We start from the raw sequence: 57,066 nt of genomic DNA, 5'->3' as shown, positions 1-57,066 counted from the left end.
GTGCCGGGGATGGCGGGCAGTTCGAGACCCTTCATCTCGCTCGACGGCATCGAGCGCAGCAGGCCCTGGGTGTAGGGGTGGGCCGGATCACCGAGGACGAGCGCGGTGGGGCCCGATTCGATGACCCGGCCCGCGTACATGATGACGAGATCGTCGGCGATCTCGGCGGCGACGCCCAGGTCGTGGGTGATGAGGACGACGCCCATGTCGCTGTCCTGCTGGATCTCCTCCAGGAGTTCGAGGATCTGGGCCTGGACGGTGACGTCGAGCGCGGTGGTCGGTTCGTCGGCGATGAGCACCTCGGGGCCGAGCGCGAGCGCCATGGCGATCATGACGCGCTGGCGCATGCCGCCGGAGAACTCGTGCGGGTAGTCGCGCACCCGCGCGCGGGCGCTGGGGATGCCGACCCGGTCGAGCATGTCGGCGGCCCGGCGCATGGCGTCCTTGCGGGACATGCCGCGGTGCACCTGGTACAGCTCGGCGATCTGGCGGCCGACCGTGTGCACGGGGTTGAGGGCGGACAGGGCATCCTGGAAGACGAGCGAGATGCGGCTGCCGATGATCCGGCGTCGCTGCTTCTCGGGGATCGCGATCAGGTCCTGGCCGTCGAAGAGTGCGCTGCCCGTGCGGACGCGGCCCGGCGGTGTGTCGAGGATGCCTGTGATGGCCTGCGTGGAGACGCTCTTGCCGGAACCGGACTCGCCGAGGACGACGAGCGTCTTGCCCCGGTGCAGGGACCAGGAGACCTCGTCGACGGCGCGCAGGGTGCCACCCTGTGTGTCGAACTCGACGGTGAGGTCGGTGACTTCGAGCAGCGGGGCGGTGTGCTCGACGGTGTCGGTGGCGGTCATGTCCGCGCTCACCTCCGCAACTTCGGGTCGAGCGCGTCCCGCACGGTGTCGCCCATCATCATGAAGGACATCACCGTCAGCGTCAGGAACAGCGCGGGGAAGAGGAACAGGTGGATGTCGTCGCGGTAGGACGCGGCGATGGCGATCTGCAGGCCCCAGGAGATGGTGGGCGGCTGCAGCCCGATGCCGAGGAAGGTCAGCGCGGCCTCGGTGCCGACGGCGACACCGACCGAGAGCGTGGTGAGGGAGAGCAGCGGAGCCACGGAGTTCGGGAAGATGTGTTTGCGCAGGATGTGCGGGGCGGTCGCGCCGAGCACCCGGGCGGCCAGCACGTACTCGCGGCTGCGCACGGACAGCACCGTGGAACGCATCAGGCGCATCCCGGCGGGCCAGCCGAGCAGCACGATCACGAAGGCGATCGTCCACACCGAACGGGCCGAGAAGGCCTGGAGGATGACGATCATCGCGACGAGGCCGGGCAGCGCGAACAGTACGTCGGCGGTGCGGGAGACCAGGCCGTCGACGAACCCGGGGAAGTATCCGGCGAGCATGCCGAGGGTGCAGGCCACCACGAAGCCGACGAGGCTGACGGAGACGCTGACCAGGACCGAGGGGCGGGCGCCGTAGATGACATTGGCGAAGTAGTCGCAGCCCTGGATGTCGTAGCCGAACCAGTGCGCCGCGGAGGGTCCGACCTTGCTGTACCGCAGGTTGCAGGCGGTGGGATCGGCTGAGGTGAACAGGCGTGGGAAGGCCGCCATCGCGACGATGACGAGGATCACCACACCGGACAGGACGAACCGCGGCTTGCGCAGCAGTTCGCGCAGGACCGCGGCGCCCGCGGGGGCGTCCTCTGCGGTCGGCTCGGTCTCGGTCGCCACGACCAGCGCGGGGCTAGACATGACGCACCCGCGGGTCGAGGAGGCCGTAGAGCAGGTCGACGATCAGGTTGACGACCATGTAGCCGATGAGCAGGACAGTGGAGAGAGTGACGACGACTCCGCCCTCCTTCATTCCGATCGAGCGGAACATGAACTGGCCGATGCCGTTGAGGTTGTAGATGCCCTCGGTGATGATCGCGCCGCCGAGCGTGCCGGCCAGGTCGAGCCCGATGAACGTGATCACGGGGAGCAGGGCGTTGCGCAGCACGTGGCGCCAGAGAATGCGCTGCGGGGACAGTCCCTTGGCGCGGCCGGTGCGCACGAAGTCGGCGCCCGCCACCTCCACGAGGCTGGTGCGGGTGATGCGGGCGAGCCCGGCGAAGCCCAGCACGCCGAGGACCGTGGCGGGCAGCAGATAGCTGGTGGGCCAGCCATCGGCGCTGCCGGAGACCGGGAACCAGCCGAGCTGGACGCTGAACAGTGACTGGGCGAAGAACATGACGACGAGACCGGGCACGGCGAGCACCGCGAGGGTGGCGCCGAGCAGCGCCCGGTCCACGAGCCCGTCGCGCCGCCAGCCGGCGTAGATGCCGAACAGCAGGCCGAACACGGTCTGGATGGCGAGGGCGGTCAGTCCGAGCTGGAGGGTGACCGGCCAGCGCAGGGCGAGCTGTTCGCCGATGTCCTGGCCGTCGAAGGTCTGGCCGAGGTTGCCCTGCAGCAGGTTCCCCATGAAGTGCAGGTACTGGGAGAACAGCGGATCGTCGAGGTGGTAGTAGGCGCGCTTGGCCGCGATCACCGAGGGGGCGAGCGGCTTGTCGCCGGACAGTGCCTGTATGGGGTCGCCGGGCAGGGCGAACACCATCGCGTAGACGATGAACGTCACGATGATCCCGATCGGCACCATGATGATCAGGCGCCGGAGCGCATACCTGAACATCGTGGATCTCCTTGTGGTGTCGGGGAGTTGTGTCGGGGAGTTCAGCGGGAGACGGTCGACCAGACCGGGTTGAGCCCGGCGTACGGGGAGTCCAGCGGCTCGACCCCGGGGGCGTGCAGATAGGCGTCCGGCTTGTGGTACAGCGGGATCATCGGCATCTGCTCGGCCTCCAGGTCTTCGGCGGCCTGGTACTTCTTGATGGCCGCGGCCGGGTCCGCGAGCGCGTTGCCCTCGTCGATCAGCTTGTCGAGGGCGGGGTTGCTGTAGCGGGCGCCGTTCACGTCGCCGTGGCTGCCGACGATGGGGGTGAGCCAGTCCTCGATGGACGGGTAGTCGTGGCCCCAGCCGGCCAGGTACATGCCGTCGATCTTGCCCTTGCTGAACAGGGAGCTGAGGTCGATGGCGGGCTTGCCGACGTAGGCGACCTTGATGCCGAGGTTCTGCCGCCACATGTTGCCCAGCGCCTCGGCGAAGACCCGCTGCCCGGGGTCGTCGCTGTTGTAGTACATCTTCAGTGTGCCCGGGAAGCCACCCGCCTGCTTCAGGAGCGCCTTGGCCTTGGCTACGTCCAACGTACAGGCGTCACAGGTGTGTTCGCGGTACCCGGGCAGCGAGGGCGCGGTGAACGAGGTGGCGGGGAAGGAGCCCGCGCGCAGCTTGGTGAGGGCCTTGCGGTCCAGGGCGAGCGACAGGGCGCGGCGCACCTTCGGATCCTTGTACGGGGCGGAGTTGACCGGCGGCGCGAGGTAGGTCATGTTCACCGCGGCCTTGGACACGGCACCCCTGCCGGGGGCGTCCTTCTTGTAGGTGTCGCCCTTGGTGTCGGGGACGATGGTGTAGTCGACGTTGCCCGCGAGGAACTCGTTGTAGGCGGTCTCCGGGTTGGAGAAGAACCGGTAGGTGAGCTGGTCCGCCTCCGGACCCTTGAGCGGGTACTTCTTGTTGCGCACCATGACGACCGGCTGCCCGGCCTTCCACTCGGACTTGAGCTTGTACGGCCCGTAGCCGATCGGCTTGTGGTCGTAGGCGTCGGGGTCCTTGAGCACCTCGGGGGCGAGCGCGACGGAGCCGTAGTACATCAGCGTCGTCGGGTACGGGGAGAAGGCCTTGTCGAGCGTGACCCGGAAGGTGAGGTCATCGAGCACCTTCAGGCCCGACATCGTTGTCTTCTTGGGTTTGCCGCTCGCCGGGTTGAGGTCGTCGTAGCCCTTGATGCGGCTGAAGAAGCCGTTGTTCTTGTAGCCGTGGGGCGCGTAGGCCGTGTAGTTCCAGGTGTCGACGAACGCCTTGGCGGTCAGCTTCTCGCCGTTGGTGAACGTCCAGCCCGGTTTGAGCTTGACGGTCCAGGTTCTGGCGTCCTTGGAGGTGACGGAGTCGGCCACCACGTACTTCAGCTTGCCGGTCTTCTGGTCGAGGTCGGTGAGCGGAGCCCACATGGCCCAGGCGAGCTGGATGCTGGTGGAGCTGTTGTCCTTGGCCGGGTTGATGGCGGGTATCTCGTTCTTCGACGCCACGACGACGGACTTCTTGCCGCCCGAGGCGCCGTCGTCGGAGCTCCCGGACGAGCAGGCACTGGCGGCGACGGCCACCGCGAGGGCGGTGACGGCGTGGGCCGCATGACGAGATCGGCGCATGCGCTTCTCCTTGGTGTCTCGGGGGTGCGTGGACTGCGGGTGCTGCTCGGCTGTGGACCGGCGGGGAGTCACCCGGCCCGCGAGCCGGGAGACGTCAACCGGTCGGCCAGTAAGGGCAGTTCGGCCGCGTCCGCGTCGGCGATCCGCGCGCCGAGCGCTCGTACGACCAGCGGCCGCCCCGCGCAGACACGGGCCAGGGTGCGGGCCGCGGCCGGCTGCGCGGCGACCCGGTCGGCGCCGGCCACCCGGGTCAGCATGCGCAGCGACTCCTCTTCGCGCAGATAGGACAGCGGCACGGCCGACCGCCCGGGCAGCGTGGCGAGACGGGACCGGCTGGTGACCAGCACCGCACAGCCAGGTCCACCCGGCAGCAACTGCCGGACCTGCGCCTCGTCATGGGCGTCGTCGAGCAGGACCAGCAGACGGCGGCGCGCGGTGAGGGTGCGGAAGCGGGCTGCCCTGTGGGCGGCACCGTCGGGCAGCTCCGCGGGAGGTACGCCGAGATCGGTCAGGAGCCGGCCCAGTACGTCGGCGGGTTCGGCCGGGCTCCCGGTGGCGCCACCGAGTTCCGCGTACAGCTGACCGTCCGGGAAGCGGGGTGCGACCTGGTGGGCCGCGTGCACGGCGAGGGCGGACTTGCCGACGCCGGGTGGCCCCGTGACCAGGATGCTGGGGCCGGCCACGACGCCGTGCTGTGCTGCCAGCAGGTGGCGCAGTCGGCCCAGTTCGGATGCACGTCCCGAGAAGTCGGCGATGTCTCTGGGCAGTTGTGCGGGAACGAGAGGAACAGTGGCGGCGCGAGGCTGCAGCCAGGGGTCCGCAGCGAGGATCCGCTCGTGGGTACGGGCCAGGCGCAGCCCCGGCGGCACGCCGAAGTCGGCGAGCAGGGCTCGCCGGATGTCCTGGTAGACCTCCAGCGCCTCCCCCGTCCGACCGCCCCGATGGAGGGCGAGCATGAGCAGGGCGTGCAGCCGCTCGTGGTGCGGGTGGGCGCGGACCAGGGGTCTCAGCACCTCGACGGGTTCCTCGGAGGCGCCGAACTCCAGGAGCACTTCGGCGTGTTCGAGGCGAGCGGCGAGCCGGAGTTCACCGAGCCGCAGGCGTTCCGCCGCCACGAACGGGGCGGCCGCCCCCGCCAGGGCCTCCTCGCCCGTCCATACGGTCAGCGCCCGCTCGTATCCGGACCGGGCGGCGTCGAGATCCCGGTTGCGGCGGGCGCTGCGGGCCCCTGCCACGGCGTCCTCGAAGCGCCACAGGTCGAGGTCGTCGCGGCCGAGTTCGAGGCCGTACGCGGTGTTGCGGGTGACGAGGACGCGGGGTGAGGTGCGGCGCGGGCGGTCGGGTTCGAGGACCTTGCGCAGGCGCGCCGCGTAGGTCGCCAGGAGTCCGTGGGCGCCGGCCGGAGGGCGCTCACCCCACAGGGCGGACACCAACTCGTGCCGTTCCACCGGCCGGCCGCCGTGCAGCAACAGCACGGCGAGCAGCGCGAGTTGCTGAGGTGTACCGAGACGGAGGCCGGTACCCGCACGCAGCGCACGGACCGGCCCGAGGACCTCGTAGCGCACGACGTCCCGCCATCCGGTGCCAAGCGTTTCCATGCCCTACTCCCTCCCTGCTTCCGGACAGGCGCGGCACCTCGCTCCGGCGCCCGGGAAGGCACCGGCGACGGAACCGGTAGGACACGGCGCTCCGACCGCCCGCAGGGCAGCGGATCACCGCGTGCGTCATCACTGCCGACTCACTCGTGACCAAGGAGTCATCTGATGAATGCGGGAATCTTGGCAGGTGCCCGCCACCCGCACAACCCCTCTTGCTCGGCATTCAATATGCCGCCCATCGCCAGGAGTTGAAGTCATACGATGACTCCCCGGCCGGCTACAGAGGGGGAGGTAACCGATGTCGGCAGTGGAGAAGGCGTTCCACGGGTTGCGTCGGATGATTGCCACGGAGCGCCTGGGGCCCGGCGAGCGGATACCCGCCGAGGCCGACCTGTGCGCCGAACTCGGTGTGTCCCGGGGACCGTTGCGCGAGGCCGTGCGCATGCTCGCGGCCTTGGGCGTGATCGAGCCGCGGCACGGTTCCGGCACCTATGTCTCCGGGCTTCGCCCCCAGGACCTGATCGGCAGCCTGTCACTCACGGTGGACCTGCTGCCGCTGACCGGGCTGCTCGAGATGTACGAGATCCGGCGGCTGCTGGAGGGGCACGCCGCGGCGCGTGCGGCGGCGCGGCGCACCGACAACGATGTGCGGATCCTCAACGGCCTTGTCGAGGCGATGGAGTTGACGGACGACCCCGACAAGGCCTCCGAGCTCGACCACGACTTCCACTGCGAGATCGCACGGATCGGCGCGAACCCCACGCTCGCCGCGCTGATCTCGGTCTTCCGCTCCCGTTCCCGCAAGTACCAGATCTTCACGCTGCCCGAGGGCCCGCACCTGCGGCGCCGCAGCGACGAGGGCCATCGGGAGCTGGCCCGGGCGATCTCCGACCGCGATCCGGCCGCGGCCACGTGCGCGGCCCACACACACGTGGCACAGGCCGAACAATGGCTGCGCGAACTGATGCCGGCCGTCGGCGGGCCCGACGGCGAAGCCGGCCCCGCACCGGCCGCGACGCGGGACGGTACGGGGCCGGTGTGAGGTGATGCGGGGCCCGTGCGGGGCTGATGAAGCTCAGCGCGTGAGGGTGGACGGGATCGGATCGACTCCCGCGTAAGGGGAGTTGAGGGGTGCGACCCCCTTGGCGTGCAGGTAGATGGGGCTGACGAGGGACAGCGGGATGATCGGCATGTCCGCGGCGGCCATGTCCTCCACCTTCTGGTATGCCTTGATCGCCCGCTGCTGGTCGGCGATGCCATTTGCCGTCTGCAGCGCCTTGTCGACCTCGGGGTTGTCGTACTTGCCGGTGTTGACATCGCCGTAGGAGGCGAAGACCGGGGTGAGATAGTCCTCGATCGACGGGTAGTCGTGACCCCAGCCCTGCATCCGGACGCCGTCGAGCTTGCCCGCGTCGTCCAGCTTGCCGATCTCGCTGCCCGGCTGGCCGTCGTACTTGACCTTGATGCCGAGCTTCTGGCGCCACATGTTGCCGATCGCCTCCGCGTAGACCTGGCTGCCGGAGTCGTCGGTGGAGTAGTAGATCTTCAGCGCGCCGGGGAATCCGCCCGCCTCGCTCAGCAGCTTCTTCGCCTTGGCCACGTCCAGCTTGCAGTCACCACATGTGTCGTCGCGGTGGCCCGCGATGCTCGGCGGTGTGAAGGACGTCGACGGGACACTGCCGGGCTTCAGCTTGGCGAGCGCGGCGCGGTCCAGGGCGAGTGACAGGGCCCGGCGCACCTTGAGGTCGTCGTACGGCTTCACGTTGACGTGCAGGACCAGATAGCCCGTCTGGTTGGCCGCCTTGGCCTGCAGATACCGGCCCGCGGCCTCCTGCTTGTACGTATCGATCTTGGATGTCGGCAGCGGCGCGAAGTCCAGGTTCCCGGCGAGGAACTCGTTGTAGCCGGTCTCCGGATTGGCGAAGAACCGGAAGCTGATCGACTCGGCGTCGGGAACGTCCCCGCCCTTGTAGCCCTTGTTGCGCACCAGATTGACCGACTGTCCGGGCTTCCAGGCGCCGTCCAGCTTGTACGCCCCGTAGCCGATCGGCTTGTGGGTGTACTTCTCCGGGTCCTTCAGCACTTCGGAGGCGAGTGCCGTGGCACCGAGATAGCTGAGGGTCGTCGGGTACGGCGAGAACGGCTGCTTCAGCTTCACCTGGAACGTGAGGTCGTCGATGACCTTCAGGCCGGAGAGCGTGTCGCGCTTCGGTTTCCCCTTCGCCGGGTTGAGCGCCTCGTAGCCCTCGACCCGCTGGAAGAAGCCGTTGTTGGCGAAGCCGTTCGCCCCGTACGCGGTGTAGTTCCACGTGTCCACGAAGGACTTCGCGGTGAGCTTCTCGCCGTTGGTGAACGTCCAGCCCGGCTTGATCTTGATGGTCCAGGTCCTGGCGTCCTTGGACTTGATCGAGTCGGCGACCACATTGCGCAAGTGGCCGTCCTTCGGGTCGACCTGGGTGAGCGGCGCCCACAGCGCGGACTCGATCTGGATCCCGGTCGCGCCGAGATCGTTCTGCGGGATCAGGTGCGGCACCTCCGCTGCGGTGCCGATGGTGAGGTGCTTGCCTCCGGCTCCGCCGCCCGTACTGTCCGAGCCTCCGGAGCCGCCCGAACAGGCAGCCAGGGAGAGTGCCAGAGCCGCGGCCGCCACCGCACCACCGACGCTGCGCGTTCGTCTCATCGAAGCTCCTCGCGGGTGACGGAACGGGCCCAGGCCCCCGCCACGTCGACATCTGGTGAACGGGCGGCGACGGTAGGGAGCCGTCCGATCGCACGTCAAGGACGCCGGACGCCTCTGCGTCCGGCGTCCTGCGGCGGCATGTCCCATGTTCGGCGACTGTCCGCGAGGAAGATTTCCGGCGTCTCGGATGGGAGGGGGCATCCGAGGGCATCGATGGGCGGCTTGGTGTCACGCACCGTCAACTCTGTTCCGCAGGAGCGGATTACGCGCGTGGCACGGGACTCGTCGAGACGTCCATTCGGCGTCCATCGCCGTCCCTCCTCAGCACTCCGTGAACCCCACCCCCTCCGGAACCGCCCCGCCGGGATCCGTCTCGTAGCGGGTCAGGGCCGCCACCTTCTCCGCCGAGGAGCTGGCCGGGTCGAAGCGGTGTTCCAGCCACTCGGAGGTGAGTTTGCGGGCCAGTTCGAGGCCGACCACGCGCTGGCCCATGCACAGCACCTGCGCGTTGTTGCTCTTCACCGAGCGTTCCACGGAGTACACGTCGTGGGCGGTCACCGCGCGGATGCCGGGGACCTTGTTCGCGGAGATCGCCACGCCGAGGCCCGTGCCGCAGATGAGCAGGGCGCGGTCGGCGCGGTCCTCGGCGACGAGGCGGGCCGCGGCCACGCCGATGTGCGGGTAGGCGGTCGTGCCGTCGGCCTCCACGCCGACGTCGAGTACCTCGGAGACGCGCGGGTCGGCCTGGAGGTCGGCCTTGATGCGCTCCTTGTACTCGAAGCCGGCGTCGTCGCAGCCGACGACCAGACGCAGCCGGTCCGTCATGCCGTTGTCACTCCTTGTCGGTTCTGTTCGAGTGGCTGATCGTGTGGCCGGCCACCCTGTGCGTGCGGAGTCCTGGCCAGTGCCGTCACGATCAGGGCAAGCGAGGTCGCTCCCGCGTCGGGGGTGCCCAGGCTGCGCTCCGCGAGCGGCCGGGCCCTGCCGATCTTGGGGCGCAGGTCCTTCGTCGCCTCGGCGGCGTGGGTCGCCGCCTCGGCCGCCGCGCGCCAGGCCTCGGCCGGGTCGACACCGGAGTCATTTGCCTCTTGCAGTGTGTCGGCGAACGGGAGCAGGGCGTCGAGCATGGTCTTGTCGCCCGGTGCCGCCCGGCCCAGGTCGCCGATAGCGTCGGCGAACGCCCGTACGCCCCTGACGACATCGGCGGCCTTGTACGACTCCGCCGCGTCGTCCAGTGAGCGTCCGAACGCTTCCAGTGCCGCGCCCCAGAGCACGCCCGAGGTGCCGCCCGCGTACTCGGCCCAGGACTGGCCCGCCTGTCGCAGCAGCCATCCGGCGCCGGCCTCCCGGCTCGCCTGTTCGGCCCGCTCCGCGGCGAACCGGGCGCCCCGGACCATGCCCCGGCCGTGGTCACCGTCTCCGGCGACCGCGTCGATGCGTCCCAGTTCCTCCTCGTTGTCCACCATGGTGTGGTGGATGGTCGACAGAGCGCCGCGTATGGCGTCGGCGAACTCCCTTGCTGCGGGGGAGGATTCGGGGATCTCGGTGACCGCCGCCGCGCCGCCGTTCGCGTCGGCGGCGTGCAGGCCGGTCAGCGGTGCGCGTGCCTTGCGGTACGCCGGGGTGTAGGCGTCGGCGCGCCAGCGCGGCTCGAGGTCCTCGTCCAGCCACATCAGGGTGAGCGAGCAGCCACCCATGTCGAGGCTGGTCACGAGCTCGCCCACCTCGGGGTCGACGATCTCGATCCCGCGCTCCCGCAGGCGTGCGGACACCCGGCCCCAGAGCAGGAAGAGTTCCTCGTACTTGGTGGCACCGAGGCCGTTGAGGATCGCGCCCACCCGGCGGCCCGCGGAGGCGGGTGTCTCCTGGAGGATGCGTTCCACGAGCAGCGCCGCCAGCTCGTCGGCCTTCAGCATCGGTACGTCCTCGATGCCGGGCTCGCCGTGGATGCCGAGGCCGAGGCCCAGATGTCCCTGGGGCACCTCGAAGAGCGGCTCCCCCGCGCCCGGCAGCGTACAGCCGGAGAAGGCCACGCCCAGGCTGCGCGTCGCGGCGTTGGCGGCGCGGCCGAGGCGTTCCACCTCGTCGAGGCCGAGGCCCTCGGCGGCCGCCGCGCCCATCACCTTGAAGACCGTGAAGTCGCCCGCGATGCCCCGGCGCCTGCCCTCTTCCTCGGCCGACGCCACGTCGTCGGTGACGATCACGATCCGGGTGTCGATGCCCTCGGCGTTGAGCCGGTCCGCGGCGATCCGGAAGTTCAGCACGTCCCCGGCGTAGTTGCCGAAGCTGAGGATCACTCCCCTTCCCTGGTCGGCGGCCTTCGCGACCGAGTAGACCTGGGTCGCCGACGGCGAGGTGAAGACGTTGCCCACCACCGCGCCGTGGGCCATGCCCGGTCCGACCGTTCCGCAGAAGGCGGGGTAGTGGCCCGAGCCGCCGCCGATGACGACCGCCACCTGTGGCCGTTCGCCGCGGTGGGCGACGACACCTCCGGGTACTCCGCGCAACCGGTCCGCGTACAGGTCGAGAAAGCCGGCCAGTTGGTCCTCGGCGAAGTTCGCCGGGTCGTCGAAGAGTCTGGTCACGAGGGAACCTCCAAAACAACTACGCTGCATCGCGCGTGGGTTCGCGGTCGGGATCGGCGGGCCGCGGTCGGAGTCAGCGGGCCATGACGGCCCCGGCCTGCTCCTCCTGTGAACTGGGCTCGCTCTGGCGCACGTTGAGGAACGAGACCATGACGAAGGCCGCGCCATAGAGCACGACGAACGCCCACACCACTCCGGCGTTTCCGAGGCCGACGGAGAGCACGGCGGCGACCACCGCGGAGCCGAGGAACGAGGCACCACCTGCCGCCGTGGTGTACATGGCCATGGCCGCGCCCTTGAACTCCGCCGGCACGAGCGCCGGCATGATCGCGCCCATCGGCACGAACCCGGCGAGCAGGCAGCCGAACACACAGCCCGCGACGACGGACACCCAGAAGCCCCAGGTGGATCCGGCGGGCACCAGCTGCGGCACGTACCACCAGGCGAGCAGGCCGATGGAGGAGCCGAACACACCGAACCACTGCACGGTGCGGCGCCAGCCCCAGCGGTCGCCGATGGCGCCGAACAGGGCGTTGACGAGGATGTTCGTCGCGTAGACGAGGACGGTCATGGTGAGCCAGCGGCTCTGTCCCCAGCCCCGGTCGTCCGCGATCACTCCGGGCAGGATGATGAACATGCCGTACTGCGGGGCGGTGTTGATCAGTCGCACGAGGAAGCCCATGAGGACCTTGGGCTGACGTGCCGTCAGGCGCAGGCCCGCGGACAGGACTTCGAAGGAGGACTTGTCGGCCGGGGCCACCCGCTGCGATCCGTGCGGCTCCTTGACGGCGAACCGGGCGATCAGGAAACCGATCACCACCAGCGCCGTGGATGCCGCCATGGCGCCCGTCTCGCCGCCGGTCGAACCGCCGAACGCCGGGATCATGCCGAGTGCGAACAGCGAGCCCAGCGTGGGCAGTCCGCCGGTGAACATGACGTAGAACCAGCCGACCGCGGCGCCGTTGCGCTCCTTCGGCGATACGAGGTTCACCCACACCAGGAAGGCGAAGGCGAACAGCGGGTAGCCGAAGCCGCGCAGGAAGTAGGTCAGGAAGACCATGGGCATGCTGCCGGCGGCGAGGCCCGCCAGGAACAGCGCCTCGAACACGACCCACACGACGGTGCCGAGCAGCATGACCCGCCGCGGACCCCACAGGTCGGTGAGGGCTCCGGAGAGGTAGCTGCCGACCAGTACGGCCACGCCGTACATGGAGATGATGGTGCTGGCCGTCGCGGTGGTGCTGCCCAGGACGTGTTCGATGTGCGGGGCGATGAAGTTGGACTCGGTGCCGTTGCCGGTCATGAAGACCAGGACGGCGAGGAAGCCCCAGCGCAGCGGGTGGGGTATGCCCATGCGGTCGAGCCGGGTCTCGGGGGCCTTCGCGGACCCGGTGGCCGCCGCCGTCACGCGACCACCGCTTCGGACTCGGCGTTCGGCAGGATGGACACCTTCACGGAGGCGCCGGAGGTGTCCGCGACCAGATCGAGCGCCTTCTGGAAGTCGGCCAGGCCGAACTGGTGGGTGCAGATGTCGTCGACCGGCACCTTGCCCTCCTCCAGGAGGCGGATCGCCGCGGGCCAGCAGTGCGGGCCCAAGTGGGCGCCGCGGACGTCGAGTTCCTTGTCGTCGGAGATGATCGACCAGTCGACCGTGACGTCCGAGCCGAAGACCGAGTACTCGACGTACGTGCCCAGCTTGCGCAGCAGGTTGAGGCCCTGCGAGACCGCGGGCGTCGCGCCGGTGCCCTCCAGGTAGACGTCGGCGCCGTAGCCGTCGGTCATCTCCTTGACGCGGGCGACGACGTCTTCCTTGGCGGGGTTGAGGACGATGTCGGCGCCCGTGCGGCGGCCCAGTTCGAGCTTGTTGTCGTCCAGGTCGAGCGCGATGATCTTGAGCGGGTTCTTCTGCCGGGCGCCCGCGATGAGGCCCAGGCCGATCGGCCCGCAGCCGGCGACCACCACGACGTCCTCGAAGTGGATGTCGGCGCGCTCCACCGCGTGCAGCGCGCAGGACAGCGGCTCCGCGTACGCGGCGTGGTGCGGCGCGAGGTCGTGCGAGACCTTGTGGGCGCGGGCCTTCGACGGAACCACCATGTACTGCGCCATGGCGCCGTGGTGGTTGCGGAAGCCGAACATGTCGTGCGGGCCGCACATCCAGTACTGACCGCGCCGACAGTAGCGGCACTCTTCGCACGGCACGATCTGCTCGCACGCGATGCGGTCGCCGACGCTCACGTTCTGGGCCGCGAGCGCGGCGTCGTCGCCGGCCACCACCACGCCGACGAACTCGTGACCGGGGATGATGCCGCGCTGCGCCCACGCCGGGCGGTTCTCGTCGCCCCAGAACTTGGGGGCGCCGTGGTAGCACTTGAGGTCGCTCGCGCACACCCCCACCGCCTCGGTCCGCAACAGCAGCTCACCGGGACCCGGTGTGGGGACATCGACCTCTTCGAGACGATAGTCCTCGGGCCCGTGGACGACCACGGCCTGCATTCGCTTCGGCACACTGATCACTACTACCTCCATTGGCAGTCGGCTCTTGCGCGGATGAGATGCGGTTGGGGGACACGGATCCGTGTGGGGGTGGATCCGGTGGGAGCACGGTGGTTCAGGGGTGGGTCACGGTGGTTCGGGGGTCGGTCAGGTGGCTCGGGACTCCGGCTTTTCCGGGCTCAGGGCGGCGACCTGCACATTGACGCCGTCCTCGCGCAGCGCCTCCAACTCGGGCCCGGAGATGCGGTCGTCGACGATCACGAGGTCGAAGTCGCTGAGCGGGGCGACCCGGTGCAGCGCCCGTTTCTGGAACTTGGTGTGGTCGACGAGCAGGATCCGGCGCTGGGCGGCCTCCAGGAGCGCCCGCTTGACCAGGATCGCCTCCTGCGACTGGTGGTAGCAGTGGCCGTCCGCGACCGCCGACGTCGAGATGAAGACGGTGTCGGCGCGCAGGGGTTTGATGCGGTCGCAGGTCGCCATGCCCTGGAAGGCGTCGTAGTGCGGGTCGTAGCTGCCGCCGAGCGAGATCAGCTCGATGCCGGGGCGGCCCGCGAGCGCGTTGACGATGGCGAGGAAATTGGTGATGACGGTGAGCTGTCCGCTCTCGGGCAGCGCGCGGGCGAGGGCGAGGGACGTGGTGCTGTCGTCCAGCAGGATCGCCTGACCGCGGTCGATGTGCTCCAGGGCGGCGCCGGCCAGCGCCTTCTTGGCCTCGCCCTGCTGGGTCGTCCGGTAGCGGACGTTGCTCTCGAAGAGCACGGACTGCTGGGCCGTGGCCGCCCCGCGCGTCTTGCGGAGCCACCCCTCATCGGCGAGACGGTCCAGGTCGCGGTGGATCGTCATCACGCTGACCCCCAGCTCACGCGCCAGGTCCTCGATGCGGGCCGAGCCTAGCTCGAGCACCCGGTCGCGGATGCGCTCCTGGCGCGCCTGTGGGTTCAGCAACTCTGCTGAACCCGTGGGGAGTTCATCGGGGCTCACAGCGGTTCCTTCCTGCCGTCGCCCGACAAGCTAACAGCGGACCCCTCAAACACAACACCCCTCGTGTTAGGAATGTGTTCTGTCTTGTGATGCGCGCCCCCGATCGCGGTGCCGGGCCACGGCGTCGTTGTTGGCGCAGCGCACCGAGCAGTAGGCGCGGCGGCCGTTGCGGGAGGTGTCGACGAAGGCCAGGGCGCAGCTCCGGCGTGCGCAGCGGCCGAGGCGGTCGGCGTCGGCCGAGCAGATGACGTAGGCGAGCCCGGCGGCCGTGACGGCACGAATGTGTGCGGCCGCGTCGGCACCGATCGCGCTGTAGTGCAGGTGGGGCTGCCCGTCGTGCAGGGAGATCCGGGGGCTGCTCGATGCGTCCGCGAGGAGTTCGTTGACCGCTTGGCAGCGCTCTTCGAGGTCCTGTCGCCCGAAACACGCGGCGAGCCTCCGGCTCCATTCCCAGATCGATTCGACCTGCGCGGGCGTGAGCGCGCGGTTCACGACGCCGTGCGCGGCGAGCAGTGTCTCCAGGTCCTCGGGGCGTGGTGTCTCCGTCAGATTGACCAGGTCGGCGGCCAGCCGGGCGGCCTCGCCGCCGTAATGGTTGAAGTGCATAAGGGCATTACAGCACCGTGGGGCGCGAACAGCGCCGACGATGTGGAGGACCCCGATGGGCGTGGCAGCGGAGGATCCCCGAGCGCGATCGCAGGGAGCCGCGACGGCACCGGCGCTGATGATGCTGGCCCAGATCGCCGGCCTCCAGGTGGGTTCCGCGGTCGCCAAGGGCGCGTACGTGTCCGCGGGGCCCACGGCGCTGGCCGGTATGCGGCTGTGCTTCGCCGCCGCGGTCCTGTGGCTGCTCGTCCGGCCGCGGCTGCGGGGGATCTCGGCCGCGCAGTGGCGAGCGGCCGTCGCGCTCGGCCTGGTCCTCGCGGCCATGAACCTGGCGTACTTCCAGGCCATCAGCCGGCTCCCGATCGGCGTGGCCGCAACGCTCGAACTGCTCGGCCCGCTGACCTTGTCGATCGCCCTGTCCCGCCGGATCGAGCACCTCGTGGTGGCGTTGCTGGCCCTGGCGGGCGTCCTGCTGCTGGCGGCCCCCGGCGCCTCGCTGCCCGCCGCCGGGCTTCTCCTGGGAGGCGCCGCCGCGGTGTGCCGGGCCGGGTATGTGGTCCTGAGCCGGCGGGTCGGGCGGCTGTTCCCCGACTGGACGGGGCTGACGCTGGCGCTGGCGGTCGGCGCCTGCGTGCTGACCCCGGTCACCGCCGTCACCGATGGTGACCGGGTGGCGGCCCACCCTTCCGTCCTGCTCACCGGGCTGCTCGTGGCGCTGTTGTCCTCGCTGATCCCGTACTCGCTGGACATGACGGTGCTGCGGCGCATCGACGCCCGCGCCTTCGGTGTGCTGCTCGCGCTGAGCCCCGCCGTGGCGGCCGGCATCGGTTTCGTACTGCTGCGTGAGGAGTTGACGGGACGCCAGCTGGGGGCGGCCGCGTTGATCGTCCTGGCCGGTGTGTGGTCGGTGCGTCGCGCCGCCCGATCCGCCGGATCGCCGACGTAACGGACGAGATGCCGTGTCTACGTAATGGTCAAGATGTATTGAACCCTGACCCACCACAGATTCCTTCGGCAGAACTACGCTCGTCCTTGTCCCGCCGGCCCGGCGGACCCGAGGTACCCGACGTACACGACGTACACGACGTACACGACGTACACGACGGAAAAGAGGACTGAGTTGCATGGCTGAAGGAACGAGCCCGTCCGTCAAGGGAACGAGGCCGTCCGTCATACGGTCGCCCGGCGTCCCGCCCCTGATGACGGTGGTGCTCTGCTGCTTCTCGGGGTTCGCGCTGCTGCTGCCCGTGTCCCCTCAGTGGGCCCTGGACGGAGGGGCCGACGAGTTCGGCGCCGGACTCGTCACCGCCGTCCTGATGACCATGACGGTCGCATCCCAGCTCTGCGTCAAGGCCACCCTGCGCAAGCTGGGATGGGCGCGCACGTTCGCCCTCGGCGCCCTGCTGCTCGGTCTGCCCGCGCCCCTGCAGGCCCTCAGTGACAACCTGTGGCCGATCCTCGCCACCACGGCGCTGCGCGGCGCGGGCTTCGGCATCATGACCGTGTGCGGGGCCACCGCCGTGGCGGCCCTGGCCCCGCGCGGACGTCAGGGCGCGGCCATCGGTGTGTACGGCCTGTCGATCGCGCTCCCCCAGGTGGTGCTGACCCCCGCGGCGCCGGCCCTCGTCGCGGCGTTCGCCCTGCCCTCGATCCTCGCGTGCGGCATCCTTCCCGTGCTCGCCCTGCCCTTCACCCCAGCCCTGGGACGCGCCCTCGACGACGCCCACGCCGACACCCCCGCTCCCGGCCCCTCCACTCCCGGCTCTTCCTCTCCCCGTACGGCGACGGCCGCCACCCTGCGGCGCATCCTGATGCCGGTGATCGTGCTGCTGCTCGTGACGGTGGCCGGGGGTGCGATCCTGACCTTCACCCCGCAGTTCGCCGGCACACCGGGGGCGGCCGCCGGGGCGCTGATCACCTTCACGGCGACCGCGGCGGTGACTCGTTGGGGCTGCGGCGTCCTGGCGGACAGGATCAGTGCACGGCCGCTCAACTTCGGCCTGCTGCTTGCGGCGTGCGCCGGCCTCGTCCTCGTCGCCTGGGCCGTGCGTTCCGATCCTGCCGTCCTTCCCGCCCTGCTGGCCGGGCTCCTGCTGCTGGGGGCGGCGTACGGAGGGTTGCAGAGTCTCACCCTCGTGCAGGCGCTCAACCGTGCGGGCGTCGAGCACCGACACACCACCTCCGTCGCCTGGAACATCGGCTTCGACGCGGGCACCGGTCTCGGCTCGCTCCTGCTGGGCCTCGCGGCCCAAGTGGCCACGTTCTCCGCCGGCTTCCTCGTGATGGCGGCGGCGACGGCGATCGCGGCGGCCCTGACGCTCCGGCCCGGTGGCCGGTCGGCCACTCCCCCGTCACCCCGCCGCGCGGCAGGCACTCCGGACACGAAGCGGGACTCCCTCTCGGACTGCTAGCAGGGCCTGATCCAAGCGACAGGCCCTCCAGGACCGCCCTGGACGGGCGGGTTCGCGCTACGCCCGCCCGTCCCGGCCACCTACCGCCGTCTCCGTACGAACCGCAGCTCCCGGGACTCCAGGGGCACCGTCACACCCCTGATGCGAGCCCCTGTTCGGAGGGGGCCGGGCTCCTCGCGCCGGGCTCCAACCACCCCGAAAGCAGGGGCCGTTCGGCCCGGCGCCCGGGAACGGAACCGCTGCTAGCCTCCAAAAAAGGCGCCGCATTCTCACGGGGGCAAGGGGGAGCGGCTATGGCCAAGGGTTCATACGAGGCGTACCGGAAGGCGCTCAACGACGTCTACCGCGGCTGGTGGTTGACGTGGCCGTTGACGGAGCGCGTGAAGGTCGGCGAGGTACGCAAGCTGCACCGCACCGGCTCGGTCGCCGCGGGCAGCCTCGCGGACCGGGGCATCGAGGTGAAGCCGGGACCCGCGGGCGCTCCGGGTGACATCACGTACGACGCAGGGGGCACCGTCGCCGTGATTTTCAAGGCCGCGGGGGTCGCGGCGGACGGATTCTCGACAGTGGCGGCCGCCGAGGCCGGCGCGCTGGTGCAGTTCCAGGACGAGCACAGCGCCCTGATCGTCTACACCGGTCTCGAACAGTCGGGCCTCGCGGACCTCGCGGAGCTGGCCGATTCCCTGGTCCGGCGGCTGTGGCGGGGTGACTGGGACCCGGACCTGCTCGTCGTCTCCGATGTCATCGCCGCCCGCGCCGGCACCGTGCTCGTCGCCGACCGGGCGGGCGCCAGCGCCGAGCTGCGCCTCGAAGGGGCGGTCGGCCCGGGGTCGTTGCAGCTGGTCGACCTCGCGGGGCGCGGCGCCTTCAGCACGTCGAGCCGGCTGGGCCTGAACTGGACAGGAACGAACCTCACCCCCTGCTACCGGGTGGCCCGGGTCCGCAAGACCTGGCTGAACCGCGTCAGGGAGGAGTACGGCACACCGCAACCGGGCCGTGGTCTCGCCGCGGGTCCCGTTCCTCCGCTGCTGCTGGACGAGGCCCGGCACGAGGCGGGGGCCGTCGTCGAACACGTGGAGCAGGCACAGGACTTGGATCACCTGGAGCCGGGGGAAGGGCTCTAGGCGCAAGCCACCAAGAACACCCAAGCCACCAAGCACACGCGAGCCACCAAGCACAACAGCACACGGCAGGACTTTCGGGGGGCCGGCCATGACCGACGCAGTTATTCGCATCACCGATGACCTGGTTCAACTACACACGAACACAAATGACTTCGAGTGGGTGCTGGGCGACGAGCTGGTCGCGGTCGCACACGACCCGACCGGCGACAAGGCCTCCACATTCACCGCGGCCCTCGAATCCGGGGCTCCCCCGCAGCAGCGGGCCGACATCGGACTGCGCTTGTACCGAGCGGTGTTCGACGCGGCGCCCGCCGGCCGCTGGGCGGAGCTGCAGGAAGAGGCGTCCGAGCAGGACCCACTGCACGTCAGGGTGGACATCGAGTCCGCGACGCTCGCCCAACTGCCCTGGGAGTTGATGCGCGACAGGCGGCAGGCGTGGTCGCGCAACAACCTTGTACTGCTGCGCCGCGGGCGGCGCGTCGGCACCTCCACGGAGAGCCCTCCGGAGCGGGGGCCCCTGCGAGTACTGCTGGTGGTGTGCAATCCGAGCGACCGCCGCCTCCTCGCCGACCAGGAGCTGGCGATGATCGGCGCGGCGCTCACACAGTTGCCGGGCCGGGTGCACACCGAGGTGATCGACGGTCCGAGCCTGCGTGAACTGATCGCCGAAGTGAGCCATGTCCGGCCGCATGTACTGCACTTCATCGGGCACGGCATGCGCGCGGTCGCCGGGGACACAGGAGGGCTCCACTTCAATGCCACACAGCCCGCGCTCGGCTCCCCGGACCCGGACTGGGAAGCGCCGGAGGAGAGTTGGACGCTCGGGCCGGAACAGATGGATCACCTCTATGCCTCCTGGAAGCCGCGACTCGTGGTGCTCAACGCCTGCCGGCAGGCACACGCGCCGGCCGCCGAGTTCGCGGATCTGATCGAGACGTGTCTGGAACGGGGCTCCCTGGCGGTGGTGGCCATGCAGGCCGACATCGACTCGCCGGCCGCCGCCGAGTTCTCCCATTCCCTGTACCAGGCCCTGGCCGACGCCCAGCCGATCGACACGGCCGTCACCGCGGCCCGCAACCATCTGCACATCGACGACTCGAACGGCCCCTCGTGGGCGTTGCCGGTCCTCCAGTGCGGCGTCGAGGACCCACGCGACGTGGTGCGGGTGAAGTTCGGCCACCCGGAACCCGAACTGACCCGGCTGAACAAGAGTTGGCCGTTCACCGAGCTCGCGATGTTCGTGGGGCAGGCCAAGGAACGCCGTACCGGCTGGTGGGAGCCGCCCGAGAGCACGGACCCGCCGGAGCGCCTCCTCGCCATCACCTCCGCACAGCAGAAGTCCGGCAAGACCTGGCTCGCCAAGTGGTGCCTGCTCACGTGCATGCTGCGCGGCGAGGACATCACGTACGCCGACCTCGCCGACTACGCGGGCGGGTGCGACCGCGACGAGCCGGTGACCCTGGACTGGCTCGCCGTACTGCGGGCGCTGCGCGAGGCGTGCACGGACGACAAGCATCAGCCCAACGCCATGCACGTCACGGAATTCGCCAGGTTCAACCAGGTGCTCAATCTCGCCGCCCAGGGCGGCCCGCGGTGGGCCGAGGGGATGCCGTCCCCCGCGTTCGACCTCGGCCACGCCTTCAATGTGGACGCCGACCGGCACGCCGAGGCCCGCAGGGCCGAGATCTTCAGTGCCTTCCTGAACACCCTGCGGAGCCGGGCCGTGGCCCGTCGCCGCCCCCATCTGCTGGCCATCGACAACGTACAAAGGATCAGCGAGTCCGATTTCAGCGCTGCCCTTCTGCCGTTGCTGCTGGGTCCCGTGCAAGAAGCCGACAGCGATTTCCCGCTGCGCATTCTGACCGTGGCTCCCCACAGCTGGCCGGGGTTCCCGCATCTGCAGAAGTTCATGGCGGGCTCCCCGTGGTCCTGACAAACCTCCAACAGCCCCACTACAAGCGGCTGGCCAGGGAGTTCTGGGAACGCCAGCGGCACGAGAACCAGAACCTGCGGCGCCAGCGCTTCCAGGACTTCGAGGCGCTTCTGGACGGCATGAACGGCCTGAAGGGCAATCAGCAGTCCTTCCACGTCGGCATGTACCAGCGGGTCCTGGACACGTGGCTCGACATGGGTGGCATGAGGGAGGCGGGCTGATGTCCGATTCGGACGAGCGTCTCGCGGCCGCGTTCACCGAACTCGCCGACCGGCTCGGCCAGGGCGAGGCCCTGGACGACATCCGGCGCGCCCTGCTGCCCCCGGAGTGGACCGACACGCTCAAGGTGGCGGCCGTCGCGCGGCTCTTCGACGAGGAGACGTACGCGGTCCTCCGAGAGTTCGTGGGTGGCACCCCGCCCGGTCTCACCACGCTGCTGGAGCGCGGCGCCGTGGAGGAGGTTCCCGGCCACCGGATGTGGTACCAGGTCCCGGACGCGGACCGGCCCGCCCATCTGATCCCCTGGCTGGAGGAGACCAACAGTCCTCCGTACCCCAAGCAACTCATCGAACTCGAATGGCTGTTGAGCGAGCACTGGCGTGCGCGGGGCAGGCCGACCGAGCGGCTTCGGCATTTGATGCTCGCCGATCCGGAAGCCGCCGCCGCACTCTTCGACGACCTGTTCCTGGCGAGTGACACCAAGCGTGATTTCACGCGCTGCCAGGACCTCGTCGACGTACTGGCGGATCCGGACCGGGCGGGGATCGGCCCCCGCCCGCTCCTCAAGCTGGCCGATGACCGCGGCGGCTATCTGCGGGCCCGCACGTACTGGGCCGCGGACTACGCACGTTGTGCCCAGTTCCTCGAGCCGGACGGCCTGTGGGAGCGGGCCAGGAGGCTGTTGTCCACGCAGGGCCCGCGTGTGTGGCAGATGCACGGCACGGGCGGCACCGGCAAGACCATGCAGCTGCGCTGGCTGGTGTCCCGGAAGGCGGTCACCGCCGAAGCGGACATCAATTGCGCCCGGATCGACTTCGACGTCGTCGACCCGCTGAACGCGGCACACTGGCCCTGGCTGCTCCTCCTGGAGGCGGCCGAGCAGCTCGAACAGCGGCTGCCGCAGCGGGTGTTCACCGGACTCGACAAGTACGCCGCCTACCGCTCCCTGCTGCGCCGCCCCACCTCGCGGTCCGCCGCCGAGGCGGCCCGCGGCATCCGTTCGCAGGACGAGACCCGTATCGGGCGCGAGGTCGTCGACGCCTTCACCTCCCGGTTCAACCAGAGCTTCGGCACCCAGCGGCCCGCGCTCCTCGTGGTGGACACACTCGAAGAGGTCGTGCTGCGCAGCGCCTCGCACACGGACGGTCTGCTGCGCCTGCTCGGCGAGACCGTGCGCGCCTGCCCGGCGCTGCGGCTGATCCTCTCCGGCCGCCACGATCTGAGCATCGGGCACGGCCAGGCGCTCGCCTCGCTGGGAGACTACGAGAACGTACAGGTGCGGCAGTTCACCCCCGACGAGGCGCACCGCTATCTGCGCGAGGTACGCGATGTCCAGCACTCGGAGCTGCGGGAGATCATCGTGCGCCGCAGCTCCGGCATGCCGTTCCATCTCGCGCTCTTCGCGGATGTCACCGACCAGAACCCCGAGGTCACCGCGGAGGAGCTGGGCAGCCTGCGCGATCCGCTCGTCCGCTACCTCGTCAAGCGGGTGCTGCGGCGTATCGAGGACCCGGTCGTGCTGTGGCTGGTGCGGTACGGAGTGATCCCGCGGCGCTTGCGCCGTGAGCACGTGCACGACATTCTGCGCCCCCATCTGGAGAAGCGGATGACCTCCGGGGCCGCGCAGGCGGCGGACGATCCGCTGACCGACGCGCATCAACTGCACGACGAGGGAACGGTCTTCCCGCCCGTCCCGCCGCCGGACCGGGAGCGCCTCGACGACGCCTGGGAGAAGCTGCTCCAGTACGCGGGCGGCTCCTCCTGGATCAGCGAGGTGCCCGGCGACGAGGAATGCGTGGTCTTCCACAGCGTGGTCCTCGGCCCGATGCGGGACCTCATCTCCGACAAGAACGTTTTCACCGAGCTGCATCGGGACTTCGCCCAGCGCTTCGAGCAGCGGGCCGCCGACGCCGGGGAGAGCGATCCGGAGAACTGGGCCTGGTATCTGCGCGAGTCCCTCTACCACCGCTTCCAGATGCGCGATCCGCGGGCGCCCCGGCGCTGGCGCAGCGCGATGGAGCGTGCCTGGGCGGGCGGGAACACCGACCAACTGCGCGGTCTCGCCGAGGAGATACTCGGTGACGAGTACGTGGACCGCGAGGCTCCCCGCCAGGTACGCGGCGGCACGATCATCTCCTTCTCCCTGATGGCGGAGGCCCATCTGAACATCGCCTACGCCCAGTTCCGCGAGGCCATGGCGGAGGGCACCCCCTCGGAGGCACACGACCACGTGTGGGCCGAGATCGAACTGCATCTGAAGCGCGCCGACGAGCTGTTCGCGCAGGGCGGCATCAGCACGGAGGACCGGCCGCACTCGGTGCGCGAGGACGTCGTACGGGCCGCGATGCTGGGCCTCGGCGGGAACGCGGGGGACGCGGTGCACCTGCTCGACCAGTGTGTGCTGGCCCGCGCGGAGCTTCCCTCGCTCGAACGGCTGTGGGCGCTGAGCATCCGCGCCGCGCAACTGCGCCTGCTGCGCTCCGAGGACACGGCGGCGGCGTACCACCAAGTCGTCGTCTTCGCGCGGGAGATAGGCCAGCGGGGCGTCGCGGCGACCGCCGCTTCGGAGGAGGCGGCGCAGCGCCGGCTGATGGGCGACGTGGGCCGGGCCATCGAGCTGTACGCGCAGGCCGCCGAGCTCCTCGAGGAGGCCGGGCAGCCCACGTTCCAGGCCATCGCCCAGCGGGCCGGGCTGCTGCTGCGCTGCCGCCGCGCGGAGCTGGCCCTCGGTGTGCTCGACGCGGCGCGTGTCACCACGCCGGCGGAGCAGGCGGACAAGGCGCGGTTGCAGGCCAAGGCGCAGCTGCTGCTCGGCCGGGAGGAACCGGCGCTCACCGCGATCCACCGGGCCGACATCGCCGCGGGGCAGCTGCAGGGCGCCGAGCGCTACCGGCACCTCGCGCAGAACGCCCAACTGCGCGGCGTGGCCCTCGGAGAGCTCCAGGAGCTCTCCGACGCCAACGACTGGTTCACGAGCGCGGCGGGACTGTGGTCCGAACTCGGCTATCTGACGGGCGAACCCGAGTGCCACTATCTGTTCGCCCGCTTCCTGTTGCGCGACTGCATGGACTTCACGTCGGCCCACCGTCTCCTTGAGCCCAAGGAATCCCCGGGCCAGGAACCGGAGTTCGCGCTCCGACTACACCTCCTCGCCCGCGAATGGGCGAGGCGCACGCACGGCGTGACGTCCGTCGAAGGCATGCCCGTGCCGTACGGGGAGCTGCCCGCGCTCGTCCGTCCCCTGCAAGTGCTGTGCCGTATAGCGGATCTGACGGAGGACCAGGAACCCGGTGAGCATGTGCGGCAACTGGCGACAGCGCTGGGCGAGGTGCGGCCCGCCCAGGCGCGCCTGGCCACCCTGCGCGACCTCGTCGACAACCCGGCACTCGAACACCGGGTCCCGTGGCCGCTGTTGCGCCCCTTCTACGAGATGACGGACGACGGCGACAATCCCGACCAGGCGCTGGCCAGGCTCCTGATCGCGCAGGTCGGCGACGACGATCCCGCGCGGCTGAACCGGGCGGTGGAGAGCCTCGTCGAGGGGGCGGGCGGGAACCGGCTCATCGTCTGGCGGTGCGCGCGCATCGCCGCGCGCCTCGGCCACCGGGAGCTCGCCGTGCGACTGCTGCGCCGGGTGCCGTGGGAGCAGGCACGCCCCGTGCCGAGCGACGCGCCGCGCGTTCCGCACGCCCGGCTCGCGCTCGCCGCGCTGGTGCTGCTCGCCGGGATCGAACCGGACCGCGCCGCGGCGGTGCAGGCCTTCAACCGGGCCGTCGCACTGGCCTCGCACACCGGCATCATCCAGACCAGTCTGCCGATGACGCTGACGGAGTGCGCGCGGCGCGTCCAGGTCGACGGTGTGCCGGAGCGAGTCGAGGACCTCCTGCTCAGCCTCAGCTGGCCGGTGATGCGCGATACGGACCGCCAGGACGATCTGCGCCTCTTCCAGGACCGGCCGGGCGAGCGGACGCTTGCGCTGCGCCGGCGCCCGGACATCGACCCGGTGGACGACGAGGCCTCGCCGCACCCGGCGAAGCTGGCGGCCTGGCACGCCGACGAGTGGCTGCTGCGCGCCGCCCTGAGCAGGCCCTCGCTGCGCCGGCTGAGGTTCGCCCGGCTGGAGTCCGACGACCCGACGGCGCACGCGCTGCCCTGGGAGATGACTCTGCAACACGCACTGGACGCGGCGGACGACGACGAACAGCCGGTCATGTACCGCACGCTGCCCGCCGCGGCCCGCCACATCGACGTGCGCTGGCTGCAACTGCGCATGAACCGGCAACTCGGCGTGCGTCTCGACGTGGACGGGCTCGTGGGACCGGAGACCCGCAAGGCACTGCTGCGCATCCAGCCAGGGGGCCCGGCGGCGGGTTGGCCGCTCGTCAGCCCGGAGACCAGGCGCGCGCTGCAACGGGACGAGACACGCGAGCCGGGCCCTCGCAAGGTCCTGGTACTCAGCACGAAGCAGGAGGAGCGAGTGGTGCCGCTGTCGTACTGGCAGCGCCGCCTCCACCTCCAGCAGCGCCGCTTCCCGGTCAAGCTGGTCGTGATCGACTCGGTGCCCGATCTCGCCGAGCGTCTGACGTCGCCTCCGGACGGCACGGACGTCCTGCACGTCGCCGCCCCGCTGCGGCAGCGCGACGGGATGCCGTATCTCGAGTTCTCGCCGCCCGGCCATGCCCGTCGGCTGGAGAGCAAGGCGCTCGGCTCGGACGTCTTCCCGAGTCAACTGGCCCGCTGGCTGGCCGGGTTCGAGCCGGGCCGCACGCCGCTGGTCGTGCTCGACCCGCCGTGCCCCGGTTCAGAAGTGGACCTCCATGTCCAACTGGCGCTGCGCAACCTCTTCGCGGCGCAGCTGTTCCGGCTCGGCGACTGCCCGGCGGTCGTGTGCACGGGCCTGTTCCCCGACGGCGGTCTGGAGCATGTCATCGCCTTCTACCAGGCGCTGTCCGACGAGTCCTCGGTGGCGCACGCGGTACGCGGCATGCGCACGGCGGCCGGTACGGGACCGGAGGACCGGGGCACCGCGTTCGAGACCAACGCGGACGCGCTCCGGGCGACGGCGTTGTTCGCGGCGTCCTCCGCGCTGCTGCGCTGCCCGATGGGCCAGTCGTGACACCGCCGGCGGAGCTGGAGTCGCTGCTCGACGGGCTGGGCGACGAACTGGCCGCGTGGCGCAGGCTCGCGGTCGACGAGAAGGCCACCCTGAGTAGGGCGCCGCTGGAGAAGCACCGCAGCCAACTCCGTTCGGTGGAGGTGATGTTGAACGAGGGCATAGCGGCGGCGCGCGCCGAGCTGGCCACGGGTTCCGACGCGGCGGGCCTGCCGGTCCTCGTCCTGGACCTGCACCACGTCTGGGACTACTTCCGTTCGAAGTTCGCGCTGCGCAGGCTCGACGAGTACCGCGGCTACCTCGACGCCGCGGACGAACTCGCCTGGGCGTGCTACGAGGGCCCGCTGAACGCGGCACTCGCGACCGGGGACGCGCGGCCCAAGGAACCGCCACTCGTGTCCTTCAGTCGGGATCCGGCGCCGCGTGCGCACCGGCGCGGGGGCCAGTACCGCGACCTGTTGCCGCGCGGCGGGATGCACACGCGCGCGGGCGTCGAGCTGGTGCGCAGCCTGCCGTTTCCGGTGATCGACGTGCCCTGGTACTACGGCTCGCATGTGCCCGCCGTGCTCACCGTCGCGCATGAGGTCGGCCATCACATCGAGGACGACTTCGGCCTGACGGAGACTCTTGCCGTGCGCCTCGCGGGGACTTCGCTGCCCGAGGCGTGGATCGGTGAGGTGTTCGCGGACGTGTGCGCGAGCCTGGCCTGCGGGGTGGCGTACCCCGCGGTGCTCGCGGACGTCGTGGGCACGCTGGTGGAACCCGAACCGGCGGGTGACACACAGGAGTTGTCGCCCCACCCGCCCCTCGGCACTCGCCTCCGGATCTGCCGCGCCGCCCTGGACCTGGCCGGTCACGAGCGCCCGAAGACATGGCCCGCGCCGATCGCCGAGGTCTTGGCGGACGGCCACGACCCCTCCTCGACGGAGGTGGTGGCGGCCTTCCTCGGCGACGGCTACCCGCAATTCGCCTGCCGCCGCCTCCCGGACCTGCTGCCCTCGGCGCCGGTCACTCAGATGCATGCCGACCGCCTCCTGGCGGGGATACCCTCCGGCCTGTCCCACGTGCCCGGTGTGTTCGCGGCGGCGGCGCTGGCGTTCCTGACGTGCCCGGGCGAGTACCGGGCCCGCCGCGTCGGCACCCGAGCGGTTTCCGAGGCACTTGCCCTACGGCCCAAGGGACCGCGCGCCGAGGAGCGCACGGCCGCGGCGGCGTCAGGGGGCCGGCTGCTGCGGGCGCTGCGAGCGGCGGATACGGAACAGTCGGCAGGCGCGGACCAGTGGGCGCGCACGGAACTCAAGCCACCGCCGCCGCGCGCCGATCCCTGAGAATCGACCGGCTCATGGCCACCACCCCCACGACGGGCCCCACCACGAGCACCAGCAGCGCGACCCGCCACGACGTGTGCTCGACCAGCACGGGGACGCCCCACAGGGTGACCGCGGTGGTCGAGTAGCCGAGCGCGAGCTGCAACGACAGGGCCCCGCCCACGTAGTCGGGGTCGGCCCGCTCGGTGACCAGCGCCGAGAACTGGGCGGAGTCGGCCACCACCCAGAACCCCCAGAAGACACACACCGCGATGACGAGGCCCGACGGCATCGCGTCGACACCAACAGCGAGCAACAGCGCGGCCCCACCGGAACAGACGAGGCAGATCCGTGCGGCGGAGGCACGTCCCCACCGGTCGCCGAGCACCCCTCCCACGAGGCACCCGAACGCGCCGACTCCGATGCACACGAAGGCGATGGTGGAGGCAAGCGCGTCCGTCCGGCCCGACTCCTCGACCACCGGCACACTCGCCAGCAGCGACGCTGCCGTGCCCCACATCGCGTACAGCTCCCACATGTGCCCCACGTACCCGAGGTCGGCGAGCACGACATCGCGGTTGCGCAACGACCGCAGGGCGCCGCCGACGGTGACCCGGCGCCGCGGGAACGGGTAGGGGCCGGGCGACCGCAGGGAGAGGGCGAGCACGCCCCCGCACGCGCCCATCAGGGATGTCACCGCGATGACGAGATGCCAGTCCACGCCTCCCGCGGCGTTCACGGCATGGGGCAGCGCCGAGCCGACGGTGAGCGCGCCGATCATGACGCCCAGCGCCTTGCCCCGCCCTGCGCGGAACCACGTCGCGGTCTCCTTGAGCGCGGGCGGATACACCGCCGCGAGGAAGAATCCGGTGAGCAGCCGCAGCACGACAGCCGACCACAGCCCGTCGGCGATCAGCACCCCGAGATTGGCCACCGCGGCACCCAGCGCACCACCGCACATCAGAAGGCGATTGGCCACCCGGTCGGCCAGCCCGGACATCGCCGACGACACCGCTCCCACGACGAACCCGAGTTGCACGGCGACGGTCAACAACGCCCCGGACCCCGCACTCAGCCCCCACTCCTCCTTCAACTGCGGCAGCACGAACGATGCGGAGAACCACACGCTCATCGACAACAACGTGCTCACCGCGACGACGGCCAGCGCGACACCGGGCCCCATCCGGGACCTCTCCGCGCGACCATGTCCAAAGCGACTCACGCTTTCACCAACTCCCCTTGCCGACGTGCGGTTGGGGACATGGTGCGCGTGGACGGCGGAGTTCGGCCAGAAACGCTCAGGAGATCCTTGCCATGCGCTTCGGTGCGGCGGACCGCTCACTCGCCCCTGCGTCGCGCCGGGATCGGTGCGATGCGGCTGTGGACGCGGAAGCGGCCGAGGGTGCTGCTCGTCGACGGCTCCAGGTGGACGGCGACGGGCCCGGCGAAGGTGTATCCCGACTCCGCGGCGTGGCGGCGTACCTGGACGGCGAGGTGGCGGCCCACATCGCCGCTGTGGGCGGCGAGTTGGTGGTGGACCGGTGGGGGCAGTTCGACGACGAAGGCGTTGGGGATCAGTACGCGTTGCCGTCCCAGGATCAGCGCCCGGTCGTCGCAGTGCCGGCGGAGTATCGACACCACCTCACCCCGCTTGCGCCGGGGCGGGAGCAGCCGGGCCCACATCGTGTTCGTCCACCGCTCCATCGTCCGTTCCACGTCTTCGACCAGTCTCATCGTGTTCGGCTGCCCCTTGCCGGGAGCAGGACACTCGTCCGATGGGGTGGCCGATCACCGTCACCCGCACACGAGTACGGGTCCGCCCGGACGGGACGGGCGCGCGGGCGGATCGGATGCGTGAGAGCGGTGTGCCGGTGGTAGACGGACTCCCACCGCTTCGTCACGGCGAGCAGGTCCCGCCGGATCGGAGGTAGCTCACCGGAGGGGCCGAGGCCCGTCCGGAAGGGATGTGATGTGCATGTTGGAAGAAGGCCCGTCGGTCGTCCATGATGTGTCGCTCGCGGCGGCCGTGGGGCGGCGCGCCCTGCCGATACGGCTGTGCACGGCGTTCGCCCGGTCACTGGGCGCGCAGCACGCGACGATGTCCCTGTTCCCCTGCCTCGAACAGTGGCAGTTGCTGTATGCCAGCGACGAGGGCGCTCTGCGGGCCGAGGCCGCCCAGTTCGCGCACGCCGACGGGCCGTCGGTCAGCGCCGCGTTGGAGGCTCGGACCGTCTTCGTGCCCGAGGTGCACGGCGACGACAGCGGGTCACACGTGCCGGACTGGTCCGACGATCTGCCCGGGGTGCGACATGTCCTGGCGCTGGCGCTGCACCGTGAGTTCCGGCCGGTCGGAGTGATCTGCCTCTACTTCACCCGGCCCACCCGGCTGCCCGCGGCGCACATCGCCGAGGCCGAACGGGCCGCCGATGTCGCGCGCGAGGAACTGCTGCGCTGGCGCCCCGCGCACGCCGATCCCGCGGGCCGCCGGCCGGTCTGGACCACCGACACCCGCGCGGCCCGCTGGGAGCGGATCCACCGGGCCGCCGGTTTCGTGGCCGCCCGCGAGGACTGCGCCGTCGGTGACGCACTGGCGTGGCTGCAGACGGCCAGCACACGGCGGAGGCAGTCCCTGCTCGACACCTGTGATCTGGTCCTGCAGCCCGCCGGGGCGCGTCCAAGCGGGCATCTGGCCGCCCCCGCCGTCGCACCCTGAGGCGCCGGCTCCCGTGGACGGGTCCTACTCGTCGAGTCGCGCGCGCAGCCGGTCCAGGACGCGCGTGAGGAGGCGGGAGACCTGCATCTGCGAGACGCCCAGTTCGTGCCCGATCTCGGCCTGTGTCTTCTCGTCGACGAACCGCAGCGCGAGGAGTGTGCGTTCCCGCTCCGAGAGGGCGGCGATCAGGGGCTTGAGAGCCTGAAGGTTCTCCGCCTTCGCCAACTCCGGGTCGTGGCAGCCGATGTGGTCGGCCGGCGAGTCGTCGGCGTCGGTCGACCAGTCGAGCGAGGCGGCGGTGCAGCCGGCGGAGGCGATCAGCCCCTCGGCGACCTCGTCCTCCTCCAGGCCCAGGTCGGCGGCGAGTTCGGCGATGGTGGGCGCGCGGCCGTTGGCCTGCTCGAGGCGGGTGTTCGCCCGGTCGAGGTGGTGGCTGAGCTCCTGCAGCCTGCGGGGAACGTGGACGGCCCAAGTGGTGTCGCGGAAGAAGCGCTTGATCTCCCCCATGACGGTGGGCAGGGCGAAGCTGGTGAACTCCGCACCCCGGCACAGTTCGAAGCGGTCGATGGCCTTGATCAGGCCGATCGTGCCGACCTGCACGACGTCCTCGTACGTGTCGCTCCGGGCCCGCAGCCGCCGCGCGGCGTAGTGCACGAGGTTCAGGTTGAGCTCGACGAGGCTGTTCCGCACGTACGCGTACTCATGGGTGCCCTCCTCGAGTTCACCGAGCCGGGCGAACAGCGACTTGGACAGCTCGCGGATGTCCGCCGCCGTGAGCCCGCCCCTGTCGGACTGTGACGGAAGGCCCGGCGCGTCGGCCGCCGGGGCCGCTCCACCAGGCCCGGTGGTATGTCGTTCGGGCGCATCGGGACGCTCGATCGCCGAGCCGGTGGCCTGGGGCATCTTCGTCGCTCCCTCGCACGGAAGGCACTCCCCCGTCGGGAGTGCGGCGTCCACGGCTTCTACCCACCACCTCCCGTTACACACCTGTAACTTGACGCTCTGTCACACATGTGACGCGGGTCTACGGAAAGACTGCGCTGATTGATGTACTGCTGCGCGTACGCGGGAAGGTCCTGGGCAACCGAAGAAAACAGCGTCGTATCCGTACGACTCGCAGGAGGCACGATGTCCACGCAGGCCGGTCGCCTGTCCGTCACCGAGCTGGCGCGGTGCGAGCACTGTGCCGTGCTGCGCGTGAGCGGGGAACTCGACCAGAACTGCGAGCAGTTCTTCCTCCGGGCGATCGGCACCCGCGTGCTGTCCGGGCACCGGCACCTCGTACTGGACGTGACGGCACTCACGTTCTGCGACTCGCGTGGGCTCAACTGCCTGCTCGCCGCCCGCTGGTTGCTGCAGCGCCGCGAGGGCCTGCTCCTGCTGGCCGGGCCCGGACGTCGCCTGTCCGATCTGCTCGTCCAGACCGCCAGCAATGAACTGCTGCCGTGCCATTCCACCGTGAGCGGGGCCCTGGAGGCCCTGCCCCGGCACCACCGTCCCGTCTGGCCGCCGCCCGCCCATGACGGCGAGGGCGCCGCGGCGCCGCGGGCAGTCTGCGCGACGGACGGGGAAGCGGGCCAATAGCCGCTCCCCGGCGGGCAGTTGACCGCACGGCCCGCCGAGCCCCGACGGGGTCAGGCCGCGGCGGGCACGTCGCAGGGGCACGGGAGGTACGCCAGGCCGAGTTCTCCGTCCACGGCGCGGCTGGTGCGGGTGGCGGCGTCGGCGACCTTCTCCCAGGAGCCGTACTTGGCGTGGAGCTGGTCGGCGGTGGGGCCGAGAGGGTTCCCGTACTTCACCATGTTGCGCGCTTCGAGGACCCGGACCTCCTCCGGTGTCATCCCGGCCCGGGTGATCTCCTTGGCGTCGTTGCGCATGTCGACCAGGCGGCGGGCGATCTCCTCGGGGCTGCGCCCCTCGGCACGCATCCTGCACCGCACGTCGTCCATGTCGCCGATGAGGTCGAGGTACCGCATCCGGATGTCGCGCTGTTCCACCCGCTCGTCGGGCGTGGAGCGGCGGATCTCGCACACCACGGGCTCCGGGCTCGTGCACGCACCGACGGCGGGTGGCTCCTGGGACAGCGGGGCCACGACGGCCGCGCCGCCGCAGGCGTCGGCACAGTGGGCGACCGACGCGGCCGACGCGGTGGGCACGGCGACGAGACCGGCGGACAGGGCCGTCGTCAACGCGGTGGCGGCGACCAGAGCGGCGCGTTGCACGAGCCGGGTGGAGGTGAGGCGCAGAATCATGCCGCCAGTGTTCGGTGCGGACGCCACCCGGAGCGGGCGGCGCGCCTGCGGGTCACACCTGCGGGCGAGCGAAGACACTCAGCGCGGCTGCTGAAGTCCCCTCAGAAGCAGGTCGATCAGCCGGCGCGGATCGTAATCGGTGTCGCTCTCGTGGCCGATGCAGAGGTTGCCGATGCCGCGCAGGAGCTCGTAGGGCTGCACGCCGGACCGGATCTCGCCGGCCTCGACGGCGGCGTCCAGCAGCTGCTCGGCTACGGGCATCAGACGATCGATGAAGTACGAGTGCAGCGCGGCGAAACCGCTGTTCTCCGGCTCCAGCGTGTTGGCCAGGCCGTGCTTGGTGACCAGGAAGTCCACGAACAGGTCGACCCACGCGCGCAGCGCCTCGAACGGGGATGCCCTGTCGGCCAGCAGCCGCGGGCCCGCCTCCGCACACTCCTCGACCTGATGACGGAAGACGGCGACCACCAGTTCCGCGCGGGTCGGGAAGTGCCGGTAGATCGTGCCCATGCCGACGCCGGCCTCGGCCGCGATCTGGCGCACCGGTGCGTCGACGCCGGAGGTCACGAACACCCGGGCGGCCGCGGCGAGCAGCTTCTCCTGATTGCGCGCCGCGTCGGCCCGCTTGCCGCGGCCGGCTCCCCCGACCTGGCCTTCCGTGGTTGCCACGCTTTCCTCCCGAGGACTGTTCGTCACAGCGAACCCTACTGCCCTTGCGGAAACGGAACAGCGCTCCGTAAGCTAAACGGAGCAACGTTCCGGAAGGGGGTGGCGACCACACCACGGTCGACACCCGCCTCACCGCGAGAGGACATGCCTCATGACCACCAAGCAGCGCCCCATCGGCTCCGGATTCACCCCCGCGTCCACGGCGGACGACGTCCTCGCCGACATCGACCTGACCGGCACGTACGCCGTCGTCACCGGCGGCCACGCCGGCATCGGACGGGAGGTCACCCGCGCGCTCGCCGCCAGGGGCGCCTCCGTCACCGTCGCCGCCCGCGACCCCCAACGTGCGGCGGACGCACTGGCCTCGGCCGGCATCGAAGACGTGGACACCGGGCGTCTGGACCTGGCCGACCCGGCCTCCGTCACCGCCTTCGCCGACCGGTGGAACGCCACGGGCCGCCCCCTGCACATCCTCGTCAACTGCGCCGGCGTGGCCGCCCCCGCGACCCGCGAGGTCGAAGGGCGGGGCTACGAGCTGCAGTTCGCCGTCAACCACCTCGGCCACTTCCAGCTCACCCTCGACCTGCTGCCCGCCCTGCGCGCCGCCCACGGAGCCCGCGTCGTCAACGTGAGCTCCGGCGCCCACCGCATGTCCGGCATCCGCTGGGACGACGTCAACTTCGAGGCGGGCGACTACAGTCCGGGCCTCGCGTACGCGCAGTCGAAGTGCGCCAACGTCCTGTTCGGCGTCGAACTCGACCACCGCCACGCCGCCGACGGCATCCGTGCCTACTCCGCCCACCCCGGCGTCGTCGTCGGCACCGCGCTGAACAGTGCGGCGGGCGAGGAGGCCCTGCGCGCCGAGGGCCTGATCGACGAGGAGGGGCGACCGGTCATCGACCCCGCCCTCGGGAAGAAGACAGCGGCGCAGGGCGCGGCGACGATCGTGTTCGGTGCCGCGCACCCGGCACTCACGGACATCGGCGGTGTCTACCTCAAGGACAGCGACATCGCGCCGCTTGACGACGAGGAACGGCCGTTGACGGCCGACAGCGTCCCGTCCGACGCCATGTCCCACTCCGTCGACCCCGAATCCGCGCGGAGGCTGTGGGAGCTGAGCGAGCGGATGCTGAAGGTGTGAACCGGCCGGTCGCGGTCGGGGGCAGCCGTCCGGGCCGGGACGGGGTGCGCCCGGCCGGGCCCGATCGGGTGAGCCGCCCGGAATAGCCGCCGAGCCCGCCGAGGTTGACCCCCACATGTGGAACAGCGAGCAACTCGACCTGGACGCCTATCTCGCCCGCCTCGGGTACGAGGGCGACCGTGCGCCCACCCTCGAGACACTGGGGGCCTTGCAGCGCGCACATGTGCTGACCCTGCGGTGGGACACGTACGACTCGTTCCTGTACCGCGAGGTGCGGATCGATGTGCCGTCGGTCCAGGACAAGCTGGTGCGCAGGGGCCGGGGCGGCTACTGCTACGAGCACACCGTGCTGTTCGCCGCCGCACTAGAGGCGCTCGGGTTCCGTTTCACCGCCGTCTCCGCGCGCGTGCAGCTGGGCGCGGACTCCACGACGCCCCGCCCGCCGACCCACGCGATGCTGATCGTGGACGTGGACGGCGGGCGGTGGCTGGTCGACATCGGCTTCGGCGCCAGCCCGTTGGAGCCGATCGAGCTGGTCGACGGCGCGCGCAGTGAGGGCGGTCCGTGGCCGTACCTGCTGCGCCGGCAGGTCATCACCCACGGCTCGGAGGGCTGGGCGGTGCACCAGCGTGGAGAAGGTCCTGAGGGGCCGGAGGGCTGGACGGTGCGGCAGGTCTTCACCGAGAACCCGCAGTATCCCGTCGACTACGCGGTCGGGAACCACTTCGTGGCCACGCACGAGCGCTCCCCCTTCGTCACCCGCCCGTACATCCAGCGGCTGCGCACGGACCGGTACGACACGCTCGACGCGCTGGCGTGGACGACCCACCGACCGGGTCAGGAACCGGTGACGGAGACCGTGCCCCCGGGCGAGGTGCCCAAGCTGCTCGACGACGTCTTCGACATCCGCATGGACCCCGAGGAGGCCGCTCTCCTGGTGACCCGGCTGGCGGAACTCGACGCCACGCGGAACCCGGCCACGTAGTCCCGCACCACCCGAAGGCAGCTCAGCGCGGGAGCGGGGCGTCCGCGCGAGTGTCCTCCGCGTCGGCGTCCTTGCCGCCCCGCACCCACACCGCCCGCTGCGGGAAGGGGAGTTCGATGCCGGCCGCGTCGAGGGCCTCCTTGGCCCGGCGGCGCAGCTCGCGCGTGACGCCCCACTGCTTCAGCGGCGCGGTCTTCACGACGAGCCGCACCACGATGCCGTCGGCCTCGATGGACTGCACACCCCACACCGACGGGTCCTCCAGCAGGACGCCCGCGTAGGCGTGGTCCTCGCGCAGCGACATGCCGGTCTCCTCCAGTACGGCGAAGACCTTCTCCAGGTTCGAGTCGTACGCCACCGACACGTCGAGGACCGCGCGGGCCCATTCCTGGCTGTCGTTGCGGACCCGCATGATCTCGCCGTTGCGGATGTGCCACAGGCCGCCGTTGAGGTCGCGGACCTGGGTGAGGCGGAGGCCGACGTGCTCGACCTCGCCGATGGCCTCGCCGAGGTCGACCGAGTCACCGACGCCGTACTGGTCCTCGATCATGATGAGCATTCCGGCCAGATAGTCGGCGACGAGGCTCTGCGCGCCGAAACCGATCGCCAGACCCACCACACCGGCGCTGGCGAGCAGCGGGCCGAGCGCGATGCCGATCTGGTCGAGGATCATGGCCAGGCCCATGACGGAGATGACGATGGTCACGATGCTGCTGAGCACCGAGCCGATCGTGCGCGCCCGCTGCTCGCGCCGCTCCTGCGCCCGGGAGGCATCGCGTTGCAGCACGGCGGGACCACGGGTGGTGCGACGCGGCTCGGTGTCCTGCTCGCCCGCCTGAAGGACCCTGTTCACGGTCCGGGTTATGGCCCGCTGGGCGAGCGCGCGCACCAGCATGGCACCGAGAACGATCAGGAGGATCCGGAGCGGGACGCCGACGAACGTGCCGAGGTTGTCCCGCAGCCACTCAGGGGCGCTGGTCACCGGGTTCTCGCTGCTGAGGGGGTACGACGTGAACGCGTCATGGGATGACACGGGGAAGCTCCGTTCCGTGGCGGGTCAAGTCCGTGGCGGGACAAGGGAGTACCCGGGGAAGTACTCGGCGCCCGAACCTATTGATCCCTCTCCACCGAGGTCAAAGCGGTGGAGAGGGATGTGTGGAGCCTTCACGTGTCCCGACGGGACCTTCGCATCCTCGTCACCGGGTCACGCCAGCAGCGACAGCAGAAGTGTCATCAGCAGACCGCAGACACTCACCAGTGTCTGGATGACGGTGTGGGACTTGGTGGCTTGGCCGAGTGTCATCCCGAAGGACTCCTTGACCAGCCAGAATCCCGCGTGGTTCACGTAGTTGAGGCCCACGGAACCCGCGCCGATGGCGACGACGAGCAGCGAGGTGGCAAGGCTCGACTCCGTCGCGGCCATCGGGGCGAGGACCCCGGTGGCGGCGACGATGCCCACCGTCGCGGAGCCCGTCGAGAACGACAGCAGCAGCGCCAACAGCCAGCCCAGGACGAGTACGTTGAGGTGTGCGCCCGAGGCGGCCGACTCCACCGCCTTGCCGATCCCGGAGTCCTCCAGCACCTGGTTGAACGCGCCGCCGCCCGCGATGATCAGCAGGATGCCGGCCACGGACCGCAGGCTCTCGCCCAGGGAGTCGCGGATCGCCTCGCCGCCCACTCCGCTGGGCAGCGCCACGACGAACAGCGCGAAGAGCAGTCCGAAGAACATCGCGACGACCGGCGAGCCGGTCAGGGCGAGGGTGTGCCGCAGCCCGGCGGGCAGCGCGGGCACCAGGTCGGCGACCGTGTTCAGGAGCATCAGGACGACGGGCACCAGGACCGCGGCGACCGCCCAGCCGGTCGGCACACTGCGGCGCGGCCGACCGGACCCCGTGGTGTCGGCCGAGGTGCCGGTGTCAGCATCAGCGGCGCGGTCACCGGTGAACTGGGCGACGAGCGCCCGGTCGGGCCGGACGTCGAGGCGCGGCGCGATCCACCGGCCGTAGACCGGGCCCGCGAGGATGACCGTGGGTATCGCGCACACCAGTCCTACGCCGATGGTCAGACCGAGGTTGGCGTGCAGGCCGTTCACCCCGATCAGCGGCCCCGGGTGCGGCGGCACCATGCCGTGCAGGGTGCACAGGGCCGCGATCGCCGGGGCCGCGAGGGCCACGTACGGGGAGCCCTTGACGTCGTGGTCGTCGCGCAGCCGCTGCGCCACGCTGAAGATCAGCGGCAGCAGCACGATCAGGCCGACCTCGAAGAACATCGGGATGCCGATGACGAACGCCGCACCGGCCATGTACCACGGCAGCGATCTGCGACCGGCCCGGTGGACGATGAGCCGGGCGATGCGGTCGGTGGCTCCTGAGTCGGACAGCAGCCGGCCCAGCATCGCTCCGAAGGCGAGGGTCACACCGACGTCGCCGAGGATCGAGCCCGCGCCCGTCTCCAGTGACTCGGCGATCTTCTCCGCGGGCTCACCGGCGGCGACGGCCGCGGCGAGCGAGACCAGCGTCAGGGCAAGGAAAGGGTGCAGGCGCAGCCGCGTGTTGATCAGTGTGATCAGCGCGACGATGGACAGGACGAGGATGGCCAGGAGTCCCCAGGTGTGCGTGGTCACCGGCGGCCTCCGCGCGTGCTGTCGCGCAGGCCGTCCCTGGCCTTGGCGGTGGGTGGCGTCATGGGGGAATCTCCTGGTCAAAGCGGCTCGGGCAGGAAGGATCAGCAACGGATCGGCGAACGCGCACGGGGTCGGCCGGGGGATGATCCGGGTGAACGTATCCCGCTGCGATCCGCGCCGAACAGGTTGCGTGCGCAAGCCGCGAAACCCGCCTTGTGCGGGTTCTGCTCATTGAGTGCACGCTTTGGACGGGGCCCCTGGAGGTCCCGCGAGAGGCGGCGGATACCGTCGCGGCGTGAGGTTCTCCAGGTCCATGCGGTGGCGCGGTCGGCGCCTGCGGCTGCGTACCCAGGTACTGCTGTTGCAGAGCGCGGTCGTCGCGCTCGCCCTCACCGCCGCCTTCGGGGCCTTCGCATACGTCAACGATCAGCACGTCGAGCGCGAGTACCAGCTGCGGGCGCTGGGCGTGGCCCGCACCGTCGCCGCGAATCCGGTCGTCCGTGCGCAGGCTGCCCGCTACTCCGTGTCCGGCGACGGACACCGCAGGGCCCGCGCGGAGGACGAGGTCGACGCCCTCGCCGAAGGACCGGTGCAGGCGCTGGCGCAGGCCGCCCGGGCCCGTACCGGATCGCTGTTCGTGGTGGTCACGGACGACCGCGGCGTCCGCCTCGCGCACCCGCAGAAGAGCCAGCTCGGACGTATGGTGAGCACCGACCCGTCACGCGCGCTGGCCGGGCACGAGGTGCTTGACCACGACCACGCGCACCTCGGCGAGGAGATCGTGGCGAAGGTCCCCGTCTACGCCCCGCACAGCCGTCGTGTGGTGGGCGAGGCCAACGCGGGGGTCGCCGCGAGCCATGTGCACGACCAGGTGGTCCGGGTACTCCTGGTCGGTCTGGCCTGCCTGGCCGTGGCACTGCTCGTGGGTGTGCTGGCCTCCGCCGCGCTCGCCCGGCGGTGGCGGCGGCTCACCCTCGGCCTGGAGCCGGAGGAGCTCGTGGGTCTCGTGCAGGAACAGGAGGCGGTACTGCACGGCATCGGCGACGGTGTGCTCGCGCTCGACGCGCGGGAGCGGGTGACAGTCATCAACGACGAGGCGCGGCGACTGCTCGCAGTGGACGGCCCGGTGGGCGCCCCGGTGTCCGAATGGGGCCTGAACCCACGGGTGTTGGCGGTGGCCCGCGCGGCCCGGCCGGACGGCGGGGGCGGTGAACCGGTGGTGACCACGGCCGGCGAGCGGGTCCTCGTGGTGTCGGCGCGGCGGGTGCGCAGGGCCGACCGGGACCTGGGCACGCTCGTCACCGTGAAGGACCGCACGGACGTCGAGTCACTGACGCGGCAGCTGGACGCGGTACAGGCGATGAGTACGGCGCTGCGCGCCCAGCGCCACGAGTTCAGCAACCGGCTGCACGTGGTGTCCGGCCTGGTCCACGGCGGTCATCTGACGCAGGCGGCCCGCTACTTGGAGGAACTCCTCGGCACGGGCTCGACGTCGGTCTCCCTGCCCGGCCTGGACGCGGTGGACGACGCGTACCTGCGCACCTTCCTGCGCGCGAAGGCGGCCCAGGCACGGGAGAAGGGCGTGGCCCTGGTCCTCGGCGAGGGCACCTGGGTCGACTCCCCCGTCGCCGAACCGGTCGATGTCACCACCGTCCTCGGCAACCTGCTGGACAACGCGGTGCACGCGGCGGGCGAGGGCGGCCGCACAGCACGGCAGGTGGAAGTGGAACTGATGACGCACGGCACGACGCTCGTGATCACCGTGGCGGACAGCGGCGACGGTGTCCCGGCGGCCCGCACGGAGGACATCTTCGAGGAAGGTGTCTCGTCCAAGGAGAACAAGGAGGACGAGGAGAACGAGGAGGACACCTCGACGCCCGGCGGCCGGGGCGTCGGCCTTGCGCTGGTGCGGCAGATCGCGCGGAGCCGCGGCGGTGAGGTCGACCTGGTGACACCGGGCGGCCCGGGCGACGACGGGGATCCCGGCGGCGCCGTGTTCGTGGCACGGCTGCCGGGCGTACTGGAGGAGGCACGGTGAGCGAGAGGACCACGCTGTCGGTGCTGGTGGTGGACGACGACTTCCATGTGGCGGGCCTGCACGCCTCCCACGTGGCGCAGGCCCCCGGATTCACCGTGGTGGCCACCGCGCAGTCGGCCCAGCAGGCGCGCGAGATCGTACGGGGGCGGCAGGTCGACCTGGCCCTGGTGGACGTGTACCTCCCGGACGGCTCCGGCGTGGACCTGGTCCGCGAACTGCCCTGCGACTGCTTCGTGTTGAGCGCGGCAACGGAGGGAGGAACAGTCCGATCGGCGCTGTCGGCCGGCGCACTCGCCTACCTGGCGAAGCCGTTCCCTCCGCAGCGCCTGATCGACCGCCTGCGCGGCTACGCCCGCTACCGCCGCACCTTGGACTCCCCGCACGTCGACCAGGACACGATCGACGAGGCGGTGGCCACCCTCTTCGCTCCCCCACCGCGCCGCGACCGCCCCACCGGCGCGCACGCGGCCACCCGCCAACTGGTGCTCTCCACCGTCCGGCAGGGCGACGGCGCCCTGTCCGCCGCGGAGGTGGGCCACTCCATCGGCATCTCCCGCGCCACGGCCCAACGCCACCTCGCGGGCCTGTGCACGGACGGCCTGCTGCGCATGCGGCTGCGGTACGGGGCCACGGGACGCCCCGAGCAGGAGTACCGACCGGCGGGCTGAGGAGCGGGCGGACGCGATGTTCCGCTCCCACGGCATCCACGGGGTGGATGCGCGGCATCCGAAGTCGCGATGACTCGGAGGATTCCCAACCGGGCCTGTCACCAGCACAGTTGCGCATACGTCACCGGTCGACGCGCCCGTGACGCGCTCCAGGCACCGGCATGTCACCCCTCCGAGAGGACCCCGTCATGGCCCCTTCCAGGACCACGGCGCTGCGGCGCGCCCTTGGCATCGCCCCGCTGCACGGGCTGCGTTCCGTCGGCCCGTGCGTGACACGGGTCGCCTGCGGGGCCGTCATGGCCGTGCACGGCGTGGACAAGCTGGTGCACGGTCCCACCGGCTTCGGCACCTTCCTCGCGAGCCTGGACGTCCCCGCGCCCTCGACCGTCGCCTGGGCCGTGGCTCTCGGTGAGACGCTCGGCGGGCTGTTCCTCGTCGTGGGGCTGCTGTCCCGACTCACGGCGCTGCTGCTGTCGGTCCATCTGTGCGTCGCGCTGGCCCTGGTCAATACGGACACGGGCTTCATCACGCCGCAGCAGGGCGCCGCGAGTGGCGCGGGCGCGGAGTTTCCGCTGGTGCTCATCGCGGGCTTCCTCGCCGTCGCGCTCTCGGGTCCGGGCCCGGTGGCGCTGGACCGGGTCATCGGCATCGAGGGGACGCCGACGGCCGGGCCGTCCGGCGCCGGGCGCCGCGTCGTGTCCACGGGGCCGGGTCCTTCGGCGGTCCGTGTGTCGCTCGTCAGCGGGGTGATCGGGGGTGTCATCGGCGCGGTGATGAGCGCGGTGGCCAACTACCTGGTCGTCGGCATGCCCACGAGCGCCGGCGCCAACGCGGCCAACCATGCCATCTCCGGCCTGATCAGCGGTTTCCTCGCCGGCTTCCTCGGACTGTGGACGCATCTGCGCAAGACAGGCCGGGGGCACGCTGCCGCGAACGCGGAGCCGGGCGACCAGCCGGACGTGGCACTGACGGCGCCACCCATGTCCCCCGCAACGCCCGCATCGCCTGTCTCCCCCGGGTCCGACGCCTGACGCCTGCCGCCCGAGATCGCGAGCACACCCGACACCTCGAGCACGCCCGCTCGGGTCCAAGGAGGTCCACCGCACGTGTGCCATCTGCTCGACCACGCCCTCTCCCACAGCACCCCGCCGACCCCCACCGACCGGCGCCGCTTTCTTCAGGCGTTGGGCGCGACGACCGCCACGGGCGGCCTGCTCGCCCTCGGATCGGGGACCGCCGCCGCACGCTCCCAGTCCACCGGACGCGCCGCGAGCCGCCATCGCACCCGTCTGGTCCTGCTCGGCACGGCCGGCGGCCCGGCCTGGGCGGACGGCGCGCGCTGCGGTGTCTCCAGCGCGGTCGTGTACGAAGACCGGGTCCATATAGTCGACTTGGGGCAGGGGGCGCTGCACCGGCTGGTGCAGAGCGGGCTCGGCCCGGACGACCACCTCGGCTCATCACTCACCCGGGTACGAGGTGTCTTCCTGACCCACCTGCACAGTGACCACGTCGCCGACTGGCCGTCCGTCTACGCGACAGGACCCTCGAACATCGTGGGCCGGACCCTGCCGCCCATCGAGGTGTTCGGCCCCGGCGACCGCTCCACGCTGCCCAGCGTGTTCCCGCCCGACCGGCAGGCACCGCCCGTCGTGAACCCGGACCGCCCGACGCCCGGCATCTCCGCGATGACCGGCTACCTTAGCCAGGCGTTCGCCGCCGACTTCAACGGGCGCGCCCGCGAGTCCAACTTCACCATGCCGGACGACCTGTTCACCGTGCACGACATCGACCTGGACGGCGTCTGGGACATCGATGCGGCCGGAATACCGCCGCGGCTGGAGGAGCCACTGCACGTCTGGGAAGACGGCGACGTGCGTGTCACGGCGACCCTCGTCGACCACCGGCCGATGGCACCCACCTTCGCGTACCGCTTCGACACACCGGACGGCTCCATCGTCTTCTCCGGTGACACATGCGTCAGCGAGAACCTGATCCGCCTGGCGCGGGACGCCGACTACCTGGTGCACGAGGTGATCGACCCCCGGTTCGTCGACGAACTGGTCGCTGCGGTCCCCGAGGCCATCCGTGAGCCCCTGCGCGAGCACCTCCTCACGAGCCACACCACGATCGAGCAGGTCGGACGGGACGTCGCGGAGCCGGCGGGCGCCCGCAACCTGGTGCTCAACCACCTGGTCCCCGCGACGAATCCGGCCCGCCGCTGGAAGGCCGCGCAGAAGGGCTACTCGGGCAGGCTGATCGTCGGCGAGGACCTGCTTCACCTGGGGGTGGGCTGATCCTCGGCGACGATGCCGCCCGCACGGCCCCTCTGCGGCAGCCGACCGCTCAGACCCCCTCGGCCGGGAGGAGCCGCATGCGGCGTTCGGCGATCTTCTCGACCGCCGCGCGGGTGTAGGCGAGCGGGAAGTAGTCGCCGTCGAGCCAGGGTTCGGCGAGGTCGCGGTAGTGCGGATCGTCCGGGTCGCCGGACTGGCCGGGGGTGTTCACCGCCACCGACGAGTCCCAGTCGCCCACGTCCAGGACCACCCGGAACGAAGGTCCGCTGGTGTGCAGGAAGTCGCTGGTGCGGTAGGTCGCCGCGTTGACCGTGTCGGGGGATCCGCCGCTCGGCATCGGGCCGACGTCGAAGCGGGCGCGGTCGGCGTCGCTGAGCGCCGCCGATGCCGGGTGCTGGAAGAGGCTGTGGTGCAGTGCGCCCCACCGCCACTTCCGCTCGTCGTCACCCAGCAGCTTGCGCACCTCGGCGTAGGCCGAACCCAGCGTGTCGAGCAGCAGCCGGTCGCGGGCCGTCTCGTCCTTCAGCCACCGGCCCGGCTTCTCCAACTCGCCGAGCAGGACGAGGGTGTCGGCGTCCTCGATCAGCTCGGCGGCCCTCGGCACCGCGGCCCGTACGAAGCCGGGGCCCAGGTGCCGGGACAGCCACACCTCGAACAGGGCCGCGGCCCCCGAGTCGGGCGATTCGACGGCATCCCAGGTCCGCAGCAGGCGCAGGGCCTTGCGGCGGTCGGGTTCGCTGCTCTCCAGGCGGGCCAGTAGGGCGGTCAACCGGCGGGCGGGGATGGACAGTTGGTCGTGCTGGAGTGCTTGGGAGTCGGCGATGGTGTGCTTGTGCTGCTTCGAGAGGACTTCGACGATCCGCTGGTGGCGGAAGGGGTTGGTCCACTCGTAGCCGAGTCCCATGTCCTGGTACTCCGGCGGCAGGTTGAACTGGTTGGCGGTGGCGATGAACCCGGCGTCCGGGTTGAGGGTCCGCGGCAGGTCGTCGCCCGAGTAGAAGCCGTCCCACTCGCAGCGGCCGTCGCCGGGCACCGGGAGCAGCCCGTCGTACCCGACCCGCTTGGGTGCGAGGCCGCCCGGCACCCAGCCGATGTTGCCCTCGACGTCGGCGTAGACCTGGTTCTCCGTCGGGGCACCCCAGTTGCGCATGGCCTCGGTGAACTCGCGGTAGTTGCGCGCCCGCATGTAGGCGACGCTGCCGAAGTACGGTGACGTGCCCGCTTCCAGCCACGCGGTGCGCACCGCGTAGGCGAGCTTGTGCTCCTCGTCGACATGGATCACGGGTCCGTGCCGGGTGAAGGTCAGCTCGGCGGGGTGGTCGTCCTGGCCCGCGACGGGGATCCGCTCGTGCAGCACCTTCATCGGCTCCCAGCCGCCCTGGTACCGGTAGCGGGTGCGGTCGTCCGGGTCCAACTCGTAGACGTACAGGTCCTCCTGGTCCATCGGGAAGATGGTCAGACCGAAGGCGACGGTGCCGTTGTGCCCGATGGAGATGCCGGGGAGAGCCGGCTCCCCCGCGCCGATGACGTCGAGTCCGGGCGCGCTGAGGTGTGCGAGGTAGCGCAGCGAAGGCGCCGAGTAGGAGCGGTGCGGGTCGTTGGCGAGGATCGGCCGTCCGGTGGCGGTCCGCTGCCCGCCGATCACCCAGTTGTTGGAGCCCTCGGTGGTCGCGTCGCGCACGACCGCCCGACGTACCGCCCCTTCACTGAACTCGACTTCCTGGGTGGCCAGTTCGAAGACCTTGAGCACGTCGTCCGGGAGCACGCACGGGTCGAAGCCGTCCGGCACGCGCGCCTTGTGGTCCGGTTGCAGGCCCTGACGCACCAGGTCGGCGTCCACCCCGGCGGCGCAGGCGACCTGGGCGCGCTTGACCTCGCTGGTCAGGTTGCGGGTCAGTCCGTGGCTGCGGATGCGGACCACGTCCTCGGGGTCCCAATGCGCCGGCCGGTAGCCCAATAGGCGGAATTCCTCGGGGAGTTGGTCGGGGTGGGCGTCCAGCCAGTCCACGTAGGCGTTGATCCCGGCGGTGAACCGCGTCGCGATGCGCTGCGCGTCCTCGGCGTAGCGCGCCCACTCGACGTCCATGTCGCCGCGGTACAGGAACAGCCGGGTGGCCCGGTCCTGCGCCACGTAGTCGGCCCCCAGTACATCGGCGAGCATGCCGAGTCCGCGCCTGCGCCACAGATCGATCTGGAAGAGGCGCTCGCGTGCGGCGTTGAAGCCCTGCGCGAGGAACACGTCGTGCTCGTTGTCGGCGTAGATGTGGGGTACGCCGTAGCGGTCCTCGATCAGCTCGACCGGCGCCCGCAGGCCCGGTACCCGGTAGTCGCGCGGTCCGGCCGCCGCCGCGCCCGCCGGTTCCGCGCCCATGACATCGGCCATCACACCAACTCCCGACACCCCCACCGCCGTTGCCGCCAGCACCTGCCGTCTGGAGAACCGCCCCTGCCCCGCGTTCGCCACAACAACCTCCTCGTCGGTCAAAGGATCCCTGACACGAACGGCTCGAGGTTAGGAGGAAGCGGAACGCAGGACGAGGGGCGCGTCGTTTCGTTCATATTGACCGCGGGCGGTCGCCGGGAGCGCCGGAGTTACTGACGCCGTGTTCAGTCCAGCGGCGCGTGGTTCACAAAGGCGACCTTGTACGGGTACTGGGCCTGCCAGCGGTGGATGAGCTCCCCGACCCCGGGGGCGGCGAAGGCGGCGCCGAGGGCCTCCATGTCGGCGACGCCGAACTGGACGACCGCCGTGGCGATCATCGCGGGGATGGCCCCCTCACCGGGAACCGGAATGTGCCGGCGGGTGGCCGTCGTCCGGACATGACCGGAGTCGATCATGACCTTCTCGATGTCTTGAAGGAATTGGTCGAGGTCGGCGTCGGGGAGGGGGCCGTCGAAGGATACGAGCATCGTGTGGTGAATCATGCAGCCATCGAAACAGCAGGCGGGGCGCCCCGTCCAAGATCCGCTCGGCCTCGAACGATAACCTGGAGGCATGGCCGAACTGGAGACACGGGAGATCGAGTACGTCGTCGCGGTCGCCGAGGAGCTGCACTTCGGCCGCGCAGCCCAGCGCCTCGCGATCGCGCAGCCGGCCCTCTCGAAGGCGGTCCAGCGCGTGGAGAGGCGGCTCGGCGTCACGCTCTTCGTCCGCTCCAGCCGCCAGGTCGCTCTGACACCGGCGGGCGAGGCTCTGCTGCGGGACGGCCGGTACGCGCTGGACGCGGTGGCCGCCGCCGCGGAACGGGCCCGTCGGGCCGCGGACGTGGGGACGCGACTGCGGCTCGTGCTCAAGCCGGGCGGCGACGCCGATCTGCTCTCGGCGATGCTCGCCGCGTACGCCGAGGGTTCCGACGCGCGCCGGGTCGAGATCGTGTTCAGCGGGCCCACCGACCGAGCGGAACAACTGCGGGACGGGCGGGCCGACGTGGGACTGCTGTACATGCCGTTCGACGATCTGGAGGGTCTGGACCACGAGACGCTCCGCGTCGAGGAACGCGTCGCCGTCCTCCCCGCGGACCACCCGCTGGCCACCCGCGAGGCGGTGCGGCTCGCCGATCTGAAGGACGAGCCGATGCCGCGCTGGAAAGGAGTGCCCGGGATCGGGGGCGACGGCGGGGCCGGCCCCCAGGTGCACGACGTCGCGGAGTTGATCCCCTTGGTGGCCGTGGGCCGGACCGTGGCCGTCCTGCCCCGCTCCCTCGTCCACCCGGTTCCGCCGGGCGTGGTGTGCGTACCCGTCGCGGACGCCCCTGAGAGCCGCCTGGTGCTCGCGTGGCCGGCTCACGCGGCGCATCCGCTCCTCCAGGCATTCGTGACGGCGGCGGTCGGGGCGGCCGAGGCACGCGCGTAACGGCGGATGGTGTAAAAGTTCCTTCGGGGTCCTGGCGCGCCCAGGTGCCGTACGGCAGGCACCAGGTCCCCTCAAAGAGGTTTCACAGAGAGGTGCAAGTGACAGCAGACGACTCGCTCGGGCGTCTCGATGACGACGACTACCCGGCCTACACCATGGGCCGGGCCGCCGAATTGCTCGGGACCACCCAGGGGTTCCTCCGTGCCATCGGCGAGGCCCGCCTCATCACCCCGCTCCGCTCAGAAGGCGGTCATCGCCGCTTCTCCCGCTACCAGTTGCGCATCGCCGCGCGCGCCCGGGAACTCGTCGACCAGGGGACGCCCATCGAGGCCGCCTGCCGCATCATCGTGCTGGAAGACCAACTGGAAGAAGCGCAGCGCATCAACGCCGAATACCGCCGCACCGAAGCGGGGGGCTCCAAGACCGCGGCCGAGGACAACTGAGGGCGCGACGCCCCAGTGGGGCCCGACCGGCGTGCCGTGCGGGCCCCCACGCGGTTCAGAACCCGGTACCCATGTCGCCGGTCCGGACGGGCGTGTTGGTGCCGAGCATCGCGGAGGCCCGCTCGAGCGGGTCGATGCCGGGCGCGGGTGCCGGCTCCGGGGCGGTGTGGCAGGTGAACCCGAGCTTGGTCATGGCCCGGAGGACTTCGGCGGCGGTGAAGTCACGCCGGTCCTGCCGGGTGATGACCTGGCCGACCTGCTTGACGGGGTACTGGCGGCGGCCGATGGTCACGGTTTCGCCGGTGCTCGGTTCGGGTTTGATGCCCTTCATCGATTCCAGTACTCCGTTCTTGGTGAGATCGAACGGGAAGCGGGCGATGACGCAGCGCATGGGTCCTCACAAAGGAGTAGGGAAGAACGATCCGGCCGGGGGGGGCAACGGTTCAGCGGGAAAGGGCGAAGGCTACCGAGGCGGTGCTCGGCGCGTGCACGCCGAGGATGTGGACACCGAGGATGTCGCGCAGGCAGACGCGGTCCGTGTAGGCGGAACTGTCGCGGACGGCGGCGAGTTCGGCCCGGGTGACCACGCCTGTGCCGTGGTCGTCCCGGTCGCAGACGACCAGCCGGCGCGTGCGCGCGGCGTCCATCACGGACAGCGCCACCTCGACGCTCATGTCGTCGCACACCCGCGGTCCGGCCGGGTCCGCCACGTCGGCCGCCTTCCGGCGCACGGGGCCGGCGAGCGGCGGACGGGACTGCATCTGAACCAGTGTCAAAAGGTGCCTCCTGCGGAGATGGATCGACTTCCTGATCACGAAGGTGCTGAACCGCCTAGGCCGCCGGGTCGACGGCCGTCTTGCGTACGGGGCCGCGCCGGGACGCGGAACCTGCGCGGCGCCCCCGGGAGGAGGAGCCGCGCCTGGGACGTTCGGCCGCCGGTGCGGCGATGACGACCGGAATTCCGGACGGGGTCTGGGCGCCGGTGATCCGCTGGAGGGCCTCGTCGCCCGAGCGTACCGGGGTTGTCTGCGGCCGGATACCCGCGTCCGACATGAGGCGGACCATGGCCCGACGCTGGTCCGGCGTGACGAGGGTGACGACGCTGCCGGACTCACCGGCGCGGGCGGTGCGGCCGCCGCGGTGCAGGTAGTCCTTGTGGTCGGTCGGCGGGTCGACGTTGACGACGAGGTCCAGGTTGTCGACGTGAATGCCGCGCGCCGCGACGTTCGTCGCGACCAGCACGCTGACGTGCCCCGTCTTGAACTGCGTCAGCGTACGGGTGCGCTGCGGCTGGGACTTGCCGCCGTGCAGCGCGGCGGCCCGCACCCCGCTCTTGAGCAGATCCTTGGTGAGCCGGTCGACGGCGTGCTTGGTGTCGAGGAACATGATCACGCGGCCGTCGCGGGCGGCGATCTCCGTGGTGGCGGCGTGCTTGTCGGCGCCGTGCACGTGCAGGACGTGGTGCTCCATCGTCGTGACCGCACCGGCCGACGGGTCGACCGAGTGCACGACCGGGTCGCTCAGGTAGCGGCGCACCAGCAGGTCGACGTTGCGGTCCAGGGTGGCGGAGAACAGCATCCGCTGCCCCTCCGGGCGCACCTGGTCGAGCAGCGCGGTGACCTGCGGCATGAATCCCATGTCGGCCATCTGGTCGGCCTCGTCGAGCACCGTGATGGCGACCTCGTCAAGGCCGCAGGCGTCACGGTCGATGAGGTCCTTGAGCCGGCCCGGGGTCGCGACGACGACCTCGACCCCGCCCCGCAGCGCGCCGGCCTGCTTGCCGATCGACATCCCGCCCACGACCGTGGCCATCCGCAGCCTGAGGGAGCGGGCGTAGGGCGTGAGGGCGTCCGTCACCTGCTGCGCGAGTTCGCGCGTCGGTACGAGGATCAGCCCCAGCGGCCGGCGGGGTTCGGCGCGCTGTCCGGCGGTCCGGGAGAGCAGCGCGAGGCCGAAGGCGAGGGTCTTGCCGGAGCCGGTGCGCCCGCGGCCCAGGACGTCGCGGCCGACCAGGGAGTTCGGCAGCGTCGCGCCCTGGATCGGGAACGGCACGCTCACGCCCTGCCTGCCGAGTTCGGCCAGCAGCTGCTCGGGCAGGCCGAGTTCGGCGAAGCCTTCCACGGCGGGCAGAGCCGGGGTGATCGTCTTGGGGAGCGCGAACTCACCCTGCACCGCGGCAGGTCGGCGGCCGTATCCACCGGAGCGAGACTGCCCACCGGAGCGGGACTGGCCGCCGGAAGTACGCGGCGTCGACGAGCCGAAGCGGTTGCCGGCATTTCCGGCGAAGCCGTTACCACGACGGTTACGGGCTGAACGATTGTTTGTACGTGTGCGGTTCATGCGGAACCTTCCTCGATGCGGCGCATATCAAGGAATCCCCGCAGCGATGAGCGGCATGGAGAATTACAAGTATGGACCGATGGTAAAAACAAGCGGCCGGCCGACGGAATTCCACGCGGACTCAGTGGAACCGGGGCGCGGACGCATGCAGCTGGGGCCCGCACCCCGAAGGATGCGGGCCCCAGCTGCACAATGCGCGTCAGAGTCAGGCCGGAACGATGTTCTCGGCCGTCGGGCCCTTCTGGCCCTGCGCGATGTCGAAGGAAACCTTCTGGCCCTCGAGCAGCTCACGGAAGCCCTGGGCGGCAATGTTCGAGTAGTGGGCGAAGACGTCGGCGCCGCCGCCGTCCTGCTCGATGAAGCCGAAGCCCTTTTCCGAGTTGAACCACTTCACGGTTCCAGTGGCCATGTCATATCTCCTTGGGGCAGTACATCGGCATCCGCACCGTGCGGACACCGTGTCGCCGCGATGATTACCCCGACCGGAAAAATGACCCGGAAATACAAGAGCGCTCCGACCCGCATGAGCAGGTCCGGGGCACTTGAAGTTTTGGGAACCACAACTGCAACTTGAACCGAGACTAGCACGCAAAAACTGCCTGCACCCACCACGGAATTCGAGTTTTTTCGCCCCGACAGAAACTCTCACCACATGGTCCGCAAAACCCTCATCGCGCGGGCATAGATATTGCGTCACCCGTAGTGCAGGGTTCGGACACCCCCGGTGGCGCGCGTGGGGGACGGAAAGCCTTGGTCCGCCGCGCCACGCCCGTGGTAGACCGGAGCATCCACCGCGACCGATCCGGAGATCTCCATGCGCCGCCTCGCCGTCTTCCTCGCCTCGTCCAGCGGGATCGACCCGGCCCACACCGAACTGGCCGTCCACGTGGGGGAAGAGCTCGCCCGGCGTGGCATCGGCCTCGTCTACGGCGGTGGCCGCCGAGGGCTGATGGGCGCGATCGCGGACAGCACGCTGAAGGCCGGCGGCGAGGTCATCGGTGTCATGCCGCGCAGCATGGTCGAGCGGGAGTGGGCGCACGAGGGCGTGACCCAGCTGCTCATGTGCGACTCGATGCACGAGCGCAAAGCCCTCATGGCCGACCACGCGGACGCCTTCATGGCTCTGCCCGGCGGACTCGGCACGCTGGAGGAGATCTTCGAGGTGTGGTCCTGGCGCCAGCTCGGCTTCCACGCCAAGCCCGTCGGCTTCCTCGACGCCGGAGGCTTCTGGACCCCACTGCTCGACGCCCTGCACGGCATCGCCGCCTCCGGCCTCCTCCCGGCCCCCACCCTGGACGACCTCGCCGTCGCCCCCGACCTGCCGGGCCTGCTGGAGCTGTTGGAGGAGCGCCTCCGCAACATCCCGGAGCCCGCGCACGGCGAAGGCCTGCGCTAGGGCCCTTCTGACGGATCTTGCTGGAGTCGCGGGCCCTGGCACGCGCATCTGCTGCGTCCAGCCTGATCCGTCAGAAGGACCCTAGCCCGGCGCCCACTTCCGACCTGTTTTTCACCGCTTACCCCTATCTGCCGCAACTGCCTTGATAGGCGCTGCCGGTCGGCGTAGAACGCTGTCAAGGCATAACGGGGGAAAGGCGAGCCCATGGGGGATGTGGGCAGGGTCGACGTGCGTGGGGAAGTGAACGGGCAAGTCGTCGTCGGGCGGAACAACGTCGTCATCAATGCCGAGCAGGGGGCGTACGTCGCCTACCGGCCCGAGGGGCCACCGCAGCTGAGGCTGCGGCACCGCCCATACCCGGGCGGTTCCGCGCTGCGTGGACAGGGCGAGGCGCTCGTCGGCCGCGACGGCGAACTCGCGGCGATCTGCGGCTGGTTGGGGGCGGGGAGGCGGGTTCAGGTCTTCGGGCCGCCCGGCATCGGCAAGAGCGCGTTGCTGCGCCGCTGCGCCGCCGAGCAGCTCGCGCTGGGCCGTCCCGTTCTCCATCTCCACGCCGCCGACAGGACGACGGAGGACCTGCTCCAGGAGATCTTCCAGGCCTGCTACGAGCTTCCCGACGGCCGTCCCTGCGAGGGCTACAAGCCAGAACCCGCCACGCTGCGGCAGCTGTTGGGTGCCGTGCAAGTCGTGCTTGTCGTCGATGACCTCCAGGTCTCCCCCGACGACCTGGGCCTGCTGATCGAGACGACACCGGGCTGCGGGCTGCTCACGGCCGCCGTGGACCGCATCGAGCGGCCCGAGGCCCGGCCCCTGCGGCTCGACGGACTGCACGAACAGCACGCGTTCGAGCTGCTGGTACGAGAGGTGGGACACCACCCCGGCGGGCCCGCGGCCGACGCCGCCCGGCACCTGGTCACGGCCGTCCACGGGCATCCGCAGACCATCCTGCAAGCGGCCGCCGCGTTCCACGCCGCGCAGGGGCGGAGCGCACCGGGCCAGGTCGGCGGCGGCCCGCCATGGCCTCCGGGGTTCTTCCCGGTCGACGACACCGCCCTCGCCGTCGGCATCGTCGCCCGGCTCTCGGAGCGGGCGGTCGGGCTGCTGCGACCGCTGTGCACCCTCGCCCCGCTGCCCGCGTCGCCGGTCCTGCTGTCGGCGCTCGGGATACGCCCCGATCCGGCGGCGCTCGCCGAGCTCACCGCGCTGCGACTGGTCGAGGTCGACGGCGACAACCTCTGTTCCTGTGGCCCGTTCGCCGTCCTGGTCGCCCAGCAGGCCGGGATGCTCCCCGCCGCCGCCCAGCTCGCGCCCGCCCTCACCCACTGGCTGCGGACCCGCGCGACCCGGTACGAGGCATGCGCCGAAGCCGCGGCGATCCGCCGGGTCCTCGGGAATCTGGCCATGATCGAGGACCACCGGGGCGTGCGGGATCTCGCCCGCGCCGCGGCCCCGCTGCTCGCGCTGTCGCTGCACTGGGGCGTATGGGGACAGGTCCTGCGCTACGGCAGGGCGGCGGCCCAGTTCCTGGGGGCCGCGGCGGACGAGTCGTACTTCGCCCACGAGGTGCACGTACGGGTCGTCGCGCTGAGCACGGCCTCGTCGGGGCTCGTCGGTGGCGGCGGGGGTGTGGGGTACGCGGCGGCGCACGCGGGCGGCGGGGGCGGTGGTGGGGTCGGGGGCCAGGGACTACCGGGCCCCGGCCAGGGCGGCCCGTCCGTCCCGAGCGGTCAGCCCGGCGGCGGCAGTCCGCTCGGCAGCGGTGCGGGTCCTCCCCGGCCACGGGGGCGGGGGATCCACCGGGCACGCCACTCCGTGCGCCATGTCGTCTCGTCGCACCCCGTGGCGGTGGGTGCCGGTGGCGTCTTCGTGGCGGCGGGCGTGGCGGCCGGGGTGGCTGCTCTGCCCGGAGGCGGCACTCCGGTGGTGGCGAACGACACCCCGAGCATCACCTCTCCCCTGACGCAGCTCCCGCCCGCGAGCCCCACCGACTCGCCCACGAGCCAGAGCCCGTCGCAGCAGTCGTCGCCCGTGTCCACCGCCCCCACCGGCCCGCGCGCCGCCATACCTCCGTCGGGCTCGGACGACTGTCCGGCGGTCGGTCTGCCCGGACAGGACTTCGGCGCCGTCAAGGTCGGCGCCACGAAGACGGAGACCGTCCACTTCACCTCGTGGCTCAAGTGCGACGACGAGCGCGCCCTGAAGGCCGACGATCCCGCCAACTGGAAGACCGCCCTGACCTCGTGCCCGCCCGCGGGCGCCTCCCGGGACTGCGTCTTCCAGGTCACCTTCGCTCCCAAGAAACCAGGCCCGTACAACGCACTGGTCACGATGCCCGACGACGCGGGGCAGCCGGACGTCACCATGCACGTCACCGGGACGGCTCTCGCCGTTCCCACAGGACCGACCGGCCCGACGGGACCGACCGGACCGACCGGACCCACCGGCCCCACTGGCCCCACCGACCCGCCCGGCTCCACCGATGACCTCACCCCACCCCCCTCACCCGCGCCCTTGGAGCCCGGCCCGGGCATCGACTGAGGAGACCTCATGCCCCACACACCAGGCGGCGACCACTACGAGATCCGGACCGAAGGCGGTGTCTTCGGCCAGGTCGTCGTCGGCCGCGACAACACCGTCTCCCGGGTGGAGGGGGCCGGCGCGCCGGCCGCCGTGACCGAGCAGCAACTGGCCGAGCTGCGCGCCGAGTTCGCCCGCGTCCGCGCACTGCTGCCGGCCGACGCCCCGGACCGTGCGGGTGAACTCCTCGACGAGCTGGAGGAGTCCGCGACCGCGCCGGAACCCGACCTCTCCACCATGGAGTACGTACGCCGCTGGTTCTCCCGCCATCTCCCCGCGCTCGCGGGCGCCGTCACCAGCCTCGTCATCCACCCGGTCGTCGGGCAGCTGGTGGCGGCGGCCGGCGGCACTCTCGCCGAGGAGTTCCGCCACCGCTTCGGCGGCGGAGGCAACGCGTAACCGGCCCGCCACGACGTGCACGCCGACGTGCACGTCTGCGACGGTCCGCCGCGTGATCGGCGCGCCCGTCGACTAACGTGCGATCGATGACCACCCCATCGACGCACGCCATCGGCCCCGACTTCAACACCCCCATCGAGAAGCGGTACTTCGAGGACTACGTTCCCGGAGCGACGTACACCTACGGCAGCATCACCGTCACCGAACAGGCCATCCTCCGCTTCGCCGGCGAGTTCGACACGCAGGACATCCACACCGACCCCGAAGCCGCCGCCACCGGCCCCTTCGGCGGGCTCATCGCGAGCGGCTGGCACACCGCCTCGGTGATGATGCGCCTGTACGCCGACCACTACGTCAGCAAGGTCGCGAGCCTCGCCTCCCCCGGCATCGACGAACTCCGCTGGCCGCGCCCGGTCCGCCCCGGCGACAGCCTCTCGATCCGCACGACGGTCCGCTCGGCCCGCCCCTCGCGCAGCAAGCCCGACCGGGGCCTCGTCCACACCGACGTCGAGGTCCTCGACCAACACGGCGAGACCGTGCTGACCCTCACCGCCATGAATCTGCTGCTCCGCCGCGACCAGCCATGATCCGGTGACGGCGGCGCAGGCCCTGTGGCGATCATCGTCAATCACCTGATAAGCAATGATCGTGACGTTACGTCAGGTGAAGACGCGAACGGGTGGTGCGGCGGTGGCCGTCACCACACTTGCCTTACTGATGACGGCGTGCGGGGACGGCGGTTCGGACGATTCCGGCGCCGGCCAGGACTCCCAAGTCACCGTCGCCGCGCTGCCGTTGACGGACTCCGCCGCGCTGTACATCGCCCGCGACCGGGGGCTGTTCAAGAAGGAGGGGCTGGATGTCCGCATCCAGCCCGTTCAGCAGAGCATCCAGGCGCTGCCCGCCCTGTCCAAGGGGCAGGTCGACGTGATCGCGAGCGCGAACTACGTGACCTTCCTGCAGGCCCAGGAGAAGGGCACGCTCGACGTGCGCATCCTCGCGGAGGGCGTGCGGACGGCGCCGCACATGATGGACGTCCTGGTGCCGAAGGACTCCCCCATCAAGAACGCGGCCGACCTCAAGGGCAAGAAGGTCGCCGTCAACATCCTGAACAACATCCAGACGCTGACCCTCGACGCGATCCTGGAGAAGCAGGGAGCCGGGAAACCGGCGTACCGGCAGATCGCGTTCCCGCAGATGGGCGCAGCCCTGGAGAAGGGCCAGGTCGACGCGGTGCATGTCGTGGAGCCCTTCGACAGCGCGATCCAGAGCGACCTCAAGGCCAGGGTCCTCATCGACGGCGCCGCGAGCCCCGTCGAGTCGCTGCCCATCAGCGGATACGTCACCACCGCCCGGTACGCGAAGCAGAACCCGGACACGGCCGCCAAGTTCAAGCGCGCCATCGAGGCCGCCTCGAGGATCGCCGACGAGGATCCCTCCGCCGTCCGCAAGGTGGTGCCCACGTACAGCAAGGTCAAGGCCGCGCAGGCCAGGTCGATGGGGCTGCCGGCGTATCCGCCGAAGACCGATCCGGATCAGCTCCGCCGTCTCACCGAACTCATGCGGAAACAGGGGCTGTTGAAGAAGGACGTCGACCCTTCGACACTCGTCGTCAAGTGAACGGGCGCGGCCGCCGGGACGCCGGGCTCGGCATTCTCGGCGTGCTGCTGGCCTTCGGAGTGTGCGAGGCGGTGTCGCGCGCGGGGCTCGTGCGGCGCGAGTACCTGCCGCCCGCGTCCGATATTCTCGCCCGCTCCGTCGAGCTGGCGGGCGACCCGGTGTTCCTCGACGGGGTCGGCGCCACGCTGCGCGCCTGGGTGCTCGGGCTCGCCCTCGCGTGTGCGATCGCGGTACCGGCCGGGCTGCTGCTCGGGAGCGTGCCCGTGGTCGACGCCGCGGTGCGCGCGATCGTGGAGTTCCTGCGGCCCCTGCCGTCCGTGGCGCTGATCCCGCTGGTGTCACTGCTGCTCGGCTCCGGCACGCAGACGGAGGTCGCGCTCGTCACGTATGCCTCGGTGTGGCCGATCCTGTTCAACACGATGTACGGCCTCGGGGAGAGCGAGCCGCTGGCCAAGGACACGCTGCGCGCCTTCGGCTTCGGCCGGGCCGAGGTGCTGCTGCGCGTCGAACTGGTCGGCGCGGCGCCGTTCATCGCCGCCGGCATCCGCATCTCGGCGGCCGTCGCGCTCGTCGTGGCCGTCGCCACGGAGCTGCTGTCCGGGTTCGGCGAGGGCCTCGGCATCTTCATCGCGCAGGCCCAACAGGCCACGGACGGCAACCGGGACGTGCTCGCGGGCGTGGTGTGGGCGGGCGTGCTCGGTCTGCTGATCAACGGCGTACTGGTGTGGGGCGAGTGGCGGTTGTTCCCGTGGACGCCCGAACGGCGGGCGGTGCGCGCATGACGCGGACGGTACAGGCGCCAACTCGCCGGTCACGTAGGCCGGTTATATCGTCCGGAGCCCTGCTGCGCTGGCCCGTCCTGGTGCTCGCCGTCACGCTCTGGGAGGTGGCGGCCCGCGCGCACGGCAGTGTCTTCTTCCCACCCCCCTCGCGCATCGCGGACCATGCGTACGAACTGTGGTTCTCCGGACCGGTCCGCCATGTGTTCCTCACCGACGCCGCGTTCGACACGATCGGCCCGAGCCTCGGCCGGATGGCGGCGGGTTTCCTGCTCGCGGCCTTGGCCGGGATCGTGCTCGGGGTGGCGATCGGCCGCTCCCGGCGGGTGTACGCGCTGTGCGAACCGGTGCTGCAGTTCGCGCGGGCCATGCCGCCGCCCGCCCTGGTCCCGGTCTTCGTCGTGGTCCTCGACTTCGGTACGCCGATGCAGATCACGTCGATCGTGTTCAGCGCCGTCTGGCCGGTGCTCGTGAACACCGCGGAGGGCGCCCGCAACACCGACCCGCTGCGCCTCGAGGTCGCCGCCGCGCTGCGGCTGACCACGGCCGAGCGGCTCTGGTACGTCATCGTGCCGTCCGCGCTGCCCCGGATCTTCGCCGGACTGCGGCTCAGCCTGTCGCTCGCCCTGATCCTCATGGTCTTCTCCGAGCTGCTGCCGGGTACCGAGAACGGCATCGGCTTCATCCTCACCGACGCCCAGTCGCGCTCGGACCTGCTCACCGTGTGGGCGGCCCTGGCGCTGCTCGGCGTCCTCGGCTATCTGCTCAACACCGGCCTGCTGGTCATCGAGAAGCGCGTAATCGGCACAGGGAGGACGGCATGACGACGACGGACGAGGCCACCCGCGGGACGCCGACCACGGTGCGGGACGCGGTCGTCGGGCTGCTGCGCGCCACCGGCATGACCACGGTCTTCGGCA

51 protein-coding genes (2 of these 51 only partly in view) are annotated in these 57,066 nt (G+C 70.9%); 26 read left to right on the top strand and 25 right to left on the bottom strand.

All coding sequences use genetic code 11. From position 1 onward, the window contains the following. The 5 genes from ACOKM3_RS38655 to ACOKM3_RS38635 form a co-directional block, all read right to left on the bottom strand. A protein-coding gene (locus ACOKM3_RS38655; RefSeq protein ID WP_426905950.1) for an ABC transporter ATP-binding protein crosses the window boundary here: on the bottom strand, positions 1-851 show its 5' portion. 193 nt of this gene lie to the left of the window's left edge; only the first 851 of its 1,044 coding nucleotides appear in the window; the start codon lies at positions 849-851; the stop codon falls past the left edge of the window. An 8-nt stretch (positions 852-859) separates the two neighbouring features. Then, positions 860-1,753, bottom strand: a complete 894-nt coding sequence (locus tag ACOKM3_RS38650) for an ABC transporter permease (protein WP_426905949.1) — start codon at positions 1,751-1,753, stop codon at positions 860-862. Next, positions 1,746-2,672: an ABC transporter permease gene (locus ACOKM3_RS38645; RefSeq protein ID WP_426905948.1), complete on the bottom strand. Its 927-nt coding sequence runs from the start codon at positions 2,670-2,672 to the stop codon at positions 1,746-1,748. The genes ACOKM3_RS38650 and ACOKM3_RS38645 overlap by 8 nt, the downstream gene beginning before the upstream one ends. A gap of 41 nt (positions 2,673-2,713) precedes the next feature. Then, positions 2,714-4,306, bottom strand: a complete 1,593-nt coding sequence (locus tag ACOKM3_RS38640; protein WP_426905947.1) for a peptide ABC transporter substrate-binding protein — start codon at positions 4,304-4,306, stop codon at positions 2,714-2,716. A 68-nt stretch (positions 4,307-4,374) separates the two neighbouring features. Then, positions 4,375-5,904: an AfsR/SARP family transcriptional regulator gene (locus ACOKM3_RS38635; protein WP_426905946.1), complete on the bottom strand. Its 1,530-nt coding sequence runs from the start codon at positions 5,902-5,904 to the stop codon at positions 4,375-4,377. A 298-nt stretch (positions 5,905-6,202) separates the two neighbouring features. Between ACOKM3_RS38635 and ACOKM3_RS38630 the strand changes: the two genes are divergently transcribed. Continuing rightward, positions 6,203-6,946 (top strand): FadR/GntR family transcriptional regulator, encoded by a 744-nt coding sequence (locus ACOKM3_RS38630; RefSeq protein WP_426905945.1) that lies wholly within the window; start codon positions 6,203-6,205, stop codon positions 6,944-6,946. A 33-nt stretch (positions 6,947-6,979) separates the two neighbouring features. On the opposite strand, the gene ACOKM3_RS38625 is transcribed toward ACOKM3_RS38630, so the two are convergent. The 7 genes from ACOKM3_RS38625 to ACOKM3_RS38595 all read right to left on the bottom strand — a co-directional run bounded on the left by ACOKM3_RS38625 (position 6,980) and on the right by ACOKM3_RS38595 (position 15,249). Continuing rightward, positions 6,980-8,584, bottom strand: a complete 1,605-nt coding sequence (locus tag ACOKM3_RS38625) for a peptide ABC transporter substrate-binding protein (protein ID WP_426905944.1) — start codon at positions 8,582-8,584, stop codon at positions 6,980-6,982. Positions 8,585-8,905: 321 nt separating this feature from the next. Beyond that, positions 8,906-9,409, bottom strand: coding sequence for a ribose-5-phosphate isomerase (locus ACOKM3_RS38620; RefSeq protein WP_426905943.1), 504 nt, complete (start codon positions 9,407-9,409; stop codon positions 8,906-8,908). Next, positions 9,406-11,169, bottom strand: a complete 1,764-nt coding sequence (locus tag ACOKM3_RS38615; protein WP_426905942.1) for a dihydroxyacetone kinase family protein — start codon at positions 11,167-11,169, stop codon at positions 9,406-9,408. Before ACOKM3_RS38615 ends, ACOKM3_RS38620 begins: the two co-directional genes overlap by 4 nt. Positions 11,170-11,242: 73 nt before the next feature. Further along, positions 11,243-12,577, bottom strand: a complete 1,335-nt coding sequence (locus ACOKM3_RS38610; protein WP_426905941.1) for an MFS transporter — start codon at positions 12,575-12,577, stop codon at positions 11,243-11,245. Further along, positions 12,574-13,683 carry an alcohol dehydrogenase catalytic domain-containing protein gene (locus ACOKM3_RS38605; protein WP_426905940.1) on the bottom strand — a complete coding sequence of 370 codons (1,110 nt, stop codon included), beginning with the start codon at positions 13,681-13,683 and terminating at the stop codon, positions 12,574-12,576. The genes ACOKM3_RS38610 and ACOKM3_RS38605 overlap by 4 nt, the downstream gene beginning before the upstream one ends. 126 nt (positions 13,684-13,809) lie before the next feature. Further along, on the bottom strand, positions 13,810-14,643 hold the full coding sequence (locus ACOKM3_RS38600) for a DeoR/GlpR family DNA-binding transcription regulator (protein ID WP_426905939.1): 834 nt from the start codon (positions 14,641-14,643) through the stop codon (positions 13,810-13,812). Between the two features lie 66 nt (positions 14,644-14,709). Continuing rightward, entirely contained in the window at positions 14,710-15,249 is a 540-nt protein-coding gene (locus ACOKM3_RS38595; RefSeq protein ID WP_426905938.1) for a CGNR zinc finger domain-containing protein, read from the bottom strand. Between the two features lie 55 nt (positions 15,250-15,304). Here ACOKM3_RS38595 and ACOKM3_RS38590 point away from each other — a divergent pair, with 55 nt between their 5' ends. The 7 genes from ACOKM3_RS38590 to ACOKM3_RS38560 all read left to right on the top strand — a co-directional run bounded on the left by ACOKM3_RS38590 (position 15,305) and on the right by ACOKM3_RS38560 (position 27,377). Continuing rightward, the gene (locus ACOKM3_RS38590; RefSeq protein ID WP_426905937.1) at positions 15,305-16,195 is read left to right on the top strand and encodes an EamA family transporter; all 891 of its coding nucleotides are present in this window, start codon (positions 15,305-15,307) and stop codon (positions 16,193-16,195) included. 178 nt (positions 16,196-16,373) lie between these two features. Continuing rightward, positions 16,374-17,660, top strand: a complete 1,287-nt coding sequence (locus tag ACOKM3_RS38585; protein WP_426905936.1) for an MFS transporter — start codon at positions 16,374-16,376, stop codon at positions 17,658-17,660. A 293-nt stretch (positions 17,661-17,953) separates the two neighbouring features. Continuing rightward, entirely contained in the window at positions 17,954-18,784 is an 831-nt protein-coding gene (locus ACOKM3_RS38580) for a hypothetical protein (protein ID WP_426905935.1), read from the top strand. An 88-nt stretch (positions 18,785-18,872) separates the two neighbouring features. Further along, positions 18,873-20,717 (top strand): CHAT domain-containing protein, encoded by a 1,845-nt coding sequence (locus tag ACOKM3_RS38575; protein ID WP_426905933.1) that lies wholly within the window; start codon positions 18,873-18,875, stop codon positions 20,715-20,717. Beyond that, positions 20,708-20,938 (top strand): hypothetical protein, encoded by a 231-nt coding sequence (locus tag ACOKM3_RS38570; protein WP_426905931.1) that lies wholly within the window; start codon positions 20,708-20,710, stop codon positions 20,936-20,938. Before ACOKM3_RS38575 ends, ACOKM3_RS38570 begins: the two co-directional genes overlap by 10 nt. Continuing rightward, positions 20,938-26,052, top strand: coding sequence for a hypothetical protein (locus ACOKM3_RS38565; protein WP_426905929.1), 5,115 nt, complete (start codon positions 20,938-20,940; stop codon positions 26,050-26,052). Before ACOKM3_RS38570 ends, ACOKM3_RS38565 begins: the two co-directional genes overlap by 1 nt. After that, positions 26,049-27,377 carry a hypothetical protein gene (locus tag ACOKM3_RS38560; RefSeq protein WP_426905927.1) on the top strand — a complete coding sequence of 443 codons (1,329 nt, stop codon included), beginning with the start codon at positions 26,049-26,051 and terminating at the stop codon, positions 27,375-27,377. The genes ACOKM3_RS38565 and ACOKM3_RS38560 overlap by 4 nt, the downstream gene beginning before the upstream one ends. Here ACOKM3_RS38560 and ACOKM3_RS38555 read toward each other — a convergent pair. Together ACOKM3_RS38555 and ACOKM3_RS38550 are read right to left on the bottom strand one after the other, a co-directional pair. Then, positions 27,346-28,539, bottom strand: coding sequence for an MFS transporter (locus ACOKM3_RS38555; protein WP_426905925.1), 1,194 nt, complete (start codon positions 28,537-28,539; stop codon positions 27,346-27,348). The two genes, ACOKM3_RS38560 and ACOKM3_RS38555, sit on opposite strands and share 32 nt — an antisense overlap. A 155-nt stretch (positions 28,540-28,694) precedes the next feature. Next, the gene (locus tag ACOKM3_RS38550; RefSeq protein ID WP_426905923.1) at positions 28,695-29,090 is read right to left on the bottom strand and encodes a DUF3662 domain-containing protein; all 396 of its coding nucleotides are present in this window, start codon (positions 29,088-29,090) and stop codon (positions 28,695-28,697) included. Positions 29,091-29,331: 241 nt separating this feature from the next. Between ACOKM3_RS38550 and ACOKM3_RS38545 the strand changes: the two genes are divergently transcribed. Beyond that, on the top strand, positions 29,332-30,069 hold the full coding sequence (locus ACOKM3_RS38545; protein ID WP_426905921.1) for a GAF domain-containing protein: 738 nt from the start codon (positions 29,332-29,334) through the stop codon (positions 30,067-30,069). Positions 30,070-30,093: 24 nt separating this feature from the next. Here ACOKM3_RS38545 and ACOKM3_RS38540 read toward each other — a convergent pair whose 3' ends face one another. Continuing rightward, positions 30,094-30,972, bottom strand: a complete 879-nt coding sequence (locus tag ACOKM3_RS38540) for a SigB/SigF/SigG family RNA polymerase sigma factor (protein ID WP_426905919.1) — start codon at positions 30,970-30,972, stop codon at positions 30,094-30,096. A 225-nt stretch (positions 30,973-31,197) separates the two neighbouring features. Here ACOKM3_RS38540 and ACOKM3_RS38535 point away from each other — a divergent pair, with 225 nt between their 5' ends. Next, the gene (locus tag ACOKM3_RS38535; RefSeq protein WP_426905918.1) at positions 31,198-31,653 is read left to right on the top strand and encodes an STAS domain-containing protein; all 456 of its coding nucleotides are present in this window, start codon (positions 31,198-31,200) and stop codon (positions 31,651-31,653) included. A gap of 50 nt (positions 31,654-31,703) precedes the next feature. Here the strand turns inward: ACOKM3_RS38535 and ACOKM3_RS38530 are convergent, their stop codons facing one another. Further along, the gene (locus ACOKM3_RS38530) at positions 31,704-32,321 is read right to left on the bottom strand and encodes a hypothetical protein (RefSeq protein WP_426905917.1); all 618 of its coding nucleotides are present in this window, start codon (positions 32,319-32,321) and stop codon (positions 31,704-31,706) included. Positions 32,322-32,399: 78 nt separating this feature from the next. Continuing rightward, the gene (locus ACOKM3_RS38525; RefSeq protein ID WP_426905916.1) at positions 32,400-32,990 is read right to left on the bottom strand and encodes a TetR/AcrR family transcriptional regulator; all 591 of its coding nucleotides are present in this window, start codon (positions 32,988-32,990) and stop codon (positions 32,400-32,402) included. 151 nt (positions 32,991-33,141) lie between these two features. On the opposite strand from ACOKM3_RS38525, the gene ACOKM3_RS38520 reads away from it, so the two are divergent. Both ACOKM3_RS38520 and ACOKM3_RS38515 read left to right on the top strand, forming a co-directional pair. Continuing rightward, a complete protein-coding gene (locus ACOKM3_RS38520) occupies positions 33,142-34,131 on the top strand; it encodes an SDR family NAD(P)-dependent oxidoreductase (protein WP_426905914.1) in 990 nt (329 codons plus the stop codon). Between the two features lie 115 nt (positions 34,132-34,246). Continuing rightward, the gene (locus ACOKM3_RS38515; RefSeq protein ID WP_426905913.1) at positions 34,247-35,116 is read left to right on the top strand and encodes an arylamine N-acetyltransferase family protein; all 870 of its coding nucleotides are present in this window, start codon (positions 34,247-34,249) and stop codon (positions 35,114-35,116) included. Between the two features lie 22 nt (positions 35,117-35,138). On the opposite strand, the gene ACOKM3_RS38510 is transcribed toward ACOKM3_RS38515, so the two are convergent. Continuing rightward, positions 35,139-36,149: a mechanosensitive ion channel family protein gene (locus tag ACOKM3_RS38510; protein ID WP_426905912.1), complete on the bottom strand. Its 1,011-nt coding sequence runs from the start codon at positions 36,147-36,149 to the stop codon at positions 35,139-35,141. A gap of 171 nt (positions 36,150-36,320) precedes the next feature. Further along, the gene (locus ACOKM3_RS38505; protein ID WP_426905911.1) at positions 36,321-37,739 is read right to left on the bottom strand and encodes a GntP family permease; all 1,419 of its coding nucleotides are present in this window, start codon (positions 37,737-37,739) and stop codon (positions 36,321-36,323) included. A gap of 295 nt (positions 37,740-38,034) precedes the next feature. On the opposite strand from ACOKM3_RS38505, the gene ACOKM3_RS38500 reads away from it, so the two are divergent. The 4 genes from ACOKM3_RS38500 to ACOKM3_RS38485 all read left to right on the top strand — a co-directional run bounded on the left by ACOKM3_RS38500 (position 38,035) and on the right by ACOKM3_RS38485 (position 42,739). Then, positions 38,035-39,777 carry a sensor histidine kinase gene (locus ACOKM3_RS38500; RefSeq protein ID WP_426905910.1) on the top strand — a complete coding sequence of 581 codons (1,743 nt, stop codon included), beginning with the start codon at positions 38,035-38,037 and terminating at the stop codon, positions 39,775-39,777. Continuing rightward, a complete protein-coding gene (locus ACOKM3_RS38495) occupies positions 39,774-40,445 on the top strand; it encodes a response regulator (protein ID WP_426905909.1) in 672 nt (223 codons plus the stop codon). The genes ACOKM3_RS38500 and ACOKM3_RS38495 overlap by 4 nt, the downstream gene beginning before the upstream one ends. Before the next feature lie 188 nt (positions 40,446-40,633). Continuing rightward, positions 40,634-41,476 (top strand): DoxX family protein, encoded by an 843-nt coding sequence (locus tag ACOKM3_RS38490; RefSeq protein WP_426905908.1) that lies wholly within the window; start codon positions 40,634-40,636, stop codon positions 41,474-41,476. A gap of 75 nt (positions 41,477-41,551) precedes the next feature. Beyond that, positions 41,552-42,739 carry an MBL fold metallo-hydrolase gene (locus ACOKM3_RS38485; RefSeq protein ID WP_426905907.1) on the top strand — a complete coding sequence of 396 codons (1,188 nt, stop codon included), beginning with the start codon at positions 41,552-41,554 and terminating at the stop codon, positions 42,737-42,739. A gap of 49 nt (positions 42,740-42,788) precedes the next feature. Here ACOKM3_RS38485 and ACOKM3_RS38480 read toward each other — a convergent pair whose 3' ends face one another. Both ACOKM3_RS38480 and ACOKM3_RS38475 read right to left on the bottom strand, forming a co-directional pair. After that, positions 42,789-45,122, bottom strand: a complete 2,334-nt coding sequence (locus ACOKM3_RS38480) for a penicillin acylase family protein (RefSeq protein ID WP_426905906.1) — start codon at positions 45,120-45,122, stop codon at positions 42,789-42,791. A gap of 224 nt (positions 45,123-45,346) precedes the next feature. Then, a complete protein-coding gene (locus tag ACOKM3_RS38475) occupies positions 45,347-45,664 on the bottom strand; it encodes a hypothetical protein (protein ID WP_426905905.1) in 318 nt (105 codons plus the stop codon). 70 nt (positions 45,665-45,734) lie between these two features. Here ACOKM3_RS38475 and ACOKM3_RS38470 point away from each other — a divergent pair, with 70 nt between their 5' ends. Then, a complete protein-coding gene (locus tag ACOKM3_RS38470) occupies positions 45,735-46,592 on the top strand; it encodes a LysR family transcriptional regulator (protein ID WP_426905904.1) in 858 nt (285 codons plus the stop codon). A gap of 98 nt (positions 46,593-46,690) precedes the next feature. Further along, the gene (locus ACOKM3_RS38465) at positions 46,691-47,035 is read left to right on the top strand and encodes a MerR family transcriptional regulator (protein WP_426905903.1); all 345 of its coding nucleotides are present in this window, start codon (positions 46,691-46,693) and stop codon (positions 47,033-47,035) included. A 55-nt stretch (positions 47,036-47,090) separates the two neighbouring features. Here the strand turns inward: ACOKM3_RS38465 and ACOKM3_RS38460 are convergent, their stop codons facing one another. The 4 genes from ACOKM3_RS38460 to ACOKM3_RS38445 all read right to left on the bottom strand — a co-directional run bounded on the left by ACOKM3_RS38460 (position 47,091) and on the right by ACOKM3_RS38445 (position 49,784). Beyond that, the gene (locus ACOKM3_RS38460; protein ID WP_426905902.1) at positions 47,091-47,426 is read right to left on the bottom strand and encodes an SCO5918 family protein; all 336 of its coding nucleotides are present in this window, start codon (positions 47,424-47,426) and stop codon (positions 47,091-47,093) included. A gap of 52 nt (positions 47,427-47,478) precedes the next feature. Beyond that, the gene (locus ACOKM3_RS38455) at positions 47,479-47,796 is read right to left on the bottom strand and encodes a CBS domain-containing protein (RefSeq protein WP_426905901.1); all 318 of its coding nucleotides are present in this window, start codon (positions 47,794-47,796) and stop codon (positions 47,479-47,481) included. A gap of 70 nt (positions 47,797-47,866) precedes the next feature. Then, entirely contained in the window at positions 47,867-49,375 is a 1,509-nt protein-coding gene (locus ACOKM3_RS38450; protein ID WP_426905900.1) for a DEAD/DEAH box helicase, read from the bottom strand. Between the two features lie 205 nt (positions 49,376-49,580). After that, positions 49,581-49,784: a cold-shock protein gene (locus ACOKM3_RS38445; RefSeq protein WP_020119326.1), complete on the bottom strand. Its 204-nt coding sequence runs from the start codon at positions 49,782-49,784 to the stop codon at positions 49,581-49,583. Between the two features lie 405 nt (positions 49,785-50,189). Here ACOKM3_RS38445 and ACOKM3_RS38440 point away from each other — a divergent pair, with 405 nt between their 5' ends. The 8 genes from ACOKM3_RS38440 to mdlC form a co-directional block, all read left to right on the top strand. Further along, complete coding sequence (locus ACOKM3_RS38440) at positions 50,190-50,771, top strand: LOG family protein (protein WP_426905899.1); 582 nt, start codon at positions 50,190-50,192, stop codon at positions 50,769-50,771. Between the two features lie 240 nt (positions 50,772-51,011). After that, on the top strand, positions 51,012-53,309 hold the full coding sequence (locus tag ACOKM3_RS38435) for a P-loop NTPase family protein (RefSeq protein WP_426905898.1): 2,298 nt from the start codon (positions 51,012-51,014) through the stop codon (positions 53,307-53,309). Positions 53,310-53,318: 9 nt separating this feature from the next. Next, positions 53,319-53,747: a hypothetical protein gene (locus ACOKM3_RS38430; protein WP_426905897.1), complete on the top strand. Its 429-nt coding sequence runs from the start codon at positions 53,319-53,321 to the stop codon at positions 53,745-53,747. Positions 53,748-53,833: 86 nt separating this feature from the next. Continuing rightward, positions 53,834-54,334: a MaoC family dehydratase gene (locus tag ACOKM3_RS38425; protein ID WP_426905896.1), complete on the top strand. Its 501-nt coding sequence runs from the start codon at positions 53,834-53,836 to the stop codon at positions 54,332-54,334. A 76-nt stretch (positions 54,335-54,410) separates the two neighbouring features. Continuing rightward, a complete protein-coding gene (locus tag ACOKM3_RS38420; RefSeq protein ID WP_426905895.1) occupies positions 54,411-55,367 on the top strand; it encodes an ABC transporter substrate-binding protein in 957 nt (318 codons plus the stop codon). Continuing rightward, a complete protein-coding gene (locus ACOKM3_RS38415) occupies positions 55,364-56,149 on the top strand; it encodes an ABC transporter permease (RefSeq protein ID WP_426905894.1) in 786 nt (261 codons plus the stop codon). The genes ACOKM3_RS38420 and ACOKM3_RS38415 overlap by 4 nt, the downstream gene beginning before the upstream one ends. A gap of 80 nt (positions 56,150-56,229) precedes the next feature. Further along, positions 56,230-56,970 carry an ABC transporter permease gene (locus ACOKM3_RS38410; protein ID WP_426905893.1) on the top strand — a complete coding sequence of 247 codons (741 nt, stop codon included), beginning with the start codon at positions 56,230-56,232 and terminating at the stop codon, positions 56,968-56,970. Continuing rightward, positions 56,967-57,066 carry the start of a benzoylformate decarboxylase gene (gene mdlC / locus ACOKM3_RS38405; protein WP_426905892.1) on the top strand. Its footprint extends 1,547 nt past the window's final position, so only the first 100 of its 1,647 coding nucleotides appear in the window; its start codon is at positions 56,967-56,969; its stop codon lies off the right edge, out of view. The genes ACOKM3_RS38410 and mdlC overlap by 4 nt, the downstream gene beginning before the upstream one ends.

It is taken from the genome of Streptomyces nidicola (assembly GCF_050106155.1).
Lineage (GTDB): Bacteria > Actinomycetota > Actinomycetes > Streptomycetales > Streptomycetaceae > Streptomyces.
The sequence above is the reverse complement of the archived record's forward strand: the minus strand, read 5'-3'. Positions and strand labels throughout refer to the sequence as shown.

Excerpts from the sequence above, each read along its gene's own strand:
- ACOKM3_RS38650 (WP_426905949.1), bottom strand. The coding sequence starts at position 1,753 with ATGTCTAGCCCCGCGCTGGTCGTGGCGACCGAGACCGAGCCGACCGCA.
- ACOKM3_RS38645 (WP_426905948.1), bottom strand. The coding sequence starts at position 2,672 with ATGTTCAGGTATGCGCTCCGGCGCCTGATCATCATGGTGCCGATCGGG.
- ACOKM3_RS38640 (WP_426905947.1), bottom strand. The coding sequence starts at position 4,306 with ATGCGCCGATCTCGTCATGCGGCCCACGCCGTCACCGCCCTCGCGGTG.
- ACOKM3_RS38635 (WP_426905946.1), bottom strand. The coding sequence starts at position 5,904 with ATGGAAACGCTTGGCACCGGATGGCGGGACGTCGTGCGCTACGAGGTC.
- ACOKM3_RS38630 (WP_426905945.1), top strand. The coding sequence starts at position 6,203 with ATGTCGGCAGTGGAGAAGGCGTTCCACGGGTTGCGTCGGATGATTGCC.
- ACOKM3_RS38625 (WP_426905944.1), bottom strand. The coding sequence starts at position 8,584 with ATGAGACGAACGCGCAGCGTCGGTGGTGCGGTGGCGGCCGCGGCTCTG.
- ACOKM3_RS38620 (WP_426905943.1), bottom strand. The coding sequence starts at position 9,409 with ATGACGGACCGGCTGCGTCTGGTCGTCGGCTGCGACGACGCCGGCTTC.
- ACOKM3_RS38595 (WP_426905938.1), bottom strand. The coding sequence starts at position 15,249 with ATGCACTTCAACCATTACGGCGGCGAGGCCGCCCGGCTGGCCGCCGAC.
- ACOKM3_RS38590 (WP_426905937.1), top strand. The coding sequence starts at position 15,305 with ATGGGCGTGGCAGCGGAGGATCCCCGAGCGCGATCGCAGGGAGCCGCG.
- ACOKM3_RS38585 (WP_426905936.1), top strand. The coding sequence starts at position 16,374 with ATGGCTGAAGGAACGAGCCCGTCCGTCAAGGGAACGAGGCCGTCCGTC.
- ACOKM3_RS38580 (WP_426905935.1), top strand. The coding sequence starts at position 17,954 with ATGGCCAAGGGTTCATACGAGGCGTACCGGAAGGCGCTCAACGACGTC.
- ACOKM3_RS38575 (WP_426905933.1), top strand. The coding sequence starts at position 18,873 with ATGACCGACGCAGTTATTCGCATCACCGATGACCTGGTTCAACTACAC.
- ACOKM3_RS38565 (WP_426905929.1), top strand. The coding sequence starts at position 20,938 with ATGTCCGATTCGGACGAGCGTCTCGCGGCCGCGTTCACCGAACTCGCC.
- ACOKM3_RS38555 (WP_426905925.1), bottom strand. The coding sequence starts at position 28,539 with ATGGGGCCCGGTGTCGCGCTGGCCGTCGTCGCGGTGAGCACGTTGTTG.
- ACOKM3_RS38550 (WP_426905923.1), bottom strand. The coding sequence starts at position 29,090 with ATGAGACTGGTCGAAGACGTGGAACGGACGATGGAGCGGTGGACGAAC.
- ACOKM3_RS38545 (WP_426905921.1), top strand. The coding sequence starts at position 29,332 with ATGTTGGAAGAAGGCCCGTCGGTCGTCCATGATGTGTCGCTCGCGGCG.
- ACOKM3_RS38540 (WP_426905919.1), bottom strand. The coding sequence starts at position 30,972 with ATGCCCCAGGCCACCGGCTCGGCGATCGAGCGTCCCGATGCGCCCGAA.
- ACOKM3_RS38535 (WP_426905918.1), top strand. The coding sequence starts at position 31,198 with ATGTCCACGCAGGCCGGTCGCCTGTCCGTCACCGAGCTGGCGCGGTGC.
- ACOKM3_RS38530 (WP_426905917.1), bottom strand. The coding sequence starts at position 32,321 with ATGATTCTGCGCCTCACCTCCACCCGGCTCGTGCAACGCGCCGCTCTG.
- ACOKM3_RS38520 (WP_426905914.1), top strand. The coding sequence starts at position 33,142 with ATGACCACCAAGCAGCGCCCCATCGGCTCCGGATTCACCCCCGCGTCC.
- ACOKM3_RS38515 (WP_426905913.1), top strand. The coding sequence starts at position 34,247 with ATGTGGAACAGCGAGCAACTCGACCTGGACGCCTATCTCGCCCGCCTC.
- ACOKM3_RS38490 (WP_426905908.1), top strand. The coding sequence starts at position 40,634 with ATGGCCCCTTCCAGGACCACGGCGCTGCGGCGCGCCCTTGGCATCGCC.
- ACOKM3_RS38480 (WP_426905906.1), bottom strand. The coding sequence starts at position 45,122 with ATGGCCGATGTCATGGGCGCGGAACCGGCGGGCGCGGCGGCGGCCGGA.
- ACOKM3_RS38475 (WP_426905905.1), bottom strand. The coding sequence starts at position 45,664 with ATGATTCACCACACGATGCTCGTATCCTTCGACGGCCCCCTCCCCGAC.
- ACOKM3_RS38470 (WP_426905904.1), top strand. The coding sequence starts at position 45,735 with ATGGCCGAACTGGAGACACGGGAGATCGAGTACGTCGTCGCGGTCGCC.
- ACOKM3_RS38460 (WP_426905902.1), bottom strand. The coding sequence starts at position 47,426 with ATGCGCTGCGTCATCGCCCGCTTCCCGTTCGATCTCACCAAGAACGGA.
- ACOKM3_RS38455 (WP_426905901.1), bottom strand. The coding sequence starts at position 47,796 with ATGCAGTCCCGTCCGCCGCTCGCCGGCCCCGTGCGCCGGAAGGCGGCC.
- ACOKM3_RS38450 (WP_426905900.1), bottom strand. The coding sequence starts at position 49,375 with ATGAACCGCACACGTACAAACAATCGTTCAGCCCGTAACCGTCGTGGT.
- ACOKM3_RS38445 (WP_020119326.1), bottom strand. The coding sequence starts at position 49,784 with ATGGCCACTGGAACCGTGAAGTGGTTCAACTCGGAAAAGGGCTTCGGC.
- ACOKM3_RS38440 (WP_426905899.1), top strand. The coding sequence starts at position 50,190 with ATGCGCCGCCTCGCCGTCTTCCTCGCCTCGTCCAGCGGGATCGACCCG.
- ACOKM3_RS38430 (WP_426905897.1), top strand. The coding sequence starts at position 53,319 with ATGCCCCACACACCAGGCGGCGACCACTACGAGATCCGGACCGAAGGC.
- ACOKM3_RS38425 (WP_426905896.1), top strand. The coding sequence starts at position 53,834 with ATGACCACCCCATCGACGCACGCCATCGGCCCCGACTTCAACACCCCC.